Here is a 54608-nt window from a genome sequence, read left to right as displayed (position 1 = left end):
GCCGGCCGGTTGCGGGGTGCGGTGCCCTCCCTCTTTTCCGCCGCGACGGTGCTCAGCGGCGGTGGTGCGGTTCGGCGGTGCCGGGCTGCCGGTGGTCGCCGTTGGGCTGCCGGCCGGTTGCGGGGTGCGGCGCCGTGGGGACTGGTCGCGCAGTTCCCCGCGCCCCTTCGGGGGCGCTGCCCTCCTCTTTTCTACCGCGACGGTGCTCAGCCGCGGTGGTGTTGTTCGGCGGTGCCGGGCTGCCGGTGGTCGCCGTTGGGCTGCCGGCCGGTTGCGGGGTGCGGCGGCGTGGGGGCTGGTCGCGCAGTTCCCCGCGCCCCTTCGGGGCGCGTCTACGGGGGCGCGTCTACTGGGTGCTGCTCAGTCGCTTGCGGAGTACGGCGCACGGGCGGCCCCGTTCGCGGTCTGGGCGGTGGGTGGTCACCTCGTAGCCGAGGGCGGTCCAGAAGGCGAGGCCCTTCGGGTTGTTCTCCAGTACGGCGAGGCGCACGGCGTTCCGGCCCGCCGCCCGGAACCGTTCCTCGACGCGTTCCGCGATTCGCCGCCCGTATCCCCGGCCCTGCGCCGCCGCGTCCACCATCAGCAGCCCGATCCACGGGTCCGGGTCGGCCGGGTCGGGGTGCCGGGCCAGCGTGACGACCACCCCGATCAGCCGCCCCTCGGCCCGCGCGAGCAGCACCTCCGCGTCCGGGTTCGCCAGCTCGTCGGCCAGCGCGGCGGCCACCTGCTCGGGCCGGATGCCGTCCGGGTCCGGGAAGTCACCGCTCAGCGCGTGGAACTCCCGGTTGGAGGCGTACAGGGCGGTGAGCTCGGTGAGCACCGGGGCCGGAATGTCATGGTCGGGGGTGAGGGGGACGGGGGCGAGGATCATGCGGGCAACCTATCCGGCCCTACTCACCCGCAGGCGGGTAGCGGGGCAGGCCGTCCGTCGCGATGGTCCAGTCGCCGATGGTCACGTCCTCGCCGTAGACGAAGTCCTTGCGGGTCGCGTAGCGAGGTCCGTCAGGGGTGGGGTGGATGTCGGTGAGGACGGCACCGGTGCCGGTGCGGGGATCGAAGATCGCGTAGACGGGGATGCCGATCAGGGGGTAGTCGCGGACCTTGCTGACCCAGTCGTTGTCGGGATTGGAACGGGAGACGATCTCGACAGCGGCGATCAGCGTACGTGGGTCGAAGGACCCGTCTCCCTCCATGTCCACCTCTGCGATCACCATGATGTCGGGGCGACGCATGATCCTTTCCGGTGCCACTTCGACATCGGGCTCGCCCGTGTGGGCCACGATCTCCTCGGGCATGACCTTCTCCAGACGTTTCCGGAGACGCAGCGCGGTGAGTTCGTGCTGCCGGACAGGCGACATCATGTCGAGGACGATCCCTTCCTTGGTGATCTCGAACTTGCCGGGGAGGGTGCCGTCCGTGGACTCCACGAAGTCGCGCATGGCCCGGTACAAGAGGGAGGCGTCCTGCCGTGCGTCGTCCGGTGCCATGGTCATGGCGCTCGCTCCTCGTCTGTGCCCAGGGGCAAGGATCGTCGCTTTCATGCTAGGTCCCCTCCGGGAGATCGGTTCGGCAGTCGCGGCAGAGGCCGGGTGCCGGGGCGCGGAAGCCTCGGTCGCAGCTGTCGCAGTTGTGGATCCGGGTGGGCACGGCCGGTGGCGGAGCCGGTGCGCGGAAGGGCGGTGGCGCGGGCAGCCGGTCCGTCAGGCGGTGGGCCAGGAGAGCGGCGGGCCTGTGCAGCGGTTCGGCCGGCAGACCTGTGGTCAGGGCGTGCCGTACGGCGCTGGGGGCGATGTCGCGCTCCAGCCAGGCGGCGACGCCCGGGGCCAGATGGTCGGCTTCGACGGCCGACAGCAGCAGTCGGGAGTCGTGGCGGCGGAGGTCCGCGAGCACGTCCAGGGCCTTCTGGAGGAGCGCGGGGGAGGGGCAGGCCGGGCGCGGCACGGGCGGGAGGGCCTTGCGGGCGGCCTTCTGCGGTGGCTTCGGTCGTGCCGCGGCTTCGGGCCGGCGGGCGCGGCTGCTGTGGCCGGGTCGGTTGCAGAAGACCGTACGGGTGATGATGCGGCCGTCGGGCAGGCGTACGCGTTCGCGGCGCAGGTACCCGACCGCCTCAAGCTCGCGCAGCGCGGCCGCGATACGGGTCCTGCCCTCCTTCAGGCGCTCCGCCAGCGTCTTGATGTCGACCCGGGCACCGGTCGGGAGCGACTGGATGTGTACGCCGATCCCGACCGCGAGCCCCGACAGGTCGGGGTGCTGGGCGAGGTCGTTGCCGATCACCACGAAGTGCGAGGTGTGGCGGGTGTTCTCGTGAATGAGCCCACCACCGGACCCCCGGTTCGGGTGCTTGTTGGCGGCAAGACGGGGCTTGGCGCACGAGGGCGCGCTAGGGTTTTTCGTATCCATCGGGAAGGTTGCTGCTTCCTGGGTGGTCAGGCCCTCGCACTGGGATTGCCGTCCCGGCGGGGGCCGAAGTTTTTCTGCGGTTGTCGCGCTGAGCGTAGGACACGCAACCCCTCTCAAATCCAGCCCAGTTGGCATATTCACTCGCGGGAGTGACTCTGCGCGACGGGCGGGAGGGGTGGGGCTTGGTGGGGTTCTTTCTCCTCGTTTCGTTCCTTTCGTGGTGACGTCCCTCGAGACCGAAACCCGCGTTCCCGGGCTACGGCGACACACTGATCTCGGCCCACACCGTCTTGCGCGGCGACAGCCCCGGTGCCACGCCCCACTTGTCGGCGAGCGCCGCCACGAGGACCAGGCCCCGGCCCGACTCTGCGTCCGGCGCGAGGGGTTGGGTATGCGGCAGGCGGTCACCGCGGGTGTCCGTGACCTCGATCCGCAACGTGTCCCCGATGACGTACAGCAGGAGGCCGAAGTCGCGTCCCGTCACCCGCCCGTGCGTCGCCGCGTTCGCCGCCAGTTCGGCCACGATCTGCCTCGCCGGATCCAGCGGCAGCCCCCACGCACGCAGTTGCTCGGTGGCGAGCAGACGGGCCAGGCGGGCGCCTCGCGGCGTGGGCGAGAACCGCAGGCTCATGTTGCGGACGGGGGTGGAGATTTCATCGTTCACGTCACTCAGCGTGGCCGGGTCCGCATACCGTGAACAGTGACGAAGCCCTTGCGTACGGTGACTGTCCGGCGCTTGTCCGGTGCTGTCCTGGCTGTCGGGAGCGTTCGTACGGGTAGGGGCGGGGGCGCGGGTTCGGGCGTACGGCACGAAGGGGCGTGGGATGAGCGTGGACGGCGGCGAGGTGACCGAGCCGGGCTGGGAGGTCGACCCGGACGACGACTGGGGCGTGGCGGTCATCGCGACGGTGGGGCGGCAGCTGAAGCTGCGGCGGGAGGCGGTGGGGATGCGGGCCGCCGAGTTCGGGGAGGCGGTCGGCTACGGGGAGGACATGGTCTACAAGGCGGCAAGCGGATCCCCCGGCAGGAGTACCTGCACCGGGCGGACGAGGTCCTCGGCGCGGGCGGGCTGATCTCGGCGACGTGGGAGGACGTGAAGAGGGTCCGGTATCCGAAGAAGGTGCGGGAGCTTGCCAAGTTGGAGGGGCAGGCTGTTGAGATCGGGGTGTATGTCGGGCTCAGTCTTCATGGTCTGTTGCAGACGCCGGAGCACACGCGAGCTCTGTTCGATGCATGGCAGCCGGCGTACTCGCCTGAGGAGGCGGAGCGACGAGTAGCTGCTCGTATGGCCCGAAAGTCAATCTTCGAGCGCTCTCCTGCACCAGCACTCAGCTTCGTCCAGGAGGAGGCGACGCTACGTCGGCCGGTCGGAGGCACAATGGTTTGGCGGCAGCAACTCGAACATCTGCTGGAGGTGGGCCAGTTGCGGAAGTACACGCACACCCCCGCCACCCCCGGCGGCCCCCAGCTCGCCCTCGCCCCCTCCGCCTGGTCGGCCTTCCTGCCCTACGCGTCGGCGCACTGAGCGCAAGCCAGGAGCCCCCGGCCGCAACCACACGACCAGGGGCTCCCGCACAGCGCAGCGTGCCGCGCTTGTCAGACGTTGACGCCGAAGTCCTGGGCGATGCCGACGAGGCCGGACGCGTAGCCCTGGCCGACCGCGCGGAACTTCCACTCGGCGCCGTTGCGGTACAGCTCGCCGAAGACCATGGCCGTCTCCGTCGCCGCGTCCTCGGAGAGGTCGTAGCGGGCGATCTCGGCGCCGCCGGCCTGGTTGACGATGCGGATGTAGGCGTTGCGGACCTGGCCGAAGTTCTGCGAGCGGGTCTCCGCGTCGTAGATCGAGACCGGGAAGACGATCTTGTCGATGTCGGCGGGGAGGGCGGCGAGGTTGACGTTGATCGCCTCGTCGTCGCCGGCGCCCTCGCCCGTGCGGTTGTCACCGGTGTGGACGATCGTGTTGTCCGGGGTCTGCTTGTTGTTGAAGAAGACGAAGTGAGCGTCCGAGTACACCTTGCCCTGCGCGTTGACCGCGATGGCCGAGGCGTCCAGGTCGAAGTCCGTGCCGGTGGTGGTGCGGACGTCCCAGCCGAGGCCCACGGTGACGGCGGTCAGGCCCGGAGCCTCCTTGGTGAGTGAGACGTTGCCACCCTTGGAGAGGCTTACAGCCATGGTCGGGAGTCCTTTCCCTCGTTTCGCGTACGGCCGTGCGGCGCGTACGGGCTTGAAGCTACAGCTACCCGTATGAACGCCACGAGGGGTACCGAAGGTTCCACCTCGCTTTACTTTCTTTACCGAACGGGTGATGCACGATATTCGCGTGACGTGCGCCGGTCAGGCGCGCGACCATGGGGACATGTCCGGTCCTTACGTCATCCGCGGCTCCGTCTCGCTCCCCGAGGCCGAGCTCAACTGGCGTTTCTCGCGGTCCTCCGGGCCGGGCGGCCAGCACGTCAACACCAGCGACTCCCAGGTGGAGCTCCGCTTCGACCTCGCCAACACCGAGGCACTGCCGCCGGTGTGGAAGGAGCGGGCGCTGGAGCGGCTGGCGGGGCGGCTCGTCGACGGGGTGATCGTCGTACGGGCGTCCGAGCACCGTTCGCAGTGGCGCAACCGCGAGACCGCCGCCGTACGCCTCGCCGCGCTCCTCGCGGAGGCCACCGCGCCGCCGCCCAAGCCGCGCAGGCCGACCCGGATCCCGCGCGGTATCAACGAGCGCCGGCTGCGGGAGAAGAAGCAGCGGTCGGAGACCAAGCGGGGGCGGACCGGCCGCGACTGGTCGTAACGCCCTTTCCGCGCCCCCGCGCGCCGTCCCGCGGCTCTCCGGCCGAAACCTCGGAAGACGCCGTGGCGCAGCCGATCCTCCGTCCGGCGTACGCAGTCGGGAACGAAGGCCTGTGCGTCACGTTCGGCGGCGCAGGCGATGAAGGCGGCGACGGCTGGCGCGACCATGAGCGCGCATCGTCGGCAGCCGCTGAGCTGCTGAAATCCCGTCGGGCGGCCGGTTGTCGGCCGTACGGCGACGGCTGACCGGAGTGCCGGACGGGCGGCGGGCGGAACATGCCGCCCTCGCCTTGGGCGCGGTGGTCGCCGTTCGTCGTTCGCAGTCGCGGCCGGGTGACGGTTCCATACCGGCCGGACGGAACTCCGCTCCGCCATGTGGCCGTTCCGCAGGGTGAGACGAAACGCTTACGGGCGTCGTTGAATGTGGCTACTATCTGCCACCGAGTCGCCGGACTTTGGCGATTATTTCCTCATGGATGCGCCGAATGGTGGGGGGAGTGTCCCTAAGGTGACCGGATTTGGCAGGTTTGGGGGGAGGCGAACCGCGAGCACGGTCGCCGGGAACCAGCCATCGGATGCGGCCGCGCCGGCGCCGGCCGACTCCCCCGCACGCCCCGCCAGGCCGGGCGGCGGCTCCGGGCGACTGCCCCTGCGTACCGTTCTGATCATCCTCGTGGTCGTACCGAGCCTCGCGCTCGCGCCCCTGTGGGGCCTGAGCACGTATCAGCTGGCCACCCGCTGGCAGTCGGAGCGGACGCAGAACGACCTGACCGCCTCGCTGGGCCGGCCGTCGGCGGTCCTCTTCCAGTCCCTCGAGGAGGAACGGCGGCTCACCGCGGAGGCGCTGGCCGACCCCGGCACCCGCACCCGCGGCAGGCTGGTCGCCGCGCGCGCGGCGACCGACAAGGCGGTCGCCGGCTTCCGCCCGGCCGCGGACGGCAGCACCTCGCACGGGCAGCAGGGACTCGGCACCGCCCTGTCCGGCACCGTGCGCGACCTCGGCCTGCTCGCCGCACAGCGCGGGGCGGTGGACACCGGGGCGGCCGGCCAGAAGCCGGCGTTCGACTACTACAGCGGCACCATCGACTCGCTGATCACCGTCCTCGCCGCGCTCGGCCACCGCAGCAACGCCGACGCGGCCCTGCTGGCCGCCACCCTGGTCGACCTCTACGGCGCCGCCGACAACATCGGGCGCGAGGACGCCCTGCTCGGCCGCGACTGGACGACCGGGCATCTGAAGGTCGACGAGTACGACGTGTTCGTCGACGCCGTCGGTGCGCAGGAGTACCTGCTCAAGCGGGCCGCCCTCGGCCTCACCGGCGCCGAACGCGACGCGTACACGAAGATGACCTCGGCCAGGTCGTGGAAGACCCAGCAGAGCCTGGAGGAGCAGGTCATCGTCGCCGGCCCCCACCACTCGCAGGGCGAGCTGGAGCTCGGCCGGATCCACACCCAGTGGCGCGCCTCGGTCGACGCCAACCGCCCGATGCTGCTGAACCTGGTGCTGGCCCGGGTCGCACACCTCGACAAGGTCTCCGCCGACAGCGTCAACCGGCTCCAGCGGACCCTGCTCATCGTCAGCGCCATCGGCCTGCTCGCGGTGATCCTGGTCATCCTCACCAGCTGGCGGCTCACCGTCCTGCTGCGCCGGCGCATCCACGCCCTGCGCGAGGAAGCCGTGGAACTCCAGCAGCGGCTGCCCGACGTGGTGTCCCGGCTGGAGCGCGGCGAGAACGTCGACGTGGACCGCGAGGTCCGGCTGGTCGAGCCCACGCCCGACGAACTCGGCGAGCTCGGGCGGGCCCTGAACGCGGCCAGCCGGAGCGCGGTGGCCACCGCGGTGCGGCAGGCCGAACAGCACCGCGGCTTCGAGCGGCTGCTCCAGCGGATCGCCCGGCGCACCCAGATCCTCATCGGGCTCCAGCTGCGGAAGCTGGACGAGCTGGAACGCACGCACGAGGACCCCGAGGTGCTGGAGGGCCTGTTCGACCTGGACCACCTCACCGCCCGGCTGCGCCGCTACGAGGAGAACCTGGTCATCCTCGGCGGCGGCCAGCCGCAGCGCCGCTGGCGCAAGCCCGTCCGGCTGCTCGACGTGCTGCGCGCCGCGCAGGGCGAGGTGCAGGACTACCGCCGGATCTCGATCGACGTCGAGGACGAGCCCTGGGTGTCCGAGCGGGCGGTGGGCCAGCTCGTGCACATCCTGGCGGAGCTGATGGAGAACGCCGCCGCCTTCTCCAAGCCGCCGACCCCGGTCGAGGTACGGGCGGCGAGGGTCGGCCGGGGCGTGGCGGTCGAGATCGAGGACCGCGGCCTGGGCATGGAGCCCGAGGACTACGCCGCCGCCAACGCGCTGATGGAGGCGCCGCCGCAGCTCGACGTGATGACCCAGGCCGACGACGTGCGGCTCGGCCTGTACGTGGTCGCCCGGCTGTCGGCGGGCCTGGGCCTGCGGGTGGAGCTGCGGCCATCCGCCTTCGGCGGCACCCGGGTGGTCGTGCTGCTGCCGGAACAGGTGGTGGTCGAAGAGCCCGTTGCGGCGCCGCCCCGGCCGGACGCGCCCGTGCCGGACGCGCTGCCGTACCTGCCCGGTCCGCGGCCGCACCCGCACGACGCCGGGACCGGTCCGCGGGCGGACCGCGAGGGCGGGCGGCTGCCCACCCGCGCCAAGGGACACGCGATGGCGAACGTCACCGCCTCCGGTATCCGGCCGCCCGACGAGAACGAGGCATCCGCGGCCCCGCCGGCCGCGGCACGGCCGCTGCCCCAGCGGGTCCGGCAGGCCAGCCTGGCGCCCGAACTCCAGGTCCCGGCCGAACCGCAGGAGCCGCACGAGCCGGATCTCTGGACCCTCCCCGACCGGCCCGGCCGGTCCGGGGCCACGATCGGCGCGTTCCAGCGGCAGTCCAGAGCGGCCCGCGGCGGCGGCGACCCGGACGCCGGCACCGGTCACGACGTCGGCGGCGACCCGGACGCCGGTACCGGTCATGGCACGGGTCACGACGTCGGCGGCGACCCGGACTGCGGCACCGGTGACGGCGGGGGCCGCGCCACCGGCCACGACCTCGGCGGCGACCACGTCTACGGCCACCGCGACAACGACGGCAGCAGCGACGGCAACGGCAGCGGTGACGGTGCCGGCTCCGGCGGAGGCAAGGGTGAAGGACCCGCCTCGTCCGACCGGTCCGGCTCTCCTAGGACGGATGATCGAGAATGACGCAGCGAACGACGGCCACCGACGTGGATCTGGACTGGCTTCTGGACGGCCTGGTCGACCAGGTCACGGGCACCCGGCACGCCATCGTGCTGTCGGACGACGGCCTGGTGGTGAGCCGTTCGCGGACCATCGACCGCTCGGACGCCGAACGGCTCGCAGCGATCGCCACCGGCCAGCAGAGCCTGGCCCGCGGCGCCGGGCAGCTCTTCGGCGGCGGCCCGGTGCACCAGGTCATCGTCGAGATGGCCGGCCTGTGGCTGTTCGTGATCTCCGCCGGCCGCGGCACCCACCTGGCGGTGACCGCCTCCCAGGAGGTCGACGCCGAGCTGATGAGCGTCGCGATGCACACCCTGGTCCAGCAGGTCGGCCAGCGGCTGGGCACCGACGCGCGTACTCCGCTACCCGATGACGCGGGGAGAGCCGGATGAGGCACTGGACCGAGGGGTTCGACGACGACGACGCCGACGAGCAACTGGTCCGCCCCTACACGATCACCAGCGGGCGTACGACCCCCGAGCGGGCGGATCTGACGCTGATCACGCTGGTGACGACGCTGCCCGAGGTCACCACGCAGGCGGCGCTCGCGGTGCGCAGGATGCAGCCGGAGCACCGCACGATCCTCGGGCTCTGCCGGGAGCCCAAGGCGGTGGTGGAGGTCGCCGCCAAGCTCGGCCTCCCGGTGTCGTTGACCAAGATCCTCATCGGCGATCTGGTCGACTCCGGTCATATGCGGGCCCGTTCACCGCAGCCGCTCACCCGGGCCGGCGGCCTTCCCGACATGACTACCCTCGAGGCGGTGAGAGATGGACTACGCAAGCTCTGAGCACGCGTCCGGCCGCGTGTCCGACGATGTGCCCGGCCGCGCCGCGGACCACACGGCGGGCCCTGCGGACACCGCTCCGCTGGCGGTGAAGATCCTGGTCGCCGGCGGGTTCGGCGTCGGGAAGACGACTCTGGTCGGCGCGGTGAGCGAGGTCGCCCCGCTGCACACCGAGGAGTACCTGACCCGGGCCGGCGTCGGCGTGGACGACCTGGAGGGCGTGCACAGCAAGGTCACCACCACCGTCGCGCTGGACTTCGGGCGGATCACCATCAGCGACGACCTCGTGGTCTACCTGTTCGGCACCCCCGGCCAGGAGCGCTTCTGGTTCATGTGGAACGACCTGGTCAACGGGGCGGTGGGCGCGGTGGTCCTGGTCGACACCCGGCGGCTGGAGGTGAGCTTCGCCTCGATCGACTTCTTCGAGAGCCGCGGCATCCCCTTCGTCGTCGGCGTCAACTGCTTCCACGGGGTCCGCGACCGGACCGCGGAGGAGGTCCGCGCGGCACTCGCCCTCGACCCCCAGGTGCCGTTGGTGCTCTGCGACGCCCGCGACCGCGCGGACGGCCGTGACGTGCTGCTGGCGCTCGTGGACCACCTGATGGCCGGCCGGTCCGTCACGTCCGTGTAGGCAGGCTCCTGGACCGGGCTGGAGGACCAGCACGCCCACGGGCTGGTCCCCGCTCGTCTCGCCGGTCCTCCGGAAGCCCAGCCGCCGGTAGAACCCCTCCGGGCCGTCCGGTCCTGCGTGCCAGGTGACGTACATCTCCTTGCCGCCCCGGCGGCGGATCTCCGCGGCCACCGCCTCGACCGCGAACCGGCCGTAGCCCCTGCCCTGTTCCGCCGCGTCGATGGTGAGGCGCCACAGGCCGGAGCGGAAGAGGCTGCCGTCGGCGCGCCAGTCGATGTCGAGGAAGGCCATCAGGAAGCCGACCGTGCGGTCTCCGTCGACGATCAGACGCGGCCAGGCGACCCCCGCCGGGTGGACGTACGCCTCGGCGAGGGACTCGGCGACCGGTTCCACGTTCTGTTCCTGGCCGGGCCGGACGCGAATGCGGAGTGCCGCCGTCAAATTTGCGGTCGTCACTTCTTCGAGGCGGGGCGCGGAGAACATCCGCGCACTCTAGAAGGGGCTTTCAGTAACCGCCCACCGAATTTACGGAAACGGACCGCGCGGTTTCATCCCAGCTGCCGGTACCGCCCCCGGAAATACATCAGGGGTCCGCCTTCCGCGCTCGGCAGTTCGGCGGTGAGGACGCGGCCGATGACGAGGGTGTGGTCGCCGGCCGCGACGCGCTGTTCGGTGCGGCACTCCAGGGTCGCGAGGGCGCCGCCGACCAGCGGGGCGCCGCTGGCCCGGCCGCGGACGTACGGGATGTCCTCGAAGAGCAGGCGATCGCTGATGCGGCCCTTCATCGCGAAGCGGCCGGCGATGTGGCGCTGGCTCTCGGTGAGCACGGAGACCGCCCACTGCGGCTGCTCGTCAAGGAGGTCGTCCATCCGGGAGCCCTCGCGCAGGCTGACCAGCACCAACGGTGGGTCGAGCGACACCGACATGAACGCGGTGGCGGTCATGCCGACGTCCTCGCCGGCCGGCGCCAGCGGGTCGTCCGGATCCAGCGGCGGTTCCTGCGCGGTCACCAGGACCACGCCGGCGGCGAGCCGGGAGAGGGCGGCCTTGAACGCTTCGTTGCTCACCCCCACAGCATGCCCGGTGGCTTCTGCGGCGGTGAGGGAGGGAGTCTTCAGCACGCCGGAAACGCTAGTGTCGGACCCGGCACGGCCGCATCGGCCATCGGCCCGAGCCGGGTCCTAGGACCAAGGGCGGGGTGCGGTGCGGTGAAAACCCGTAACGTGCATCATGTGCGCACATCCGCAAAGGCTGCGTTCAGTAAGCACACAGGGAAAACGCGGAAACTCCACGCAATTGTTCACGTTCTCCTGTGACTTGAGTCACAAGGGGCGTTAATTGTTGACCCTGTGTACCGGGTGGGCAGCGCGCTGTGATTCAGTGGCGGGGAAAAGTAGGCGCCGAAGCAGACCCTTGATTCGCTGCGAGGTCTCGGGGGGAGGGCGAGCATGGAGACCGAGTCGGAGCCGTACGTCCGTCTTGCGTCCCTGCGACAGCTGCACCAGGTCATGGCCGACATGAACACGGCCCGCAGCCTGGCGGACACACTGCAGACCGTCGCCGACGGCGTGATCACCGCTCTCAACTACGAGATGGCGTGCGTCAACCTCGTACGCCCCGACGGCGACCTCGTGGTCGCCGCCTTCTCCGGCAACTCCGCCGCCGAGTCCCTGATCACAGGCCGGGTCGGCTCCCGCGAGTCCTGGGAGCGGCGGCTGAACATGGGCGAGAACTGGGGCGACCTCGTCTTCATACCGCACACCGAGGGCTGGGTCCTCGACGACGACGACGTCCCGCAGTGGTACACCGACGGCCCCGCGCCGCGCTTCGAGGACGAGTGGCACCCCTCCGACCGGCTCTTCGCCCCGATGTACACGCCCGGCATATCGGGCAGCTCCTGCGGCGAACTGCTCGGTGTGATCTCCGTCGACCGCCCGCGCAACGGGCGGCACCCGGGCGCCTGGGGCCGCGAGGCCCTGCAGATGTACGCCTTCCAGGCCGCGATCGCGATCAGCAACGCCCGGCTGCGCGCCAACATGCAGCGCGCCCTGGTCCGCCTGGAGCGCGAGCAGCAGGCGCTGCGGGCCAGCGAGGAGAGCTTCCGGCAGGCCTTCGAGTACGCCCCCTCCGGCATGGCGATCGCCGAGATGGGCGGCGACCAGCACGGCCGAATACTGCGCAGCAACGACGCCCTGTGCCGCCTGCTGGGCCGCCCCGCCTCCGCGATGCGCCGCTACTCCTTCTCCGACCTGGTCCACCCCGAGGACATCGGCACGCTGCTCCGCACGTCCGCGGAGGGCGGCCGCGCCGAGCTCCGCCTGGGCCGCCGTGACGGCACCTACGTGTGGGTCTCGCTCCGCAACTCCGTCGTCGCCGACGCGGCCGACGGCCCCCGCTTCCTCCTCACCCACGTCGAGGACATAGAGGAACGCAAGCGCCGCGAGCTCCAGCTCGCCCACCGCGCCTCCCACGACTCCCTCACCGGCCTCCCGAACTCCGCGGAGCTGCGCTCCCGGCTCTCCTCCCGGCTCTGCCGGCGCGCCGGTCACGCCGGGGAGCTGGAGTCCCTGGACGCGGCCTACGGCCACCCCGCCTACGACGCCAACGGCCACGGCTTCGACTTCGCCGGCACGGCACAGTCGTACGACGGTGGCTACGACCACCACGTGCACACCGTCGCCCCCGAGGACGGCCGCGACGACGGTGCCAAGGGGCTCGCGGTGCTCTTCTGCGACCTCGACGGCTTCAAGTCGATCAACGACCGGTTCGGCCACAACGCGGGCGACGCCGTCCTCATCGAGGTCGCCCGCAGGCTCACCCGGGGCGTCCGGGACGGCGACACCGTGGCCCGCCTCGGCGGCGACGAGTTCGTGATCCTCGCCGACGGCCTGGGCAAGGCCGACGCCCAGGACCTGGCCGTACGCCTGCGCAACGAGATCATCCAGCCGATCCGCGCCGAGGGCCGGGCCGTCCGGGTGGGCGCCAGTTTCGGCATCGGATGGGCGCACTGCGGCATGACGGCGGACGAAGTCCTGAAATCCGCCGACGAGCGGATGTACGTAGAGAAACGATCTCGTCCCAAAGCACATCGCCGTGCCGGATGATCCGCAGGTCATCGTGCTGATGCGATCCGAGTCACCCGTTTGGCTCAGTCAGACCGGGTAGGCTCGACTCTCAATACCTGTACCGCATCCGCCCGCACCTGTTGAGGAGTACCAAGGGATGACGCCCGGCGACAACGGCGCGAGCACGCCCGAGGACGACGACCCGTTCGGCTACCTGTACGCCGATGGTCAGGCCAGAGGAGCCCAGCCGCCGTCCGGTGGCGGTGGCTACGGCTACCCGCATCAGGTCAGCAGGGTGCGCTCGGTCGGCGAGCGTACCTACGGCGGCCAGCAGCAGGCACCGCAGCCGCAGTACGGCGGCCAGACCATCCCCCAGCAGCCCGGCGCCGGCTACGGCCAGCAGCCGACCGCTGCCTACCAGGCCCCGGAGACCTTCCCGGGCGCCCCGACCACCCGTACGCCGATGCCGCCCGCGAGTCGCGGCCGCGGCCCCAACACCAAGGGCCTCCTCATCGGCGCCGTCGCGGTCGTGGCCGCCGTCGTCATAGGCATCAGCGTCGCGATGATGAACGGCAACGGGGACGACAACAAGGCAAGCGGCGGAGCCTCCACCTCCCCGACCCAGTCCCAGAGCGCGTCCCCGAGCCCGTCGAGCACGAGCTCGGTGTCGGCGTCCGGCGACGTCGCGCCGGTCGACGCGAAGACCTTCCACCTGGACGGCGGCGCGAGCACGGCCTCGGACGTCAAGGGCGCGAAGTCCCAGGGCGGCATCTACGTCACCAACTTCAGCCAGACGGGCGCCGGCGTCACCTGGACGGTCAACGGCATCCCGTCGGACGGCCTCTACACCGTCTACGCGCACTACAGCGCCGTACAGGACCAGAGCATGACGCTGTCGATCAACGGCAAGACGTTCGGCAGCAAGTTCCCCCTGAACAACTACACGGGCCAGAGCGACCCGACCAAGGCCTGGACGACCAGCTACACGTACCCCACCCTCACCAAGGGCACCAACGTCATCTCCCTGTCCTGCCAGAGCGGCGACAAGTGCGACGTCCTGCTGGACCAGATGTGGCTCAGGCAGGGCAAGCACACGAACAAGGACTAACCGGCCGCAGGCCCACCGGTCACCGTGACCTGGCCGAGCAGCTTCTCGTACGCCATGCGGTCGAACTCCCCGGCCGCCGCGGCCCGAACCGTCGCCGCCGACAGGGCCACCGCGCGGGTCAGGCGGTCCGGCCAGGGGAGGTGTTCGACGAGGCCGGAGAGCAGGCCGGCGACCACCGAGTCGCCGGCGCCGGTCGGGTTGCCGTGTTCGCGGGTGGATGGGGTGGCGCGCCAGCGGCCCTCCGGGGTGAGGGCCAGCAGGCCCTGCGCGCCCAGGGAGGCGACCACCGTGCGGGCGCCCCGGCGCCGCGCGTCCTGGGTGGCGCGGGCCGGGTCGTGGGAGCCGGTGAGTTCGGCCAGTTCGTCGGCGTTCGGCTTGACCAGGTCCGGCCGGGCCGCGACCCCGCGCCGCAGCGGCTCACCGCTGGTGTCGAGGAGGACGGGGACGCCGACGGAGCGGGCCGCCTTTACCAGGCCGGCGTACGCGCCCACCGGGACCCCGGGCGGCAGGCTGCCGCACAGGGCCACCGCCGAGGCGTCGGTGAGCAGTTCCCCGTAGTGGTCGAGGAAGACGCCCCATTCGGCGGGCGCTATCTGCGGGCCGGGTTCGTTCAACTGGGTCGTGTCACCCGTCCGTTCGTCCACGACGGCGATGGTGCGGCGGGTCGGGCCGGTGACCGTCAGCAGCGCGTCCCGTATGCCCGGGGTGTCCGCGAGGCGCTCCCGTACCGCCCGGCCGGTGCCCCCGCCCGCGAAGCCGGCCACCGTCGTCTCGTGGCCGAGCGCGGCCAGCACCCGGGCCACGTTCACCCCCTTGCCGCCCGGCCGTTCCGTCACGTCCGAGACGCGGTGCGACGTGTGCGGGCGCAGGGCGCCGACCCGGTAGGTGATGTCGAGAGCGGTGTTCAGGGTGACGGTCAGAATCACCGGGCGACCTCCCTCGTGCATGTCCGTGCCATCGGTGGGGGCACGATCATGCCAAAGAGACGGCGACCGGCCTAGGTCGCCGTCTCCCAAGAGATGGTCGCAGTCAGGCCAGTTCGGGTGCGACCACCCAAGTACCCTTCCGCATCACGCCCTTCAGCGTGAAGTCCGCGTCCAGGACGAGCAGGTCGGCGTCCTTGCCGGGCTCCAGGGAGCCGACCCGGTCGTAGAGGCCCAGCAGCCGCGCCGGGTTGGCGGACAGGGCGGCGACGGCGTGCTCGACGGGCAGCCTGTCGACGGTCACCGCCCGCCGCAGCGCGCGGTCCAGCGTCAGCGTGGAGCCGGCGATGGCACCGCCGTCCACCAGCCGGGCCACCCCGTCGGTGACGTCGACCTCCAGGGGGCCGAGGAGGAAGCGGCCGTCACCGCTGCCGGCCGCGTCCATCGCGTCCGTGATGAACGCGACCCGGTCCGGCCCCGCGTGGTGGAAGGCCAGCTGGAGCGCGGCGGGGTGCAGGTGGGTGCCGTCGTTGATCAGCTCCACCGTCACCCGCTCGTCCTCCAGGAGGGCGGTGATCGGGCCGGGTGCGCGGTGGCCGATCTGCGGCATCGCGTTGTACAGGTGGGTGGCGACCGTGGCGCCCGCGTCGATCGCCGCCACCGTCTGCTCGTACGTCGCGTCCGTGTGGCCGACGGCGGCGATCACACCGTGCTCCGCGAGCAGCCGTACCGACTCGATGCCGCCGGGGAGTTCGGTGGCCAGCGTGACCATCTTCGCGTGCCCGCGCGCCGCGTCGACCAGCTTGCGGACCTCCGCCGGGTCCGGGTGCCGCAGCAGCGCCTCGGAGTGCGCGCCCTTGCGGCACGGGGAGATGAAGGGGCCCTCGAAGTGGATGCCGGCGATCTCGCCCTGCTCGGCGAGCTCGGAGAGGAGACCGGCCTGGCGGGCCAGGACGTCCATGTCGTCGGTGACGGTGGAGACCACGAGCGTGGTCGTGCCGTGTGCGCGGTGCGTACGGACGCCGGTGAGGACCTGCTCGGCGGTGCCGGAGCTGAAGGAGGCTCCGCCGCCGCCGTGGTTGTGGATGTCGACGAAGCCGGGCAGGAGCCAGTGGCCGGTGAGGTCGACGACCTGGGCGTTCTCGGGGGCGTCAGCGGTGATCCGGGTGCCCTCGACCGAGATCCGGGCGTTTTCGACGACTCCGGTGGGCAGGACTGCCCGGGCGCCGGAGAGGACCAGTCCGTGGTCTGCGGGCTGCGGGTCCGTGGGGGCTGGTCGCGCAGTTCCCCGCGCCCCTGCAGGGGCGCTGTAGTGCGGCTCTTTCGCAGCCATCAGGGGGTTACCTCCGCAGTAGTCGTCGTCTTCAACAAGTCCTGGGCCAGCAGGCCCGCGCCCAGGCAGCCGGCCGTGTCTCCCAGCTCGGCCGGGACGATCGTCGGCAGTTTCTGGAACGTCACCCGCCGCTCCACCGCCTCCCGCAGCGGGTCGAAGAGGACGCTCCCCGCCTCCGCCAGGCCGCCGCCGATGATGAGGACCCGTGGGTCGAGGAGGGTGAGGGCCGTGACCAGGCCGTCGGCCAGGGCGGCCACCGCGTCGCCCCACACCCGGACGGCGTTCGGGTCGCCGGACGTGACCGCCTTGGCGCAGTCCGCCGCGTCCGCGTCCGGGGCCCCGGCGGCCTTCGCCCACGCCTCGCTCACCGCGGCCGCCGACGCGTACCGCTCCAGGCAGCCGCGCTGCCCGCACGGACAGGGGGCACCCTGCGGCCGTACGACGACATGGCCGATCTCGCCCGCGAAGCCGTGCGCGCCCGGCTCCACCCGGCCGTCCAGGCCGAAGCCGCCCGCGATCCCGGTGCCGAGGGCCACGAAGAAGTAGCGGTCCGCGCCCCGGCCCGCGCCGAGCCTGCCCTCGGCGAGGCCGCCGGTGCGGACGTCGTGGCCGAGGGCGACCGGGATGCCGAGGCGGTCGGCGAGGAGGGTGCGCAGCGGGACGTCGCGCCAGCCGAGGTTGGCCGAGTAGACCGCGGCTCCGGCCTGCTCGTCCACGATTCCGGGGACCGCGAGGCCGGCCGCGGACGCCGGCTCGCCGAGGTGCTGCGCGCCGTACGCCTGCAGCTCGGCGGCGAAGTCGAGGATGGCGGTGACGACGGCGTCGGGGCCGCGGTCCCGGCCGGTCGCCCGGCGGTCCCGGTGGAGCAGCTCGCCGTCCGGGCCGACCAGTGCGGCCTTCATTCCGGTGCCGCCCACGTCCAGGGCGATGACATGTCTCACGGGAACAGTGTGGCCCGTCGACCCGCAAGAGGTCTAGTCCACTTGCGTGGTGTAGACCTTATAGGTCAGACATATTGAACGGCGAGACAGTTGGACAGGGGCAGTAGACGTGCGGCGGCGTAGGGCAGGAATGATCGCGGTGGTGTCCGCAACGGGCATGACGGCGGTCCTCGGTGGGTGCGGGACGACGGGATCCTCGGACGTCACCCTCAGACTCGTCGCCGCCGACTACGGAGACTCCGCCGCCAACAGCTCCCAGAAGTACTGGGACAAGCTGGCCAGGGCGTACGAGGCCCAGCACTCCGGCGTGAAGGTCGACGTCACCGTCTACTCGTGGAACGACGTCGACCGCAAGGTCAAGGACATGGTCGACGCCGGCCACGCCCCCGACCTGGCGCAGATCGGCGCGTACGCCGACTACGCGGCCGCCGGCAAGCTGTACGAGGCCGGCGACCTGCTCTCCATCCCGGTCCAGGCCGACTTCCCCTCCCAGCTCGCCGAGGCGGGCCAGTGGAACCACGCGCAGTACGGCATACCCTTCGCCGCCTCCACGCGCGTCCTCTTCTACAACAAGACCCTCTTCTCCCAGGCCGGCATCACCACCCCGCCCACCACCTGGGACGAGCTCGAAGCCGACGCGAAGGCGCTCAAGGCGGACGGCGTGAAGTACCCGTACGCGCTGCCGCTCGGCCCCGAGGAGGCGCAGGCGGAGACCATGCAGTGGCTGCTCAGCGGCGGCAGCGGCTACACCGACGACACCGGCACGTACACGATCGACTCCTCGCAGAACATCGACACCCTCACCTGGCTCAAGGACGACCTCGTCGGCAAGGGCCTGACGGGTCCGGTGGCCCCCGGCAAGCTGAACCGCGCGGCCGCGTTCGCCGCCTTCGCCGACGGCCAGGTCGGCATGCTCAACGGCCACCCCACGCTGATCAAGCAGGCCGAGAAGAAGGGCGTCAAGTTCGGCACGGTCCCGATGCCGGCCCGCGCCGGGCAGAGCACCGGCACCGCGTCCCTGGGCGTCGCCGACTGGATGGCGGCGTTCAAGCAGAACGGCCACGCCGAGCAGGTCGGCGACTTCCTGAACTACGTCTACAGCCAGAAGAACGTCCTCGCCTTCTCCCGTGAGTACGGCCTGCTGCCCGTCACCACGTCCGCCTCCCAGGCGATGACCGACTCCACCCGGGCCGAGGACAAGCAGCTGCGTCCCTTCCTGGAGCAGCTGCCCACCTCGCAGCTCTACCCGGCGGGCAAGACCTCCTGGGCCGCGATCAGCGCCGACATCAAGAAGCAGATCGGTGCGGCGGTGAGCCCGGCCGGCGACCCCACCGGTGTCCTCACCCGTATCCAGGCCGAGGCGGCGACGGCCGACAGCCGTACGCTCGGGACCCGCTGAGCGTTACGGTTCTCGCCATGGACCGGCACGAACTGGGCGCGCGCGAGCAGGCCATCCTCGCCCTCGAACGCCGGGGCTTTCCGAGCCCCGGCGCGAAGGAACGCGCGATACGCGAGGAACTGGACCTGGCTCCGGTGCGCTACTACCAGCTCCTGAACGCCCTGCTGGACGACGAGGGGGCCCTGGCCCACGATCCGGTGACGGTGAACCGGCTGCGGAGGGTGCGGGAGGCGCGGCGCTCGGAGCGCTGAGCCGGGGGTTCTTCGCCCCCGCCGCCCCTACCCGTCCCGTCCTCCAGGGGGCTGCGCCCCCTTCGGCCCCCATCGGTGGAAATGGATCTGCGGGCCGGTGGGGGCTGGTCGCGCAGTTCCTCCCCCAGCCTTCGGCCGGGGGGACCCCCAGCGCCCCTGGCGGGGCGCTGTCCCGGACCCCTGACGGGATAGTGTCGGGCTCATGGGAACCCACATCACGGAACCCCTTCCGACGCCCCGCACCGCCGCCGGTCGCGACGGGCTCGCCGCGCTCCTCGCACGTCCCGGCACCGCCCTCGTCGGGCTCGACTTCGACGGGACCCTCGCGCCGATCGTCGCCGACCCCGAGCAGGCTCGGGCGCATCCGGACGCCGTGCCGGTGCTGGCCGCGCTCGCCCCGAAGGTGGCCGCCGTCGCCGTCGTCACCGGCCGCCCGGCCGAGGTGGCCGTCCGCTACGGCGGTTTCGCGGGCGTGCCCGGCCTGGAACACCTGGTCGTCCTCGGCCACTACGGCGCCGAACGCTGGGACGCGGCGACCGGCGAGCTCACCGCACCGCCCCCGCACCCCGGCATCGCCGCCGTCCGCGCCGAACTCCCCGCGCTCCTCGACCGCGCAGGCGCCTCGCACGGCACCTGGATCGAGGAGAAGGGCCGGGCGATCGCGGTCCACACCCGCCGCGCCCCCGACCCCCAGGCCACCTTCGAGACCCTCCGTGATCCCCTCACCGATCTCGCCACCCGGCACGGCCTGATCGTCGAACCGGGCCGTCTGGTCCTGGAACTCCGCCCCCCGGGCATGGACAAGGGCGTGGCCCTGCGCGAGTACGCCCGCCACATCTCCGCGGGCGCCATCCTGTACGCGGGCGACGACCTGGGTGACATCCCGGCCTTCGCCGCCGTCGAGAAACTCCGCGAGGAGGGCGTCCCCGGCCTCCTGGTGTGCAGCGGCAGCACGGAGGTGACAGAGCTGGCGGACAGGGCGGACGTGGTGGTGGACGGTCCGGAGGGAGTCGTACGACTGCTGAGAAGCCTGGCCGCGCTGAGCGAAAGCGCCCTTTAGGGGCGCTGGGGGTCCCCCCGGCCGAAGGCTGGGGGAGGAACTGCGCGAGAAGCCCCACCGGCCCGCAGCCGAACCACTACCCGGGGCTACCCGCCCAACGCCCCGAGCTGCTCAAGGAACCAGGCCGCCGGCGGCAACGCCGTAGCGGCCTCGGCCAGCCTCTTGCAGCGCTCCGCCCGCTCCGCCACCGGCATGGCCAGCGCCAGCGCCAGCGCCTCCGCCGTCCCCCCGATGTCGTACGGGTTCACGACCACCGCGTCCTCACCCAGCTCCTCGTAGGCCCCGGCCTCGCGCGACAGCACGAGCACGCACCCCTCGTCCGACACCACCGGGATCTCCTTCGCCACCAGGTTCATGCCGTCCCGGATCGGGTTCACCAGCGCCACGTCGGCGAGCCGGTACGCCGCCAGCGACCGTGCGAAGTCGTCCTTGACGTGCAGCACCACCGGCGTCCAGCCCGCCGTCCCGTAGGTGGAGTTGATCTCGTCCGCGACCCGCTGCACCTCCGCCGTGTAGTCGCGGTACACGGACAGGTCCTGCCGCGACGGATACGCGAACGCGACGTGCACCACCCGTTCCCGCCACTCGGGGTGGTCGTCGAGCAGCTGCCGGTACGCCAGCAGCCCCCGCACGATGTTCTTCGACAGCTCTGTCCGGTCGACCCGGACGATCGTCCTGCGCCCCTCGCCGCCGATCTCCTCCCGCAGCGCCCGCATCCGCTCGTCCACGTCCGGCTCGTGCGACCGCTTCCGCAGGAAGTCCGCGTCGGCGCCCAGCCCGTGCACCCCGATCCGGGTGTCCGAGGAGGGGATGCCCGGCCCCAGCACCGCATGACAGCAGTCCACGAACGCGTCCGCCCACCGCCGCGTCAGGAACGCCGCGTGGTCGGCGCCCAGGATCCCGCTGAGCAGCTCCGCCGCGATGTCGTCGGGGAGGAGCCGGAAGTAGTCCGGCGGCGCCCAGGGGGTGTGGGAGAAGTGGCCGATGCGCAGGTCCGGCCGGAGCTGCCGCAGCATCCGGGGCGCGAGCGCCAGGTGGTAGTCCTGGATGACCACCACCGCTCCCTGGCCCGCCTCCTGGGCCAGCGCCTGCGCGAAGGCGTGGTTGTAGGCCTGGTAGGACGCCCACTGCCGCCGGAACTCCGCGTCGAAGACCGGTTCCAGCGGGGTCTGGTACAGCATGTGGTGGACGAACCAGAGGACCGAGTTCGCGACGCCGTTGTACGCGTCGGAGAACACGTCGGCGTCGATGTCGAGCATCCGGACCTGCTGCCCGCCGGTGTCCCCGGCCGGCAGCCGGCCGCCCTCGGCCCGCCGTACCGCCTCTCGGTCGCCGTCGCCGAGCGCGGCGCACACCCACACCGCGTTCGCGTCCGGGCCGATCGCCGACAGACCCGAGACCAGCCCGCCGCCGCCCCGTTTGGCGTACAGGGAACCGTCTTCGCGTCGCTCGTACGAGACCGGGCCGCGGTTCGAGGCGACGAGCACCTCGGCACCGCCGGTGGAAGCGATGGGGAAAGCCATACGCCACAACCTAGCCCGGCCCGTAAACGCTCAAACGTACGGCCGCGCCCGACGCGCCGCCGTATACGGCCGTACGACGAAGTCACGCCACGACGTCGAGCCGCGACGTCACGCCACGACGTCACGCCACCTTGCGCTCCGCGTACTCCGTGATCTCCACCATCGGCGGCCGTTCCTCCGTGTCCACGGAGTACGTGCGCGGCTCGAAGCCGTCCTCGCCCCGTTCGAACTGGGTGAGGGAGGGCCGGATCAGGTGGCCGCGGGCCAGCCGGAGCTGGGCCGTGCGGTAGATCGCGGCGGACATCCGGCCGAGGGCCTGGCCGTCCTGGTGACGGTGCTTGCGGACGCCGACGTCGACCTGGGCGAGGGCGTCGAGGCCCACCAGGTGCAGGGCGTCGACCAGCATGCCCAGCTCCACGCCGTAGCCGACCGGGAAGGGCAGCTGTTCGAGGAGCGAGCGGCGGGCCGCGTACTCGCCGCCGAGCGGCTGGACGAAGCCGGCCAGCTGCGGCCAGTGCATGTTCAGCAGCGGGCGGGCCATCAGCTCGGTGACCCGGCCGCCCTGCCCGGCGGCGCCGCCGAGCGGGCGGTCGTACATCGCCTTGACGAGGTCCACGCCCGGGTCGGTGAGGAGCGGGCCGACGATGCCGGTGACGAAGTCGGAGGAGAACTCCCGCAGGTCGGCGTCGATGAAGCAGACGATGTCCCCGGTGGTGACCAGGAGGGAGCGCCAGAGGACCTCGCCCTTGCCGGGGACGGGGGGGATGCGGGGCAGGATCGCGTCGCGGTGCACGACGCGGGCGCCGGCCGCCGCGGCGACGGCCGCCGTGCGGTCGGTGGAGCCGGAGTCGACGACCACGATCTCGTCGACGAGCGGCACCTGCTGCATCAGGTCGTGGCGGATGATCGCGACGATGTCGCCGACGGTCTCCTCCTCGTTGAGCGCGGGCAGCACGACGCTGACCGTCTGTCCGGAGGACCGTTTGGCGGCCATGACCCGGTGCAGGGGACGATCGGTTACGGACCAGGAGCGGGTGGCCAGCCAGCGCTCGACTTCTTCCAGCACGGTCAGCGGCTCCTCACTGTCACGGTCACACGACGAGGTGTGATCCATCTCGCGGTTCGGACGACTCACTCAACTGTCCTGGCCTTCGGTTACAGTCTTGAACAACGCCGATGACCATCGCATGTCCTGGGGTCACCCGGCGTTGACAACCGCATACCGCTCATCCAGAGGGGCAGAGGGAAACGGCCCGTTGAAGCCCCGGCAACCCTCCAGTCGGTACTCGTAGATCACTGTCGATCACCGCGAGGCTCCCGGCTAGGGAAGGTGCCAAATCCGTCTCACGACGAGATGCGTCGTGAGGAAGATGAGGAGAAAGGGCCTCGCCTCAATGGCTGTGCAGACTGTTGCAAGCACCACGGATTCCGCCGTCGACCTCGGTCCCGCCGCCGCCCTGAGCTGCCGCGAGTGCGGTCACCGGGTGCCGCTCGGCCCGGTGTTCGCCTGCGAGGAGTGTTTCGGCCCGCTGGAGATCGCCTACGACTTCTCGGCCTACGACACCGAGGAACTCCGCAAGCAGATCGAAGCGGGTCCCGCGAACATCTGGCGCTACGCGCCGCTGCTGCCCGTCCCCGCGGACGTGGCGACCAAGCCGAACATCAACCCCGGCTGGACCAAGCTCGTCAAGGCCGACAACCTGGCCCGCGAGCTCGGGGTGACCGGCGGCCTGTACGTGAAGGACGACTCCGGCAACCCGACGCACTCCTTCAAGGACCGCGTCGTCGCCCAGGCCGTCGAGGCCGCCCGTGCCTTCGGCTACACCACCCTCTCCTGCTCCTCCACCGGCAACCTGGCCGGCGCGGTCGGTGCCGCGGCCGCCCGGGCCGGCTTCCGCTCCTGCGTGTTCATCCCGCACGACCTGGAGCAGGGCAAGGTCGTCATGGCCGCGATCTACGGCGGCGAGCTCGTCGGCATCGAGGGCAACTACGACGACGTGAACCGCTTCTGCTCCGAGCTGATCGGCGACCCGGCCGGCGAGGGCTGGGGCTTCGTCAACGTCAACCTCCGGCCGTACTACGCGGAAGGCTCCAAGACCCTCGCGTACGAGATCTGCGAGCAGCTCGGCTGGCAGATCCCGGACCAGCTGGTCGTCCCGATCGCCTCCGGCTCGCAGCTCACGAAGATCGACAAGGGGCTGCAGGAGCTGATCAAGCTCGGTCTCGTCGAGGACAAGCCGTACAAGATCTTCGGCGCCCAGGCCGAGGGCTGCTCGCCGGTGTCGGTGGCGTACAAGGAGGGCCACGACGTGGTCCGCCCGCAGAAGCCGAACACCATCGCCAAGTCCCTCGCCATCGGCAACCCGGCCGACGGGCCGTACGTCCTCGACATCGCGCGGCGCACCGGCGGCGCGGTGGAGGACGTCACCGACGAGCAGGTCGTCGACGCCATCAAACTGCTCGCGCGGACCGAGGGAATCTTCGCGGAAACCGCCGGCGGAGTGACGGTTGGAGTCACCAAAAAGCTCATTGAGAATGGGTTGATTGATCCGGCGAAGTCGGTCGTTGTACTCAACACCGGTGATGGACTGAAGACGCTGGACGCGGTGGCGGGGACCGGGCTCACCGCGACCATTCGCCCGAATCTGGAGTCTTTCCGCGAGGCCGGGCTCGCCTGAGTCCCCCGAGAAATAGGGCGCCGCTCAGAGCTGCCGCCCGGACCGGAGGTAAAAACGTGAGCGTCACCGTTCGCATCCCCACCATCCTGCGTACCTACACCGGGGGCCAGGCCGAAGTCGCCGCCGAAGGGGCCACCCTCGGCGAGGTCATCTCGGACCTGGAGAAGAACCACACCGGTATCTCCGCGCGGGTTCTGGACGACCAGGGCAAGCTGCGCCGGTTCGTCAACGTGTACGTCAACGACGACGACGTGCGCTTCGAGCAGGGCCTGGAGACCGCCACCCCGGACGGCGCCGGCGTCTCCATCATCCCGGCCGTCGCCGGCGGCTGACCTGCGGCCCCGCTTGACAGGCTGATCGAATGACCGAACATTACCTTCGGTAACGCCGATCACCGACTGTTCATCCGATTGCCCCCTCCGTGAGAGAAGCGGAGGGGGCAATTCTGTGTGGTTGAGCGCGGTACAGTTGGGGAACACGGTCCCGATCTCCAGGTCGGGAGCCCCGTATTCGATACCGCGAGCCCGGCAAGAAGTAGCCAAAGTGCGCAGGTTATATGCGGCTTTTGTGGCCTTTGCGGGGTCCGACTTGCCCTGAATTCGGCCGAATTCTTGCTACATTCCGGACCCCTTCCGTCCAGAATTCTCGTCCGATTGACCTGTTGCAGACGGCAGTTGGACAGATACATTCAGCCGCGGTCGACGCGTTCCGGCGCACGCCCCCAACCAATGGGGGGTGAGGTCTGACCCGGATCCGCGAAGTGTGGATCTGTGCAAGGGCCAGTAATAGGGGAGTTAGGCATGGCTCAGGGCACCGTCAAGTGGTTCAACGCGGAGAAGGGGTACGGCTTCATCGCGGTCGACGGTGGTGCGGATGTTTTCGTCCACTACAGCGCGATTCAGATGGACGGCTACCGCACCCTGGAGGAGGGCCAGCGGGTCGATTTCGAGATCTCGCAGGGCCAGAAGGGGCCGCAGGCGGACATGGTCCGGCTGGCGACCAGCTGAAGCACGCGCCGACTGATCAGCGACGTTCTTCTGTACTCCTTCGAAGGGCTCGTGCCTCCCGGGGCACGAGCCCTTCGGCATGTCCCGGGCCATGTTCCCGGGCCCCGGTCCTCGAGAGCCGCTTGCGCCCGCCCGTCGCCCGACCACCACCCCCCAACGAGCACTCGCTTCGCGAGCGCGCCTTGCACTCTCCTGGGTCGAGTGCTAATCATTGGCGTTAGCACTCTGAAGGTGAGAGTGACAAAGAAGGACCGGGTCGGTGAGGCCCGCGGACCGGGTGGGGCAAGGAACCCACGGGTCGGCGAGCCGTCCGTCGCGGGCGCGGGCGCGGTCCGAAGACTCACCCCCAGTCCTGGAGGGACCACTTCACATGGCCAAGATCATCGCGTTCGACGAGGAGGCGCGGCGCGGCCTTGAGCGCGGTATGAACCAGCTCGCCGACGCCGTCAAGGTCACCCTCGGCCCCAAGGGCCGCAACGTCGTCCTTGAGAAGAAGTGGGGCGCCCCCACGATCACCAACGATGGTGTGTCCATCGCCAAGGAGATCGAGCTGGAGGACCCGTACGAGAAGATCGGCGCCGAGCTGGTCAAGGAAGTCGCCAAGAAGACGGACGACGTCGCCGGCGACGGTACGACCACCGCGACCGTGCTCGCCCAGGCCCTGGTCCGCGAGGGCCTGCGCAACGTGGCCGCCGGTGCCAACCCGATGGCCCTGAAGCGCGGTATCGAGAAGGCCGTCGAGGCCGTCTCCGGTGCCCTGCTGGAGCAGGCGAAGGACGTCGAGACCAAGGAGCAGATCGCCTCCACGGCCTCCATCTCCGCCGCCGACACCCAGATCGGCGAGCTCATCGCCGAGGCCATGGACAAGGTCGGCAAGGAAGGCGTCATCACCGTCGAGGAGTCCCAGACCTTCGGTCTGGAGCTGGAGCTCACCGAGGGTATGCGCTTCGACAAGGGCTACATCTCGGCGTACTTCGCCACCGACATGGAGCGTATGGAGGCCGTCCTCGACGACCCGTACATCCTGATCGCCAACTCCAAGATCTCCTCGGTCAAGGACCTGCTCCCGCTGCTGGAGAAGGTCATGCAGTCGGGCAAGCCGCTGCTGATCATCGCCGAGGACGTCGAGGGCGAGGCCCTGTCGACCCTGGTCGTCAACAAGATCCGCGGCACCTTCAAGTCCGTCGCCGTCAAGGCTCCGGGCTTCGGCGACCGCCGCAAGGCGATGCTGAACGACATCGCCATCCTCACCGGCGGCGAGGTCATCTCCGAGGAGGTCGGTCTCAAGCTGGAGAACACGACCCTCGACCTGCTGGGCCGCGCCCGCAAGGTGGTCATCACCAAGGACGAGACCACCATCGTCGACGGCGCCGGCTCCACCGAGCAGGTCCAGGGCCGGGTCAACCAGATCCGCGCCGAGATCGAGCAGTCCGACTCGGACTACGACCGCGAGAAGCTCCAGGAGCGCCTGGCCAAGCTCGCCGGTGGCGTCGCCGTCATCAAGGCCGGTGCCGCGACCGAGGTCGAGCTCAAGGAGCGCAAGCACCGCATCGAGGACGCCGTGCGCAACGCCAAGGCGGCCGTCGAGGAGGGCATCGTCGCCGGTGGTGGCGTGGCCCTGCTCCAGGCCTCCCAGGTCTTCGAGAAGCTGGAGCTGGAGGGTGACGAGGCGACCGGCGCGCAGGCCGTGAAGCTCGCGCTCGAGGCCCCGCTGAAGCAGATCGCCGTCAACGCCGGCCTCGAGGGCGGCGTCGTGGTGGAGAAGGTCCGCAACCTCACCCCGGGTCACGGCCTGAACGCCGCGACCGGTGAGTACGTCGACCTGGTCGCCGAGGGCATCATCGACCCGGCGAAGGTGACCCGCTCTGCCCTGCAGAACGCCGCCTCCATCGCCGCGCTGTTCCTCACCACCGAGGCCGTCATCGCCGACAAGCCGGAGAAGGCCGCCGCGGCCGCTCCGGGCGGCATGCCGGGCGGTGACATGGACTTCTGAGCCTGACGGCTCGGCAGCTCCGACGCAGTACCGAGGGCGGCGCTCCCTGTTCGACAGGGGGTGCCGCCCTTCGGCGTGTCCGCAGCCGGAGAGGGCAGCGCCCCTGACGGGGCGTGGCTCCGGCGAAGGCCTGTGCCTGTGTCGTGGGTCACACGGCCGTCCGCGCGGAAGCGGGAATGCGCGCGACCGGGCAGGCCGTTGTGCACAGACGTGCACTCAATGCGCGTGCACATACCATCCGGTATACGTCCTATTCACGAGGAGCCCCCCACGTGACCGTCACCACGCCCCCCGCCTCCCGCGCGGCCGAGATCCTCTCCCGTCCCGTCGCCCTGAACGGGCTCACGGTCCCCAACCGGATCGTGATGGCGCCGATGACCCGCCAGTTCAGCCCCGGCGGCGTCCCCGGCGAGGACGTGGTCTCGTACTACTCGCGCCGGGCCGCCGCCGGTGTCGGTCTGATCGTCACCGAGGGGACGTACGTCGGCCACGACTCGGCCGGAGGCAGCAGCCGCGTCCCGCGCTTCCACGGCGAGGAGCAGCTGGCGGGCTGGGCGAAGGTCGCCGAGGGTGTGCACGCGGCCGGCGGCACGATCGTCCCGCAGCTGTGGCACATCGGCATGGTCCGCAAGCAGGGCCAGGCACCGGTCGCGGACGCCCCCGCCGTCGGTCCCTCCGGCATCCGCCTGGACGGCACCGAGGGCGAGGGCAAGGCGATGACCGCGCAGGACCTGGACGACGTCATCCGCGCGTTCGCCGAGGCCGCGGCCGCCGCCGAGCGCATCGGCTTCGACGGCGTCGAGCTGCACGGCGCCCACGGCTACCTGCTCGACCAGTTCCTGTGGGCGGGCACCAACCGCCGCACCGACGCCTACGGCGGCGACCCGGTCGCCCGTACGAAGTTCGCCGCGGAGATCGTGGCCGCCGTACGCGACTCGGTCTCCCCGGAGTTCCCGGTCATCTTCCGCTACTCGCAGTGGAAGTCGGACAACTACGACGCCCGCCTCGCCGAGACCCCCGAGGAGCTGGAGGCGATCCTCACCCCGCTGGCCGCCGCCGGTGTCGACGTCTTCCACGCCTCCACCCGCCGCTACTGGATCCCCGAGTTCGACGGCTCCGACCTCAACCTGGCCGGCTGGACCAAGAAGCTCACCGGCAGGCCCACCATCACCGTCGGCTCGGTCGGCCTCGACGGCGACTTCATCAAGGCCTTCGCGGGCGAGGGCTCCGGGACCAGGGGCATCGACGACCTCCTCGACAGCCTGGAGCGCGACGAGTACGACATGGTCGCCGTCGGCCGCGCCCTCCTCCAGGACCCCGAGTGGGCGGCCAAGATCCTGACCGGCCGCACGGACGAACTCACGTCGTACGACGCGGCGGCGCTGAAGACCCTGAGCTGACCCGGCGGTTCGCCCTCGGGTCAGCCGGCGACCAGCCAGAAGAACCCGAGGGCGAACGCGTAGGGTGCGACGAGCAGGAGGGCGGGCCGCGGCCAGCGGGGGGCGGGTCCGGATCCGGACCCGGCTGGGCGTGCGAAGGCGTCGTACGCATGGACGACGGCGCCGGCGCAGCACCCGGCCGCGAACATCGTCCACAACACTCCGGACATCCCGCCCCAGTCGCCGACCACGGTGGTTGCGGCCAACGCGTGTCCGGCGAGGGCCGCACCCGCGCAGGTCCAGCAGACCGGATCGTCCCCCGGCCGCCAGGGCGGTCGCCCCTTGCGCCCCCGCCCGGTGAGCCGGGTGACGAGCGCGTACCCCACCGCGGGCAGCCCCGCGAGCGTCAGCAGGACGGCCCACATGGCGCCGGTGTCCTCGGACATGGTCATGGTCACCTCAGGATCGCCATGACGATGGCGACCACACCCTGCACCGGCAAGGACGCGACACCGAAGATCAGGGCGCCGTACGAACCGGCGTCCGCATCCGTGCTATCGGCTTGTGACGGCCGCCTAGGTCACCGGTGCCGTTCCGGCCGGGCGGACACGTGTTCCCTGCGCGGGATCCGCGGGCCCGTGAGACGGTGTACGGGATCGACGAGGCGGAGGCCAGGGCGTTCGTGGCCCGGCCCGGCTGACCTGGACTGTCTGGATTCACTCCAACGGGTGAGGGGTGTTCGGCACTCGTGCGAGCGGCCGGACGTTTCATCGGTGACCGGCCGTGAAACCGGGGCGGTCAGTCGTCGGAAGTGGCAGCACCCAGCCGTCGAGAGCGAGCGATCATGATCACGAACGAGTCCCCCGAGTCCCCCGAGCCGGCTTCCGCTGCCGAGGGCCCCGTCGTGCGCACCACCGCCGGTGCCGTACGCGGCCGGCGGGAGGACGGTCTGGCGGTCTTCCGGGGGATTCCGTTCGCCCAACCCCCGGTGGGAGCGGCCAGGTTCGCGGCGCCGCAGCGGGCGCAGCCCTGGGACGGCACGCGCGAGGCGTACGCCTTCGGCCCGCCGCCCCCGCAGGACCTGGGCATCCAGGGCCGCACGGGTGTCCTGGAGGCTCCCGAGGGCGACGACTGGCTGACGGTGAACGTGTGGACACCCGCCCCGGACCCGGCCGCCCGCCGCCCGGTGATGGTGTGGATCTACGGCGGCGCCTACAAACTGGGCCACTCCGGCAGCCCCGGGTACGACGCCCAGCACATCGCCCGTGACGGCGACGTGGTCGTGGTCTCCCTCAACTACCGCGTCGGCATGGAGGGTTTCGCCCAGATCGAGGGAGCACCCGCCAACCGAGGCCTGCTGGACCAGGTGGCGGCGCTGGAGTGGGTGCGGGAGAACATCACGGCGTTCGGCGGCGACCCGGACCAGGTCACCGTCTTCGGCGAGTCGGCGGGCGCCGGGTCGGTGGCGTCCCTGCTGGCGATGGACAGGGCGCGCGGGCTGTTCCGGCGGGCGATCGCCCAGAGCGTCCCCGGCACGTTCTTCTCCCTCGACCTGGCCGAGGACATCGGCAGGGCCCTCGCCGCCGAGGCGGGCCTGCGCCCCACGGCGGCCGACCTGGCGACGACCGATCCGCGCCGGCTGACCGAGGCCGGGCAGGCGCTCGGCGCCAAGATGCCCCAGTACGTGGACCGCTGGGGCCGGATCGCGCCGACGGTCACCCCGTTCTCGCCGGTGGTCGACGGCGAGGTGCTCCCCACCACCCCCTGGCAGGCCCTGGCCGCCGGCTCCGCCCGCGACGTGGACCTCCTCGTCGGCCACAACCGCGACGAGTTCCGCCTGTTCCTCGTCATGAGCGGGATGTACGGCAAGATCACGGAGGAGCAGGCGACCGGCGCCCTGCGCCTGTTCGCTCCGGGCGGCGCGGCGGGCGACCACGCCTACCGCGCCGCCCACCCCGACGCCTCGCCGAGCGAGCTGTACGAACGGGTCCAGACCGACTGGCTGTTCGCCATACCGTCCCTGCGGCTGGCGGAGGCGCAGACCGCGGGCGGTGGCCGGGCCCACCTCTACGAGCTGACCTGGGGCGCTCCGGGCAACGGCGGCCTCCTCGGCGCCTGCCACGGCCTGGACATCCCGCTCCTGTTCGGCACCTTCCAGGCGGACCTCGCCAACCTCCTCTGGGCCGGCACCGGCGTCACCCCCGAGGCCGAGGCCCTCTCCGCCCGATTCCGCGCCGCGTGGACGTCCTTCGCCAGGACCGGCGACCCGGGCTGGCCGGCCTACGACACCGAGGCCCGCACCACCCAGGTCCTGGACACGGCACCGACGGTGACGGCGTACCCGGAGGAGACGAGCAGGCGGCTGTGGGAGGGGTACGAGTTCGGGCCGTCACCGCTGCTCGGCTGACCGCGGCGGGGCCAGGCCCGGTCGGCCCGGGCCTGGCCGGTGAGCCGCGGGGGCCGGCCGGTCACGGCAGGATGGCGTCGACGTAGCCGCCGTCCACCCGCAGGGCGCCACCGGTGGTGGCCGAGGCCTGGTCGGAGCTGAGGTAGACGACCATGTTGGCGATCTCCTCCGGCTCGATCAGGCGCCGCAGCAGCGACTGCGGCCGGTGCTCGCGCATGAAGACGCGCTGGGCCTCGTCCCAGGGCAGGTCGCGGTCGACGAGCTCGTAGACGAAGTCCTCGACGCCTCCGGTGTGGGTGGGGCCGGCGATCACGGAGTTCACCGTGACGCCGGTGCCGGCGGCCTGCTTGGCGAAGCCGCGGCCCACGGCGAGCAGTGCGGTCTTCGACATGCCGTAGTGGATCATCTCCGCGGGGATGACGACCGCCGAGTCGCTGGCGATGTACTGGACGCGTCCCCAGCCGCGTTCGGTCATGCCCGGCAGGAAGAGGCGGGTCAGCCGCACCGCGGCCAGGACGTTCACCTCGAAGTAGCGCCGCCACTCGTCGTCGGTGATCCGCAGTGGGTCCTCGGCGCCGAAGATCCCCAGGTTGTTGACGAGGATGTCCACCTGGGGCAGGGCGTCGGCCGCCCGGTCGGCGCCCTCCGCGCTCGTCACGTCGGCCGCGACCGGCACGAGATCGGCCCCGGGCACCTGCTCCGCCAGCCGGGCCACGCTCTCCTCGACGCGCTTCGCGTCCCGGCCGTTGACACCCACCCGGGCCCCGGCCCGGGCCAGGCCGACGGCGATCGCCGCGCCGATGCCCTGCGTGGAGCCGGTGACCAGTGCCGTGCGCCCCGTCAGATCGATCTTCATCCCGTCGAGCCCCTTCCGCCTGTGTGTCTCCGCTCAGGTACCCGGGAGGGCGCTCCGACACAAAGGGTTCGGGCGTTCAGTGCCTGGATGGCGGCACCGGCCGCTACAGATTGCCCAGCGGCTCGATGTCCACGTGCACGGGAGTGCCCCAGACCCGGAGCACCTCGTAGTCGGTGAACTCGTGCACCAGCCGGTAGGCCATGGCCGGCCGGGAGCCGCGCCGCTGGGCGGCGAGGTACAGCTCGGCCTCGCGCCGGTCGCGCCGGGGGGTGCCGCACAGCTCCCACTCCCGGCCGTTCCACGCCTCGGGCAGCCAGCGTTGCTGCGGCTGAGGCCGGTCCGCCCGCACGCCGTACCGGGACATGGCGGGCCCGGCGGTCTCCTCCGGCACGGGCCGTGGCCCACCCGCGAACTCCGACCGCCGTGCGGCCCGCCGCCGCGTCTCGCACAGCAGGCACAGATCGGGGGCGCTCTCGTCCACGGGCCCCTGCGGATGCTCGGCACACCGGGTGGTGGGCGCGGCACTGCTGACGCTCTCCTCCAGCAGGTCCAGAGCGCGCCGGAGGTCGTCCTTCACCTCGTGCAGCTTGGCATCGGTCGTCTGGCCGGTCAGGGCCTCCCCGTGCTCACCGAGCAGACGAAGGGCCCGGCCCAGGGTGGTGAGCTGGGAGTGGTTCATGGGGTCCAGCGTGGCATACGGCGCTGACAACCCTGCCGGAAGAGATGTCAGCGGTGCGACCGACTTGGCAAAGCGACCCCTCAGTGGTCCTCTTCCTCCAGTTGCGCCATGAACTCGTCGTGCGCCATCCGCTTCGTCACGAAGTTGCTGAAGTTCCTCAAGATCGCTGATGGGGATGAGCAGGGCGGAGAGCAGCTCGGCGTACTCCTCCACTTTGCGGTGTTGTTTGCCGGGGAGAAGCTCCAGCCAGGACCGCACCTCGGGCTCAGGGGGCTTCGGTGAGCAGGGTGTACAGCTCGACGATCACCCCGTCCTTGCAGTGGGCGATGTCCATTCCGGTCACGACGGGCGGTTCGCCGGCCGGGCCGTACCGGAAGCCGAGGTGGCCGAGGTCGTCGAGGGCGGAGACGGGGCCGTGGGGCTGGAAGACCCAGCCCGGGGTCTCCGCGAGCAGCTCTGTGGCGCGCTCGGCGAAGGCCTCGCGGCCCCGGTTCACGCGGTCGGGCTCGTGCCACACGACGTCCTCGGCGTACGTCTCGGCGATGACCGCGTTCCGGCGCCCGGTGTCCGGTTCGTTGAAGACGTCGAGGAGGTTGCGGCGCATCAGGTCGGCGACGGTGCTGGTCATGGGCGGTCCTCCGGGTTGGTCGGCCGTGGGGCGGCGCGGACGAGGCCTCTCGCCTACGCTGCACATATAGCCCTTTTGTTCCGTATGGGGAGATCTGTCGTGGACGGTATCGCCGACCTGGGCGGCACGCCCGGATGGGGTCCCGTCCGTCCCCCGATGCGTGACGAACCGGTCTTCGCGGAAGCCTGGCAGCGCCGGGCCTTCGCGCTGGCGATCCTCTCCAGCCGTGTCGCGTCCGGCGGTGTCAACACGGACGCCTTCCGGCACGCGCTGGAGCGGCTGGACCGGGCGGCCTACTTCGACGACGGTTACTACGGCCGCTGGCTCAACGCCGGGGAGCTGATGCTCCACGACCGTGCCGTCCTCGCGCCCGGCGCGGTCGACGCCCGCGCCCGCAACCTGTGCGGCGAGCGCGTCACGGAGCCCCCGAGCCCCGAGCCCCACCGACCTGACTACACGCCGACCGCCCAGGGCTCGCTGCGCACGGTGGACACCGCCCCCGCCTTCACCGTCGGCGCGCGGGTACGGGCCCGCGCCGCCTCCGTGCCCGGACACACCCGGCTGCCCCGCTACGCCCGCGGCCACCCCGGCACCGTCCAGGCCGTACAGCCCGCCGCCGTACTGCCCGACACCAACGCCCACTTCCAGGGCGAGAACCCGCAGCACGTCTACTCGGTGCGGTTCGACTCCCGCGAACTGTGGGGCGCCGACGCCGAACCCTTCGCCGTCACGCTGGAGATGTACGAGAGCTACCTGGAGGCCGCCGCATGACCACCGCCGGATCCGGCGAACGCCCGCCCCCGGCCCTGCGCACCGAGGCGCTGGAGCAACTGCTCACCGAACGGGGCCTGATCGACCCGAAGGCGATGGACGGGATCATCACCGAGTACGAGACCAACGTGGGCCCCCTCAACGGCGCCAAGGTCGTCGCCAGGGCCTGGGCCGACCCGGAGTACCGGGACCGGCTGCTCCGGGACGGCACCGCCGCCATCAAGGAACTCGGCTTCTCCGGACCCCAGGGCGAGCACATCGTCGTCGTGGAGAACACCCCCACCACGCATCACGTGGTCGTGTGCACGCTGTGCTCCTGCTACCCGTGGCCGGTGCTCGGCCTGCCGCCCAGCTGGTACAAGGACCCCGCCTACCGCGCCCGCGTCGTGAGGGAGCCCCGCCGGGTGCTGGCCGAGATGGGGCTCGCACTCGACGACGACGTGCGGATCACCGTCCACGACTCCACCAGCGAGGTCCGCTGGCTGGTCCTGCCCGAGCGGCCGGCGGGCACCGGCCACCTGTCCGAGGAGGAACTCGTGCCGCTGGTCACCCGGGACGCGATGGTCGGCGTGGCCAAGGTGACGGCACCGTGACCGCGCCGCTCGACATCGACGGCCCGGCCGCCCCGCCCCGCTCCAACGGCGAACTCACCTTCGCCGAGCCGTGGGAGAGCCGCGCCTTCGGCATGGCCGTCACCCTGTGCGAGACGGGCGCGTTCACCTGGGCGCAGTTCCAGAGCGCGCTGATCGCCCGCATCGCGGCCGCGCCGCGCGACGAGCCGTACCGCTACTACCAGCTGTGGCTGGGCGCCCTGGAGGACGTACTCGCCGGCCTTTCCGTCGTCTCCCCGGACGACGTCACCGCCCGCGCCCAGGCGTTGGCGCAGCGCCCTCGGGGCCACGACCACGGTTCTTGACACCGTCGACGAAGGCCGACCAGGTCTGGGGCAGGAAGGTGAGTGTGGGGCCGTGGGGGGCGGTCTTGGAGTCGCGGACGGGGATGAGGGTGGGGTGGGCGGCGGCTACTTCGAGGCAGTTGTCTCCGCCGCCGCCGCTGTAGCTGGATTTGATCCATACGGCCGTGCTCAGGACGTGGTCAGGGATGTTCCGCATGGCCGTAATCCTCCGCCAACGCCTCGATCAAGGCCAGGGACTTCTCTTGCGAGAGTGCGGATGCCACGAGGAGATCGAACACGAACCTCAGTTGGGTGACGGTTGCCGGGTCGTCCTCCAGCCGTCCGCTGCGGACCCCCTCCAGGTAGACCAGCGGAGGGGCATCCTCGAAGTCCATCAGCTTCAGGGCGCCCTGCATCGCCGTGTGGGCACCCGCGTCGAGCGGCAGCACCTGCACGATGGCCCGGCTTCGTCGGACCAGAGCGGTGAGGTGGCGCAGGGCTTCCGACATCACCGCCCGGCCGCCGGTCTCCCGGCGCAGCGCTGCCTCGTCAAGCACCGCCCACAACAAGGGCTTTGTCGGATGGGCGAGCAGACTGGCCCGTGCCATCCGGCCTTCCACCCACTCCTCGATCGTCTCTTCCGGCGCGGTCGGGTCGTAGCCGCGGTTCACGGCCCGTGCGTACGCGGCCGTCTGCAACAACCCCGGGATGAGGAGCGGCGCGTACTCCCTGATCGCCGTGGCCTGGGCCTCCGACTCGGCCACTTCCGCAAAGTGCTGCGGATACTTCGACTTGGCCGCCGCACCGCAGTTCCGCATGAAGAAGCCCCCCGTCCCCAGGACTTCGTCCAGCATTCGAGCGAACTCCGGCTGCATCCGCCGCGTCCCCGCCTCCAGCTGCCCGATGAACGACCCGCTCACGAAGACGCGCTGGCCCAACTCCGCCTGGCTCAGCCCCTTCTGCTCCCGCGCATGCCGCAACTCCGCACCCAGCAAGGCGCGCGGCGACGACGACGGGTCCAGGTCCTTGGGTCCCGACATGGGCCACTCCCTGTCTCAACAGCCGAAGTTGTTGGGATGCCGTATCTGGCCAGGTTAGAGGCGTGCCCGACACGCTGTGTCGCGAACCGGAAACTCAGCGTGGAGGTAGGGAATGGTGCTGCGGACCACCGAAGAAGTCGTGGAGACGTTGCGGTCGGCCCTGCGGGGCGTCGGTGTCGTGCTGCCGTCGCTGTGCGTCGACCCGGTGACCGGGGCGAGCGACGAGCCGTTCGCCCTGGTCGAGTTGGGGCGGTGCAACGTGCGGGTCGCGGAGCGGCTGGCGTCGGTGGTCCGGGGGGAACGGCCGCCGCTCGGGACGTACGTGACGGATGTACGGGACGGGCGGATCGGCGAGGTCAGGGGGCATGTCGGCGGGAGGGTGCAGTTGCGGCCCGTGGCGGGTGGGCGGGAGTGGGACTGCCCGGCGGGGGCACTGGAGCCGGCGACACCGGACGACGTGCTGCGGGCGCAGGTGCGGCGGGCGAACGCGGCTGCGCGGCTGCCGGGTTGAGGAAATCTCGTTGGCTCCGGGCGCCGCCCGGAAGCGAGACTGTCGGCGTGACCCTGCATGAGGACGAGGTGCCGGTCGACGAGACGCTGATCCGGGAGCTGCTGGCGGCTCAGCGCCCGGAGTGGGCCTGTCTGCCGCTGTCGCGTGTCGGAGCGGGTACGGAGAACACCATGTACCGGCTGGGCGATGACCTGCTGGTGCGTCTGCCCCGGACCGTGGAGAAGGGCCGGGCTCTGCGGAAGGAGCAGGAGTGGCTGCCGCGCCTGGCGCCCTCCCTTTCGTGCCCCGTTCCCGAGCCCGTCCACGCCGGGATGCCCACCGGTGCCTACCCGGCCCGCTGGTCCGTCTACCGGTGGATCGACGGTGACGAGGCCGGTCCGGACACCGTCCGGAACTGGGCCGCCTTCGGCGCCGACCTGGCGGCCGTCGTGCGGGAGCTGCACGGCATCGGCCTCATGGGGGCGGCGCGCGCGGACGACCTGAGCTGGTACCGCGGCGGCAGCCTGCGGGATTGTGCCGACTGGGTCGGTACGTATGTCGAGGAGTGCCGTGAGGTCGCCGGGGACGAACTCGATGTCGAGACCCTGGAGCGGCTGTGGCGGGCGGCGCTCGCGCTGCCCGAGCCCCGGGGGCCGCACGTGTGGCTGCACGGCGACCTCAAGCCCACCAACCTCCTGGTCCGGCAGGGCAGGCTGCACGCGGTCATCGACTTCGGGTCGCTCTCGGTCGGCCATCCGGACGCCGAGCACTCCGTGCTCTGGGACCTGCCGCAGGACGCCCGGCAGGCCTACTGGGACGCCATGGGCATCGACGATCCGACCTGGGCACGGGCCCGTGCGTGGGCGATCGCCGTCGGGGTCAGCGGAGTCGCCTACTACTGGCGGACCTTCCCCGCCTTCGTCGCCGAATGTATGGCGCGGCTCCGGGCGATCCTCGCGGACGCCGCCGCGCGGTGACGGCGCGAGCCGTCACTCGGGCGCCGGTGACTTCGTCACCCGGATCGCCGCGGTGACGGGTCACCCGGAACACCTGCCGCGCTGAAGCCGACGTACGTCGCCAGGAAGCCGACGGCGTAGCCGGTCAGCAGGCCGCCCGCGTAGATCGCCGCCGCCAGGGCCGGGCCCCTGTTCCCCGTGAGGAGGGGGAACAGGGCCCAGCCCGAGGGGCCGATGGCGGTGGCGCCCACCCGGTCGCCGAGGACCGCGAAGAACCCGACGAAGGCGCCGCCCGCCGCCCCGCCCGCGCAGGCGGTGAGGAAGGGGCGGCCGAGGGGGAGCGAGACGCCGTAGATGAGGGGCTCGCCGACGCCCAGCAGGCCGGCCGGGAGCGCCGACCTGATCGTCGTACGGAGCTGCGTGTCGTGGCGGAGGCGGGCGTAGACGGCGAGGGCCGCGCCCACCTGGCCGGCGCCCGCCATGGCGAGGAGGGGGAGCAGGACGGTGTAGCCCTGTTGCTGGATGAGGGTGGTGTGGATGGGGATCAGGGCCTGGTGCAGGCCCAGCATGACGAGGGGGAGGAAGAGGCCGCCGAGGACCAGGCCCGCGAGCGGGCCGGTGGTGGCGAGCAGCCAGTTGGCCGCTGTGCCGATGGCGGAGGAGATCAGACCGGCCGCGTACATGAGGCCGTAGAGCGTGGCGAGGCCCGCGACGAGGACGGTGACCGTGGGCGTGAGGAGCACGTCGAGGGCGTCCGGGACACGCCCCCGGCACCACTTCTCGACGCCGACGGCGAGCAGCGCCGCCGCCAGTGCCCCGAGGACCCCGCCCTGTCCGGGCGCGAGCGCCACCCCGAAGGCCGTCACCTTCGCGACGCCCGGATAGACCACGACCGCCGCGACCGCGCCTCCGAGCACGGGCGTCCCGCCGAACACCTTCGCCGTGTTGTATCCGACGAAGACGCTGATCAGCGCCATGAAGCCGGAGGCGACGGCGGCGAGGGCGGGGGTCAGCCAGGGCAGCCAACCCGCGTTCACGAGCAGCCCGCCCAGGCCGGCGAGGACTCCGCAGCCGATCAGGGCGGGGATGAGCGGCACGAAGACGTCGGCGATGCGGCGCAGGGCGGTCTTGACGGGCGTCGCGTTGCGCCGGGCGTGGGCGGCTTTCAGTTCGGCGCCACGGGCGGCGAGGTCCGCGGCGAGGTCCGCGGCGTCGTGATCGGGCCGACGTCCTCGGGTGCGGGTGCGTCGTGGTTGCTCGCGCAGTTCCCCGCGCCCCTTCGGGGCGCGGAGGCCGTCCGGAGCCGGGCCGTCTGGCAGGGGAGCGCCCGACCCGAAGTCGCCCGGCCGGTCGTCGTCCGGCCCGCGATGGGCCGTCGCGGCGGCGTCGAGCAGCTTTTCGAACTCGGCGGTCACCGCCACCACCGCACCCGGGCCGATCACCACCTGGAGGGTGTCCCCGTCGGTCACCACCCCCAGCACCCCGGGCACCGCCCGCACCGCCTCCGCGTCGACCCGCTCCGGGGCGGCGATGCCCAGCCGCAGCCGGGTCATGCAGTGGGCGACGGAGGTGACGTTCCCGGGGCCGCCGACCAGGGGCAGCAGCGCGGCGGCGGTGTCGTACGACGATCTCTGCACCCCCCGAGGGTGCGCGTCAGCCGCCCGTCGCGGTGAGCGCCGCGCGCAGATGGCCGCCGGACTCCTCCAGAAGGCGGGCGGCGGTGGGCCCGTCGACCCCGGCCAGGATCACCAGGACGGCGGGTTTGACCTCTCCGTCGGTGGCGGTGAGGGCCGCCTCGATCTCGGCGTCCGGCGCACCCGTGGCGAGCGCCACGATCCGCCGCGAACGGGCCCGCAGCTTCTCGTTCGAGGCGCGGACGTCGACCATCAGGTTTCCGTAGGTCTTGCCGAGCCGGATCATCGTGATCGTCGACAGCATGTTGAGGACGAGCTTCTGGGCGGTGCCGGCCTTGAGCCGGGTGGACCCGGTGAGCAGTTCGGGGCCGACGACGACCTCGATCCCGTGCTCGGCGGCGGCCGCGAGCGCGCTGCCCGCGTTGCAGGAGAGGCCGACGGTCAGGGCGCCGAGGGCGCGGGCGTGCTCGACGGCGCCGACGGCGTAGGGCGTGCGGCCGGAGGCGGAGACGCCGACGACGGAGTCGGCGGGGCCGATGCCGAGCGCGTCGAGGTCCGTGCGGGCCAGCTCCGCCGAGTCCTCGGCCCCTTCCACGGACGTCACCATGGCCGCAGGCCCGCCCGCGATGACCCCGACCACCTGACCGGGCCGGGTGTTGAAGGTGGGCGGGCACTCGGAGGCGTCCAGGATCCCGAGCCGCCCGGCGGTACCGGCCCCGGCGTAGACCAGCCGGCCGCCCTGGGCCATCCGGGCGGCGATGCCGTCGATGGCGGCCGAGATCTGCGGCAGCCGCTGCGCGACCGCGCCGGCCACCTGGGCGTCCTCGCCGTTCATCAGGCGGGCGATGTCGAGGGTGGGCAGCGTGTCGATCTCGGCGAGCTCCGGCCGGAAGGCCTCGGTGGTGAGCGTTTCCAGCTCGCTGCGAAGGGAGCGGTGTTCGGTGGTCATTCGGATACGGCTCTTTCTGACGCGATCCAGTGCGCCCCCTAGGGGCGCGGGGAACTGCGCGACCAGCCACTACGGGCCCGCAGCCGTCCCACAACAGCAAGTCCTACGGTCTATCGAGGCACACTCCGGTGCCGGTGAGCCAACGCCTCGTACGACGCCGCCAACGCCGGCGCCGCCGCCTCGTACGTCCGCTGCGCCACCCCCACGAACAGACAGTCCACCACCAGCAACTGCCCCGTCCGCGACGACATCGCCGCCGGCCGCAGCTCGCTCTCCCGCGCCGTCGACGTCGTCAGCACATGGTCGGCGTACTGCGTCACCGACGACCCCGGCCGCCCGGTGATCGCGACGGTCGTCGCCCCCCGTTCGAACGCCACCCGCAACGGCTCTATGACATCCCCGGTCGACCCGGAGTGCGTGATCGCTATCGCCACGTCCCCGGCCCGCAACTGCACCGCGTTGGTGACCGCGAGATGCGGATCGCTGTGGGCGTGCGCTATCAGCCCTATCCGCAGCAGCTTCTGCGTGAGGTCCTGGGCGACAAGACCCGACGCCCCGATGCCGTACACATCGGTCCGCCGCGCCCCGGCAAGCGCACTGACGGCGGCCCCCAGCTGCACCGTGTCGAGGCCGGCCGCCGTGTCCGCGAGGGTCTGCTGCTCGTCGTAGGCGAGTTTCGCGACGACGTCGGCGATCGGGTCGTCGACGGCGATGTCGGTGGTGATGGCGGGCGCCCGCCCCGACTGCTGCTGGGCGGCGAGCCCGGCGAGGGCGAGCCGCAGGTCGCGGTAGCCGGGGTAACCGAGCAGCCGGGCGGTGCGGACGACGGTCGCCTCGCTGGTGCCGGTCAGCTCCGCGAGCCCGGTGACCGTGAGGGCGGCGCAGCCGGCGGGGTCGCTCGCGACGGCCTCGGCGACGCGCTGCATGGAGCGGGTCATGGAGGGCGCCAAAGTCCGCACCTTGGCCGCGAGCGCGGCGGGAGCCGGCGGCGCACCACCGCTGCCATGGCTGCTTCCTCGGCCACTTCCGTGGCCCCCGAAAATTTCCTTCACATTCTCGGTCACCCTTGAAAGATATTTTCGGTTCGGGTACTCGGTCAAGACCGCGCACAATAGGACCATGGACCCCGTAAGCCCCTTGGAACAGGCGCTGCACGCAGCCCGCGCCCTCGTGCTCGCCGACCTGGTCGCGGGCGAGGTCGCCGAGGCGGACGTCGTCTCGCTGGTCGAGGACTCCGTCGTACAGCGCCGCTGGTGGGTCGAGCAGTGGCCGGAGGGCGCCGGGTACGTGGCGGGGCTGGTGGCCCAGGACGTACAGGACGCGCTGCTGGAGCGGTACGGCCGCTGGCCGCTGTGCCCGGTGTGCGGCTCCGGCGACCCGCACGCCCTGGACGTCGAACCCGAACTCGGCCCGAACCCGCACTGGGTGTGCCACAAGGCAGGCGTGAAGGTCGCCTCGGTCGGCTCACTGGGCGGGTCCCTGGGCGGCGGGATGCCCTCCTCGTGACGGAGTTCTCATGACGGTGTACATCGATCCGCCGGACTGGCCGGGCCACGGCCGGATGTGGTCCCACCTGGTCAGCGACGTCTCGTACGCCGAACTGCACGCCTTCGCCGAGGACATGGGCGTGCTCCGCCGCGCCTTCGAGCGCGACCACTACGACATCCCCTCGCACCGCTACCCGGACGCGGTCCGGGCCGGCGCCGTGGAGGTCAGCAGCCGCGAGGTGGTACGGCTGCTGCACGGGGCGGGGCTGCGCCGGCGCAAGAGCGACGTGCCCCGCCGGTAACCGCCCCTTCGGCCCCTACTTCGCCCGCAGCGCGAAGGCCAGCCGCTCCTCGTCCTCGCTCACCTTGACGAACCCGGCGCGTGCGACGACCGCCTGGGAAGGGGTGTTGGCCGACTCGACGGTGGCGAACAGGGAGCGTACGTCGTCGCGGGCCAGGGCCCAGCCGGCCAGGGCGCGGAGCGCCTCCGTCGCGTAGCCGTTGCCGCGGGCGGCCTCGGTCAGGTCGTAGCCGATCTCCACCCGGCCGTCCTCGTCCGGGGCGGAGTGGAAGCCCATGCCGCCGATCGCCCGGCCGTCCGCGCGGCGGACCAGGGCGAAGACGCCGAACTCCGGCCGGTGGACGCCCCCTTCGTACGCCTTGAGGAGGAAGCCGGCGGCTTCCCGGGTGCCCTCGTAGGGGCCGCCGTCGACCCACTCGAAGCCGCCGTCGCCGCCGAGGCGCAGGTCACGGGCTTCGGCGGGGCGGATGCCGACGAGGTCCAGGCGCTCGGCCGGGATGACCAGGTTGTTGCGCCAGCGCCACTCGGTGACCGGGGCCCTGCCGGGCAGCTCGCCGCGGCCGGTGGCCCACAGGAGGGTCGGCCAGGCGGCGGGGCCGGGCTGGACGTGCGGGAACAGCCAGGCCAGGACGGACTCGGCGAGCTCTTCGGAGGGCCGGTAGGGGAGCCCGAGGCCCAGCGTCATGTCGTGGGTGTGGAGCAGGACTTCCGCCACGCCCATCGCGGCGAAGCCCGCGCGGTCCGCGCTGCGGAACGGGTAGGGGTGGAAGGCCCGGACGTCGCGAGGGGTCGTGCGGACGGTGGCGGCGAGCAGGGCGCCGGTCGTCTCGATCACGTGCAGCAGCCCGGAGTTGTCGGTCCCGTCGTCGAGCCTGAGCTCGAAGGGCACGTACGCGTCCTGGGCGCGCCCGGCCAGGTTCGCGGCGTACGCGACGAGGTCGTCGGCGACATGGACCGCCGTCTCGTGGCAGTTCCAGTCCAGCCGGCCGGCCGTCACCTCCGTCCAGTCCCTCGTCACCGCGGGCCGCAGCGCGGCCACGCAGCCCGCGACGGCCTCTTCTACCTGATCCCCGCCCATTGCACGCATGGACCGCACCCTAGGACGCCGGATCCTCCGCGGTCGACAGCATTTCCAGCTCCGCGGCGAGGTTGTAGCGGGCGGTCGGCTCCCACTCGGTGCGGCCGTACGGCGTTCTGAACAGCTGGGGCAGGTCGAGGAGTTGGCGCAGGATCGCGGAACGGCCCGCGCGGAAGGCGTCGTTCGGGACGAAGTGGTACTCCTCGCGCACCTCGGCGGTGTAGGCGGCGTACGCGGAGGGCGGTGCGGCGAGGATCGCGAGGTCGGCGTCGCACAGCACCTCGCCGTTGCGGTCGCCGGGGGCCGGGTCGTGGCTGACGGTGAGCCGGACCAGGCGGGCGACCTCGGCGGTCTGTCTCGCCGGGAGCCCGGCCTCGGGGAGGGCGCGTTCGGCGAGGCGGGCCGAGCGCTCCTCGTTCGTCGACCGGTCCGGCAGGTACACGGCGTCGTGGAACCAGGCGGCGAGCCTGACCAGGTCCGGGTCGTCCGCGTACTCCTCCAGTACGTCGATGCGGTCGAGGACCGCGACGAGGTGGGCGACCGTGTGGTACCGGCGCTGGGGCTCCTGCCAGCGGCGGAGCAGTTCGTCGGCGTACCGGTACGGGGAGGGCACGCAGGAGTCGTCGTCCCGCGCGCCGAGGAAGGCGCTGAGCCAGCGGGAGCGCAGATCCCTTTCCTGGAGATCGTCCATGCGCCCATTCTCCCGCCCGCCACCGACATCCCCCTAGCGTGGGAGTCATGACTGCTGCTGACGACACACGCGACCCCCTCCTCCCCGGCCGCCTCCTCACCGTCGAGCGCGACGCGCTCATCCCGCTCCTCCGCTCCCGGCCGGACGCGGACTTCGCGCTGCCGACCGCCGCGTGTCCGGGGTGGACGGTCCGGGACGTGCTCGCCCACTGTTCGGCCGCGCTGATCCGGGTGGTCGAGGGCCGCTTCGAGCCCGGGGTGTTCTCGCCCGAGTCGAACGACCGGGACATCGCCGAGCGCGCCGACTGGACGAACTCCCGGGTCCTCGACGAGCTGGAGCGCGGGATGACCGAGGCCGGCGACGCGATCGCGGGGCGGACGGACGGGCGCCTCGACCCGGTCGCCTTCGGCGAATGGGTGCACGCCGGTGATGTCCGCGACACCCTCGGCGAACCCGGCGCCTACACGGGCCCGGGCCTGCCCCACGCGCTCTCGCTGCTGACCCGGGTGACCCGGGTGCGCGGGCACCTGCGGCTCCAGGCCGACCTGGACGACGTGGACGACCCGCTGCACCTGGGCGAGACCAGCGGGACCCGGACCCCGGCCCGCTTCATGGGGGACGCGGCGACGCTCGTAAGGCTGTACACCGGGCGGTCGCCGGACGGGGCGTCGTACGAGCTGATGGGGGCGGAGGCGGCGGAGCTGAACCTCTACGGCTGAACCTCTACGGCTGAATCTCTACAGCTGAGCCTCTGCGCTCAACCTCTACGGCTTGAATCTCCACGGCTGAACCTCCGCGGCTGAATACGGACCCTGTGCGACGGGGGCGGTCTCGCGGCCGTCCCTGGTCCCCGCGTACCCTGGATTGGACTAGACCTCCGGACTAGACCTCTTGCGGGAGATGTCCGGGGTGCACGGGGAACACCACGGAAGGGGCCCTATGAGCACGCGTGCAGTCCTGGAGGTGATCGCCCTCGACGCCGAGGACGCGGTCGCCGCCCAGGCCGGAGGCGCGGACCGCCTCGAACTGGTCACCGACATGGCGGCCGACGGGCTCACCCCGTCGCCCCGGACCTTCACCGCGATCCGGGCCGCCGTCGACATCGACCTGCGCGTGATGCTGCGCCTGGCGGACGGGTTCGCCGCAGGCGACGCCGACCGTCTGGTGGGGGTGGCCGGAGAGCTGCGGGCGGCCGGGGCCGACCAGTTCGTGCTCGGGTTCCTGGACCCGGAGGGCGGGGTGGACCTGGACACGGTGGAGCGGGTGGTGGCCGGGCTGGACGGCTGCCGCTGGACCTTCCACCGGGCCATCGACCGGGCCGCGGATCGGGACGCCCTGCGCAAGCAGCTCGCCGACCTGCCGGGCCTCGACACCTACCTCACGGCGGGGGCCGCGGAGGGCGTGGACGAGGGGCTGCCCAGACTGCTCGCCGAGGCGGGACGGCGCGGCGAGCCGGGGTACGAGCAGACGCTCCTGGTCGGCGGCGGCCTGCGGCTCGACCACGTGCCCGAGCTCCTGGCGGCGGACATCGACGCCTTCCACATCGGCGGCGCGGCCCGGCCGACGGGCTGGGACGGGGCGGTGTCGGAGGCGGCGGTGCGGTCCTGGCGCCGGGTGCTGGACGGGGCGGGGTCCTCCGACTGGTCGCCGTCCTGATCGACGCCGCCATCGCCACACCAAGGCCGACCTCTACCTGCTGGACAGCGCCGCGCAGCATCTGGGGCCGCTCGCGGCGGTGCAAGGCAGTGCCGACGGTGCCGGCGAGGCCGACGCGGGCCGGCGGTCACGGCGGGACGGGAGGATCCCGCGCGGAATCCGCCTAGCCCGCCGTCAGCGGTCCGCCGTCCGCCGTAAGCGGTCCGCCGTCAACGCGGGGGTCCGCCGAGGGGGCGCGCCGAGTCGGCTCGCACGCGCCCTGGGCGAGGGCCCTCAAGAGGCACCTCGCGGGCCGTGGTCGCCGCCGCCACCCACAGGGCCAGGACCGCGATCCCGGCTCCCGTCAGCAAGAACCACCGGTCCCCGAACAGGGACAGCGCGAGACTTCCCGTACCTCCCGCCGCTGCCATGCCCAGGTACGTCGCGCTGCTGCTCAGCGACACCAGGACCGGTGCGTTGGCGGGGGCGATCGACGTGATCCGGGTGACCTGGGCGACCGCCAGCGCCCACCCGATCACCGGCGTGACCACCGACGCGGCGAGTGCCGTCGGCATCGTGCGCAGCGTCCAGGGCGCGGCCGCCGCCACCGCGGCGTAGGCCGTGAGGGCCGACAGCACCACCGCGCGCGGTCCCCACGCGTCCACCAGCCGCCCGCCCAGCTGTGAACCGAGCACCGCCGCGAGGCCGCTGACCAGGAGCAGCAGGGTCAGCTTGTCCGGGGAGCCGCCCGTCGCGGGGTAAGTGGCCACCGTGTAGTAGATGTAGGTCGTCTGGAAGGCGACGAAGATCAGGAACGTGGTGGCCGCGGCACCCACGACCCGCCGGTCGGCGAGCGGGGCCAGTCGCTCCCGGAGGCCCAACGCTGCGGCCGGCTGCGGGAGTTCCCGCAACAGGGCGGCCAGTCCGGCGAAGGCGGCCGCGCCCAGCCCCGTCACGAGCCACATCGTCAGCCGCCAGTCCGTACGGCCGATCCAGGTGCCCAGCGGCACCCCGAGCGCCGTCGCGACCGTCAGCCCGCCCATCACCACGGCGATGGCCCGCCCGCGCCGCTCCGGCGGGACCAGCGAGGTCGCCACCGCACTCGCGGTGGGGGTGTAGAGGGCGGCTCCCACGGCGGCCAGCACGCGGGTGCCGAGCAGGGCGCCGTACGACGGGGCCAGCGCCGTAAGGGCGTTGGCGGCCGTGAAGACGGCCAGTGCGGTGAGCAGGGTGTGGCGGCGGGGCCAACGGGCGGTGGCCGTGGCCAGGACCGGGGCGAGGACGCCGTAGGTGAGGGCGAAGACGGTCACCATCTGCCCGGCGACCGAGATGGACACGTTCAGGTCGCGGGCGACGAGCGGCAGGATGCCGGCCGTCACCATGCCGTCGGTGCCGACGGCGAAGGTGCCGAGAGCGAGCAGGAGCAGGCGTAGGCGCACGAGTCCCCCAGGTGCGTCGATACGAGAGTGCGCATGACGGTTTGACGCTCGTCAAACAATAGAGATTGTTGGATGATTGTCAAACGGTAATGTCGGGTGGGGTGGAGGAGGTCGCGCCTGTGAGTGACGGGCACAGCGAGGGTGGCGAGTGGCTGCCGCAACCGGAAGTGGCGGAGATCGAGCTGGTCAGGGTGTTGCACGCGCTCGGCGACCCGGTGCGGCTGATGCTGCTGAAGAAGTACGCGGGCGGTGAGCAGTTCAGCTGTGCGCCCGACGCGCTGGGCGTCGGGCATCTGCACAAGTCGACCGTCTCGCACCACATGAAGATCATGCGCGAGGCCGGGATCACCTCGACCCGCGTGGTCGGCCGCAACCGGTACGTCCAGCTGCGCCGCGCCGACCTGGACGCCCGCTTCCCCGGGCTGCTGGACGCCGTGCTGAAGGCGCTGCCGGAGGTGCTCTAGCCGCCGGGGAAGGGAGCGGGAGCCGGTCGGTTCAGGTCAGCTGCGGCGGCAGCGGGGCCGCATGCGTCACGATCAGGCCCGACACCGCCCGGGTCAGGGCCACGTACAGGCGGCGCAGGCCGGTGCGTTCGTCCGGTTCGCCGTCGACCACGGCTTGGGGCTCGTCGAGGACCACGTAGTCGTACTCCAGGCCCTTGGCCAGGGACGCCGGGACCAGGGTGAGGCGGGTCTCGGCCGTGGTCTCCTCGCCGGGGGCCAGATGGCCGATGCCAGCCGCCGTCAGCGCCGCCGCGAGCTCGGGCACGCGCGCGTCCGCCGCGATCAGGCCCGTCGAACCTTCGTTGCCCAGCAACTCCTCGCAGGCGGCGACCACTTCGGCGGTGCCCTCCGTTGAGCGGACCTGGAAGAACCCGGGGTTCTCCCGGACCGAGGCGACCGGGGTGAGGCCCGGCGCGATGTGCGGGAGGAGCCGGGAGGCGTAGGTGATGACGTCGGTCGGGACGCGGAAACCCGCCGTCAGTTCCTCGATGACCCCGTCGGTCTTGCCGAGGTGGGCCAGCGCCTCGGCCCAGCTCCGCGTCGCCCACGGCGTGGTGCCCTGCGCGAGGTCGCCGAGGACGGTCGCCGACCCGGTGGTGCACCGGCGGCCGACCGCGCGGTACTGCATGGGGGAGAGGTCCTGTGCCTCGTCCAGGACGACATGGCCGAGCGAGTGCGTACGCTGCACGAGGTCCGTCGTCTCGTCGATCAGCACCGCGTCCGCGGCCGACCACTTGGCCGCCCTGACGCTGCGCACCGGCTTCGCCCACAGGATCGTCTTCTGTTCGTCCTCGTCGAGGATGCCGGCGGCGTGCTCCGCGAGGAAGTCCGCGTCCGTGAGCAGGCGCAGCACGAGCTTCGCCGGATCGACCGGCGGCCAGACCTGCTTGACGGCCGCCTTCACCGCCGCGTTGCGGGCCACCGAGTCCTGCACGCGGTCGTCGGGCGCCTCTCCCGAGCGTTCCATCTGGACCAGCACGGCATGCGCGATGCGCTGCGGCAGGGCCTCGCGCGCGGCGCCGTACCGGATGTCCCGGTCCAGCAACTCCTGGACGATGTCCGCCAGCTCGTACGCCGGGACCCGCCAGCGCCGGGAGCCGCGCACCACCACGACCGGTTCGGTGGGCGGCGTGACGTGCGCGTACACGGCCCGGCGCAGGACCTCCGCCATCCGGGCGTCGCCCTTGACGACCGCGGCGGGGGCGTCGTCGGTGCCGCGGATGCCGACGTCACGGGCCACCAGGTCGTCCACCGTCGCCTGCTGCACGGTCAGCTCGCCCAGCGCGGGCAGCACCTGCTCGATGTAGTGCAGGAAGGAGCGGTTGGGCCCGATGACCAGGGTGCCGGTGCGGGCGAGCCGCTCCCGGTGGGCGTAGAGGAGGTACGCGACCCGGTGCAGGCCGACGGCCGTCTTCCCGGTCCCCGGGCCACCCTGCACGCACACCGTTCCGCCGAGCCCGCTGCGCACGATCTCGTCCTGCTCGGGCTGGATGGTCGCCACGATGTCGCGCATCGGGCCGACGCGCGGGCGCTCGATCTCCTGCTGGAGCAGCTTGCTGGTGCGGGCCGCCTCGGCCGGGTCGGAGAGGTGCTCGTCCTCGTACGCCGTGATGTCACCGCGGGTGTACCCGAAACGGCGGCGCAGCGCGACGTCCATCGGGTCCTTCTTGGAGGCCCGGTAGAACGGCTGCGAGACCGGCGCCCGCCAGTCGATGACCATCGGGTCGCCGTCGTGGTCGTGCACGTGCCGGCGCCCGATGTAAAAGCGCTCGCCGTACGCGCCTTCCGCCTGGTCGGCGCCGGGGGCGTGCAGGTAGTCGAGGCGGCCGAAGAAGAGCGGGGTGTCGCTGAGGTCGGCGAGCGCCTTGATGCGCTCCTCCATCTGGCGGGCGAGGACCTCGGCGTTGACCCAGTTCGCGGTGACGTCGCTGATGTCCAGCGACTCGACGTCCTCGCGCATGGCGCGCAGGGCGGCGCGCGACTCGGCGAGGTGCGACCGTTCGCGGGAGAGGGGGTCGGGGTGCGGGTCGGAGAGAGCGTCCGCTAGCGGGTCGTGGGCGGGCGTGGACAAGGGGGTGCCTCCGAAGGCCTGCGAGTCGATGGCGCTCAGGTGTGGGTGGCGCACAGGTGGCGATCAGCCGACCGGTTTCCGTCCGGGCGGCGGCACTCCGGGACGGAGGCGGGCAAGAGCGGAGATTGTAGTGAGGTGGGGGTGGGGGAGGCCAATGGATTTCCCGGAGGCGGGCAGGGGTGGCCTCTGGGGTGGTGGCGGGTTGTGGGGCGGGGGTGCGGGTGTGTGGGCCGGGGGTGCGGGTGGGTGGGGGCTGGTCGCGCAGTTCCCCCCGGCCGTGTCTCGCATGGCCCGGACGGCCGCGTCCCCTAGGGGGAGCGTCACCCGGAGGGTGGGGCCGGGGTCGGGGGTGGGGTCCATCGGGGGGTGGACCGGAGGATGCCGGAAATTGGACCCGTGGACCGATGCCGTACCGGGGCCCGAAGTTCCACCATTGAGACATGAGCGCAGCAACCATCCACCCAGCCCCAAGCCGTCCCCCGGGCGCCACAGCCCTCGACGGAGTTCCCCAGCCCCACCACCGCCTGGGCGACGCCCTGCGCGCCGTCAAGGTCTTCGTCAGCGCGGCGTTCAGCGTCGCGATACTCGGTGAATACGGCGAGGAAGCGGGCATACGCCGCAAGTAACGGCATAGGGTCGCCCCCGTGCCGAACCGGACGGTGACGTCACCCCCTGCCCCGCCCGCCCGCCTCCCCCTCCTCCTGCCCCTCTCCTTACTGACGGTCTCCCTCTGCTCCTTCGCCGCCCTCTGCATCCTGCTCCGCGCCCCGATGGCCGACCTGCTGGTCTACCGGGCCGAGGGCGAAGCCGTGGTCCACGGCGGTGACCTGTACGGCTTCACGGTCACCGAGTGGCGGCTGCCGGCGACCTATCCGCCCTTCGCGGCGGTCCTGTTCGCCCCGGCGGCCTGGATCCCCGTCCCGGCCCTGAAGGGCCTGTTCCTCGCGGGCAACGCGCTCCTGCTCGCCTGGCTCATCGCCCTCTCCGCCCGCCTGTCCGGCCGCACCGCACCCCTCCCGCTGCTGTGTGCGGCGACCGCACTCGCGCTCTGGCTGGAGCCGGTCTTCCAGACACTGCTCTTCGGCCAGGTCAACCTGGCGATCACCGGCCTGGTCCTCTGGGACCTCACCCGCCCGCCCGGCGCCCGCGCCAGGGGCCTGGCCCTGGGCATCGCGGCGGGCGTCAAACTCACCCCGGCGATCTTCATCGCCTACCTGTTCCTCACCGCACGCAGAAAGGAGGCAGCCACCGCGACGGCGTCCTTCGCGGGTACGGCCCTGCTCGGCGCCCTTCTCCTGCCCGCGGCCACCGCGGACTTCTGGACGCGACGCCTGTTCGAGACCGGCCGGGTCGGCAAGGCCTGGATCGTCGACAACCAGTCGCTCCAGGGCCTGGTGGCCAGGGCGACGGACTCGGCGGCACCGGGCCTGGCCTGGATGCTTCCGGCGGCGACGGTGGCGGTGACGGGCCTGTTCCTGGCAGCCCGCGCCCGCCGCGTCCACGGCTCCGACCGCTGGGGAATCCTGCTCACCGCGTTCACGGCCCTGCTGGTCTGCCCGATCAGCTGGTCCCACCACTGGGTGTGGTGCGTCCCGCTGCTGGCGGTCCTGCGGGCCGAGGGCCGCACACTCCTCGCGGCCACGGCGGCACTGCTGTTCACGGCCCGCACGATGTGGCTGGTGCCCCACCAGGGCGACCTGGACCTTCACCTGCCGTGGTGGCAGCAGGCGTGCGCAGCGCCCTACCCCCTCCTGGGGCTGGCGCTGCTGGCGGGCGCCGCACTCGCTCTACGGCGGCGGAGCGGCAGCCTGGCGGACAGGCGGCCCGGCGGCGCCCTGCCGGGCGGCTCTCAGCTCTCCGCCAGCAGCTCGTCCGCGTCCATGATCCGGTAGGCGTACCCCTGCTCCGCCAGGAACCGCTGCCGGTGGGCGGCGAAGTCCTGGTCGATCGTGTCGCGGGCGACGACGGAGTAGAAGTGGGCCTGGTGGCCGTCGGCCTTGGGGCGCAGCACCCGTCCCAGCCGCTGGGCCTCCTCCTGCCTCGACCCGAAGGTGCCCGACACCTGGATGGCGACCGTCGCCTCCGGCAGGTCGATGGAGAAGTTGGCGACCTTCGAGACGACCAGCACGCTGATCTCGCCCTCGCGGAAGGCGTCGAAGAGCTTCTCGCGCTGGGCGTTGGAGGTCTCGCCCTTGATGACCGGGGCATTCAGGTGCTCGCCCAGTTCGTCGAGCTGGTCGATGTACTGGCCGATGACGAGGATCTGCTGCCCGGCGAAGCGCTTCACGATCGCCTCCGTGACCTTCCGCTTGGTCGCGGTGGTCGCACAGAAGCGGTACTTCTCCTCGGTCTCGGCGGTGGCGTACGCCAGCCGCTCCGAGTCCGTCAGGTTCACCCGCACCTCCACGCAGTCGGCGGGCGCGATGTAGCCCTGCGCCTCGATCTCCTTCCACGGAGCGTCGAACCGCTTGGGCCCGATGAGGGAGAACACGTCCGATTCCCGGCCGTCCTCGCGCACGAGGGTGGCCGTCAGCCCCAGCCGCCGGCGCGCCTGCAGATCGGCGGTGAACTTGAAGACAGGAGCCGGCAGCAGATGGACCTCGTCGTAGACGATCAGACCCCAGTCGCGGGAGTCGAAGAGTTCCAGGTGCGGGTAGACGCCCTTCCGCCTGGTCGTGAGGACCTGGTAGGTGGCGATCGTGACGGGCCGGATCTCCTTCCGGGTCCCGCTGTACTCGCCGATCTCGTCCTCGGTGAGGCTCGTCCGCTTCACCAGCTCGTGCTTCCACTGCCGGGCGGAGACGGTGTTCGTCACCAGGATCAGCGTGGTCGACTTCGCCTGCGCCATGGACCCGGCCCCGACCAGGGTCTTCCCGGCCCCGCAGGGGAGGACGACGACACCGCTCCCGCCGTGCCAGAAGTTCTCCACGGCCTGCTTCTGGTAGGGCCGCAGCGCCCAGCCGTCCTCGGCGAGCTCGATGGGGTGCGCCTCCCCGTCCACGTACCCGGCGAGGTCCTCGGCGGGCCAGCCCAGTTTCAGCAGGGTCTGCTTGATCTGCCCGCGCTCGGAGGGGTGCACGGCGACGGTGTCGGGGTCGATCCGGGCGCCGACCAGCGGGGCGATCCGCTTGGAGCGCAGGATCTCCTCCAGGACCGGGCGGTCGGTGGTGGTGAGCACCAGTCCGTGCGCCGGGTGCTTGCTCAGCGTCAGCCGCCCGTACCGGTCCATCGTCTCGGCGATGTCGACCAGCAGCGCGTGCGGCACCGGGTAGCGGCTGTACTCGACGAGCGCGTCCACGACCTGCTCGGCGTCGTGTCCGGCCGCCCGCGCGTTCCACAGGCCGAGCGGGGTCACGCGGTAGGTGTGGATGTGCTCCGGCGCCCGCTCCAGCTCGGCGAAGGGCGCGATCGCCCGGCGGCAGTCGTCGGCCCGCTCGTGGTCGACCTCCAGGAGCAGGGTCTTGTCGGACTGGACGATCAGCGGACCGTTCACGCGCTGCACCCTTTCGTCATGGACCAAAGTTCCAGTGTGCCTCATGGGCGAGCGATCACCTTCGCCGTTCGACAGAACATGCACCGCCAGCGACCGGCTTCAGGAGGTGCCTGATCGTCCGGTGCAACCTTGGGTCGGTTTCGGGTGTCATGTCCGAGGGAGCCGCGGATGGGCGCGGCTCGGTGGGGAGGCTGGGGTGACGTCCGTACGCATCTGGGGTACCGGCGCGGGGGCCGTGGTCGTGCTGGTGGCGGCCGGGGTGTGGGCGCGCGGGTCGAGCGCGGTCGACGCCGGCCTGTGGGCGGAGGTTCGTCCCGCGATCGAGGCGCGGCTCGTGACGCAGTCCGCCGGGACCGGGGAGGGGGAGAGCGAGCCCGCTCTCCGATCGCGGTGGTTCTGCCGGGCGGAGGCGCTGGACCTGGAGGCGAGCGGGGGCCGGGTACGGGCCGGCATCAACACGCTGTGCGAGGAGTACGGGGAGCGTGCGGGTGCGCTGGTGCTGTGCAGCGGTGCGGAGATACCGGAGGTGGTGCGGCTGGAGAGGGACCCGGCCGACGGTGGCTATCGCGTCGTCTCCGAGGAACAGGCGCCGGAGGACGACAGCGCCGAGTGGGAGGAGCACCACTTCAGCCACTACGCGGCGTCCCGCCTCGACCGGGGGATGACGTCCACCGCCCTCCGGGCCGCGGCCCGCACCCACTTCGGCCTGCCGGCCGGGGCACCGGTACGAGACTGTTAGCCGACCCACCGAACGCTGAAGCGCCCCGAAAGGGGCGCGGGGAACTGCGCGACCAGCCACGACGACGCCGCACCCGGACGACGGCCCCTCGCGGCCTGCCCAGGTGAAGCGCCCCGAACGGTGAAGCGCCCCGAAAGGGGCGCGGGGAACTGCGCGACCAGCCACGACGGCGCCGCAGTCGGACGACGGCCCCTCGCGGCCTGCCCAGGTGAAGCGCCCCGAACGCTGAAGCGCCCCGAACTGAGGCGCCCCGAACTGAGGCGCCCCGAAAGGGGCGCGGGGAACTGCGCGACCAGCCCCCACGGCGCCGCACCCGGACGACGGCCCACGCGGCCGCGGCCTGTCCACCGGGACGCTTCAGTCCTCCGCGAGTTCCGCCACCCCCGTCACCCGGTGCAAGGGATACGTGCGTACCTCGTCGGCCGTGTGGTCGTACGCCGTGACGAAGCCGCCCTCCACGCGGATGGGGGCGATGACGCGCTGGCTGGCCGTGCCCTCGGCGTTGACGTAGCCGATCCAGAGGGTGTCGCCGGTGAGGACGGCGGCCTGCATGGTGGCGAGGGTCTCGGCCGCGGTGGTGCGCGGGAGTTCGCCCCCCTTGACGGCGGCACCCGCGGACTTGCGCGGGGTGGTGGCGGCAAGGTCGCCCGCGCGGATCGCGCGGATCGCCGCCGCGAGGAGAGTGGGGTCCGGTGGCGGCGGGCCCTCCGGGACCGGCTCGGGGGCCGTGCGCGGCGGGGTGCGGTGGGCGTGGGCGCGGGTGATCAGGACGTCGCCCTCGGCGGACTCGGCGGCGGGCGCGTAGCCCATCGCGCGCAGGCCTTCCAGGAGGGCGGCCGGATCGGCCTGGGTGGCGAGGACCGTCGGGGCCAGGCGGCGCAGGCGCAGGCCCGAGGCCCGCTTGTCCGCCATGATCTCGTTGAGGACGGTGTCGTCGTCGCAGCGGACGTACGCCGAGGCCGCGCCCACCCGCAGGTGTCCGTGCCTGCGGGCCACGTCGTCGATCAGGTAGGCGAGCGGCTGCGGGACCGGTGTCCGGGAGTGCGTGGTGAGGAAGGCGTGCAGGTCGGCGGCGGTCTGGCCGGCGTCCAGGGCGCGGCGGACGGAGGCGGGCGTGAAGCGGTAGACCGTGGCGCCGCCCTTCGACTCGACGTCGGCGAGGACGCCCAGCGCGTCGGCCAGCGGACGGCGCAGCGGGCCCGGGGCGACCGCGGTCAGGTCGGCCTGGAGCAGGACGTGGTCGAGGGGCTCGGGGAGCAGCGGGGCGAGCAGCCGGCCGGCGGTGGCGGTGGCGACGGCCTGCTCGGGCGGGGAGAGGGGTTCGAGAGCGGGGGAGAGGTGGTGATGGCGTACC

The 54608-nt window shown here is 72.0% G+C and carries 56 protein-coding genes, 2 pseudogenes and 1 riboswitch (1 of these 59 running past the window's edge); of the genes and pseudogenes, 31 read left to right on the top strand and 27 right to left on the bottom strand.

What is annotated here, in order from left to right; genetic code table 11:
- Positions 1 to 346: 346 nt before the first annotated feature.
- The 4 genes from ACFY0K_RS16365 to ACFY0K_RS16350 form a co-directional block, all read right to left on the bottom strand.
- The gene (locus ACFY0K_RS16365) at positions 347 to 871 is read right to left on the bottom strand and encodes a GNAT family N-acetyltransferase (RefSeq protein WP_390640398.1); all 525 of its coding nucleotides are present in this window, start codon (positions 869 to 871) and stop codon (positions 347 to 349) included.
- A gap of 19 nt (positions 872 to 890) precedes the next feature.
- Positions 891 to 1493, bottom strand: a complete 603-nt coding sequence (locus ACFY0K_RS16360; RefSeq protein WP_390640397.1) for a Uma2 family endonuclease — start codon at positions 1491 to 1493, stop codon at positions 891 to 893.
- Positions 1494 to 1542: 49 nt separating this feature from the next.
- Positions 1543 to 2400, bottom strand: a complete 858-nt coding sequence (locus ACFY0K_RS16355; RefSeq protein WP_390640396.1) for a helix-turn-helix domain-containing protein — start codon at positions 2398 to 2400, stop codon at positions 1543 to 1545.
- A gap of 256 nt (positions 2401 to 2656) precedes the next feature.
- Positions 2657 to 3031 (bottom strand): ATP-binding protein, encoded by a 375-nt coding sequence (locus ACFY0K_RS16350; RefSeq protein ID WP_390640533.1) that lies wholly within the window; start codon positions 3029 to 3031, stop codon positions 2657 to 2659.
- 193 nt (positions 3032 to 3224) lie between these two features.
- Here ACFY0K_RS16350 and ACFY0K_RS16345 point away from each other — a divergent pair.
- Positions 3225 to 3829 (top strand): annotated as a pseudogene (locus ACFY0K_RS16345) (helix-turn-helix domain-containing protein); the annotation flags it as partial.
- 167 nt (positions 3830 to 3996) lie between these two features.
- Here the strand turns inward: ACFY0K_RS16345 and ACFY0K_RS16340 are convergent.
- Positions 3997 to 4572: a TerD family protein gene (locus ACFY0K_RS16340; RefSeq protein ID WP_093501429.1), complete on the bottom strand. Its 576-nt coding sequence runs from the start codon at positions 4570 to 4572 to the stop codon at positions 3997 to 3999.
- Between the two features lie 184 nt (positions 4573 to 4756).
- On the opposite strand from ACFY0K_RS16340, the gene arfB reads away from it, so the two are divergent.
- The 6 genes from arfB (at position 4757) to ACFY0K_RS16310 (ending at position 9852) form a co-directional block, all read left to right on the top strand.
- Positions 4757 to 5185 (top strand): alternative ribosome rescue aminoacyl-tRNA hydrolase ArfB, encoded by a 429-nt coding sequence (arfB, locus tag ACFY0K_RS16335; protein ID WP_351703163.1) that lies wholly within the window; start codon positions 4757 to 4759, stop codon positions 5183 to 5185.
- Between the two features lie 62 nt (positions 5186 to 5247).
- Positions 5248 to 5430 carry a hypothetical protein gene (locus ACFY0K_RS16330; RefSeq protein WP_390640395.1) on the top strand — a complete coding sequence of 61 codons (183 nt, stop codon included), beginning with the start codon at positions 5248 to 5250 and terminating at the stop codon, positions 5428 to 5430.
- A 427-nt stretch (positions 5431 to 5857) separates the two neighbouring features.
- Positions 5858 to 8401: a nitrate- and nitrite sensing domain-containing protein gene (locus tag ACFY0K_RS16325; RefSeq protein WP_390640394.1), complete on the top strand. Its 2544-nt coding sequence runs from the start codon at positions 5858 to 5860 to the stop codon at positions 8399 to 8401.
- Positions 8398 to 8829, top strand: a complete 432-nt coding sequence (locus tag ACFY0K_RS16320) for a roadblock/LC7 domain-containing protein (protein WP_388600313.1) — start codon at positions 8398 to 8400, stop codon at positions 8827 to 8829. Before ACFY0K_RS16325 ends, ACFY0K_RS16320 begins: the two co-directional genes overlap by 4 nt.
- On the top strand, positions 8826 to 9224 hold the full coding sequence (locus tag ACFY0K_RS16315) for a DUF742 domain-containing protein (protein WP_390640393.1): 399 nt from the start codon (positions 8826 to 8828) through the stop codon (positions 9222 to 9224). The genes ACFY0K_RS16320 and ACFY0K_RS16315 overlap by 4 nt, the downstream gene beginning before the upstream one ends.
- The gene (locus ACFY0K_RS16310; RefSeq protein ID WP_390640392.1) at positions 9205 to 9852 is read left to right on the top strand and encodes an ATP/GTP-binding protein; all 648 of its coding nucleotides are present in this window, start codon (positions 9205 to 9207) and stop codon (positions 9850 to 9852) included. Before ACFY0K_RS16315 ends, ACFY0K_RS16310 begins: the two co-directional genes overlap by 20 nt.
- Before the next feature lie 21 nt (positions 9853 to 9873).
- On the opposite strand, the pseudogene ACFY0K_RS16305 reads toward ACFY0K_RS16310, so the two are convergent.
- Positions 9874 to 10335: pseudogene (locus ACFY0K_RS16305) on the bottom strand (GNAT family N-acetyltransferase); the annotation flags it as partial.
- 65 nt (positions 10336 to 10400) lie between these two features.
- Positions 10401 to 10973 carry a flavin reductase family protein gene (locus ACFY0K_RS16300; RefSeq protein ID WP_390640391.1) on the bottom strand — a complete coding sequence of 191 codons (573 nt, stop codon included), beginning with the start codon at positions 10971 to 10973 and terminating at the stop codon, positions 10401 to 10403.
- 327 nt (positions 10974 to 11300) lie between these two features.
- Between ACFY0K_RS16300 and cdgB the strand changes: the two genes are divergently transcribed.
- Positions 11301 to 12956 carry a diguanylate cyclase CdgB gene (cdgB, locus tag ACFY0K_RS16295; RefSeq protein ID WP_351956970.1) on the top strand — a complete coding sequence of 552 codons (1656 nt, stop codon included), beginning with the start codon at positions 11301 to 11303 and terminating at the stop codon, positions 12954 to 12956.
- A 118-nt stretch (positions 12957 to 13074) separates the two neighbouring features.
- Positions 13075 to 14025, top strand: a complete 951-nt coding sequence (locus ACFY0K_RS16290; protein ID WP_390640390.1) for a carbohydrate-binding protein — start codon at positions 13075 to 13077, stop codon at positions 14023 to 14025.
- Here the strand turns inward: ACFY0K_RS16290 and ACFY0K_RS16285 are convergent.
- The 3 genes from ACFY0K_RS16285 to ACFY0K_RS16275 all read right to left on the bottom strand — a co-directional run bounded on the left by ACFY0K_RS16285 (position 14022) and on the right by ACFY0K_RS16275 (position 17222).
- Positions 14022 to 14951 (bottom strand): 1-phosphofructokinase family hexose kinase, encoded by a 930-nt coding sequence (locus tag ACFY0K_RS16285; protein WP_390640389.1) that lies wholly within the window; start codon positions 14949 to 14951, stop codon positions 14022 to 14024. The two genes, ACFY0K_RS16290 and ACFY0K_RS16285, sit on opposite strands and share 4 nt — an antisense overlap.
- Before the next feature lie 103 nt (positions 14952 to 15054).
- Positions 15055 to 16281, bottom strand: a complete 1227-nt coding sequence (gene nagA, locus ACFY0K_RS16280; RefSeq protein ID WP_390640388.1) for an N-acetylglucosamine-6-phosphate deacetylase — start codon at positions 16279 to 16281, stop codon at positions 15055 to 15057.
- Positions 16281 to 17222, bottom strand: coding sequence for an ROK family protein (locus ACFY0K_RS16275; protein ID WP_390640387.1), 942 nt, complete (start codon positions 17220 to 17222; stop codon positions 16281 to 16283). The genes nagA and ACFY0K_RS16275 overlap by 1 nt, the downstream gene beginning before the upstream one ends.
- A gap of 130 nt (positions 17223 to 17352) precedes the next feature.
- Here ACFY0K_RS16275 and ACFY0K_RS16270 point away from each other — a divergent pair, with 130 nt between their 5' ends.
- From ACFY0K_RS16270 to otsB, 3 genes are all read left to right on the top strand, one after another.
- Positions 17353 to 18621 carry an extracellular solute-binding protein gene (locus tag ACFY0K_RS16270; protein WP_390640386.1) on the top strand — a complete coding sequence of 423 codons (1269 nt, stop codon included), beginning with the start codon at positions 17353 to 17355 and terminating at the stop codon, positions 18619 to 18621.
- A gap of 17 nt (positions 18622 to 18638) precedes the next feature.
- On the top strand, positions 18639 to 18872 hold the full coding sequence (locus ACFY0K_RS16265) for a DUF3263 domain-containing protein (protein WP_390640385.1): 234 nt from the start codon (positions 18639 to 18641) through the stop codon (positions 18870 to 18872).
- 202 nt (positions 18873 to 19074) lie between these two features.
- The gene (gene otsB, locus ACFY0K_RS16260; protein WP_390640384.1) at positions 19075 to 19932 is read left to right on the top strand and encodes a trehalose-phosphatase; all 858 of its coding nucleotides are present in this window, start codon (positions 19075 to 19077) and stop codon (positions 19930 to 19932) included.
- An 86-nt stretch (positions 19933 to 20018) separates the two neighbouring features.
- Here the strand turns inward: otsB and ACFY0K_RS16255 are convergent, their stop codons facing one another.
- Both ACFY0K_RS16255 and ACFY0K_RS16250 read right to left on the bottom strand, forming a co-directional pair.
- Positions 20019 to 21455, bottom strand: a complete 1437-nt coding sequence (locus ACFY0K_RS16255) for a trehalose-6-phosphate synthase (protein ID WP_390640383.1) — start codon at positions 21453 to 21455, stop codon at positions 20019 to 20021.
- A gap of 121 nt (positions 21456 to 21576) precedes the next feature.
- Positions 21577 to 22521: a glucosyl-3-phosphoglycerate synthase gene (locus ACFY0K_RS16250; RefSeq protein WP_390640382.1), complete on the bottom strand. Its 945-nt coding sequence runs from the start codon at positions 22519 to 22521 to the stop codon at positions 21577 to 21579.
- A gap of 157 nt (positions 22522 to 22678) precedes the next feature.
- Positions 22679 to 22832: riboswitch (SAM riboswitch) on the top strand.
- 17 nt (positions 22833 to 22849) lie between these two features.
- Here ACFY0K_RS16250 and thrC point away from each other — a divergent pair.
- The 5 genes from thrC to ACFY0K_RS16225 all read left to right on the top strand — a co-directional run bounded on the left by thrC (position 22850) and on the right by ACFY0K_RS16225 (position 28533).
- Positions 22850 to 24133: a threonine synthase gene (gene thrC, locus ACFY0K_RS16245; protein ID WP_390640381.1), complete on the top strand. Its 1284-nt coding sequence runs from the start codon at positions 22850 to 22852 to the stop codon at positions 24131 to 24133.
- 56 nt (positions 24134 to 24189) lie between these two features.
- Positions 24190 to 24465, top strand: a complete 276-nt coding sequence (locus ACFY0K_RS16240; protein ID WP_294001193.1) for a ubiquitin-like small modifier protein 1 — start codon at positions 24190 to 24192, stop codon at positions 24463 to 24465.
- Positions 24466 to 24933: 468 nt separating this feature from the next.
- Positions 24934 to 25140 (top strand): cold-shock protein, encoded by a 207-nt coding sequence (locus ACFY0K_RS16235; RefSeq protein ID WP_019057200.1) that lies wholly within the window; start codon positions 24934 to 24936, stop codon positions 25138 to 25140.
- Positions 25141 to 25510: 370 nt separating this feature from the next.
- Entirely contained in the window at positions 25511 to 27133 is a 1623-nt protein-coding gene (gene groL, locus ACFY0K_RS16230; protein ID WP_093501458.1) for a chaperonin GroEL, read from the top strand.
- 272 nt (positions 27134 to 27405) lie between these two features.
- Complete coding sequence (locus tag ACFY0K_RS16225) at positions 27406 to 28533, top strand: NADH:flavin oxidoreductase (RefSeq protein WP_390640380.1); 1128 nt, start codon at positions 27406 to 27408, stop codon at positions 28531 to 28533.
- 20 nt (positions 28534 to 28553) lie between these two features.
- Here ACFY0K_RS16225 and ACFY0K_RS16220 read toward each other — a convergent pair whose 3' ends face one another.
- A complete protein-coding gene (locus ACFY0K_RS16220; protein WP_390640379.1) occupies positions 28554 to 28958 on the bottom strand; it encodes a hypothetical protein in 405 nt (134 codons plus the stop codon).
- A 398-nt stretch (positions 28959 to 29356) separates the two neighbouring features.
- On the opposite strand from ACFY0K_RS16220, the gene ACFY0K_RS16215 reads away from it, so the two are divergent.
- Positions 29357 to 30919, top strand: a complete 1563-nt coding sequence (locus ACFY0K_RS16215; protein WP_390640378.1) for a carboxylesterase/lipase family protein — start codon at positions 29357 to 29359, stop codon at positions 30917 to 30919.
- Positions 30920 to 30980: 61 nt separating this feature from the next.
- On the opposite strand, the gene ACFY0K_RS16210 is transcribed toward ACFY0K_RS16215, so the two are convergent.
- The 3 genes from ACFY0K_RS16210 to ACFY0K_RS16200 all read right to left on the bottom strand — a co-directional run bounded on the left by ACFY0K_RS16210 (position 30981) and on the right by ACFY0K_RS16200 (position 33082).
- On the bottom strand, positions 30981 to 31775 hold the full coding sequence (locus tag ACFY0K_RS16210; protein WP_390640377.1) for an SDR family NAD(P)-dependent oxidoreductase: 795 nt from the start codon (positions 31773 to 31775) through the stop codon (positions 30981 to 30983).
- 103 nt (positions 31776 to 31878) lie between these two features.
- Positions 31879 to 32454, bottom strand: a complete 576-nt coding sequence (locus ACFY0K_RS16205; protein WP_390640376.1) for a hypothetical protein — start codon at positions 32452 to 32454, stop codon at positions 31879 to 31881.
- Positions 32455 to 32719: 265 nt separating this feature from the next.
- Entirely contained in the window at positions 32720 to 33082 is a 363-nt protein-coding gene (locus ACFY0K_RS16200) for a nuclear transport factor 2 family protein (protein WP_390640375.1), read from the bottom strand.
- A 99-nt stretch (positions 33083 to 33181) separates the two neighbouring features.
- On the opposite strand from ACFY0K_RS16200, the gene nthB reads away from it, so the two are divergent.
- Genes nthB through ACFY0K_RS16185 form a run of 3 tightly spaced genes read left to right on the top strand, consistent with a single transcriptional unit; the run spans position 33182 to position 34769 of the window.
- Entirely contained in the window at positions 33182 to 33853 is a 672-nt protein-coding gene (gene nthB, locus ACFY0K_RS16195) for a nitrile hydratase subunit beta (protein WP_390640374.1), read from the top strand.
- Positions 33850 to 34446, top strand: coding sequence for a nitrile hydratase subunit alpha (nthA, locus tag ACFY0K_RS16190; protein WP_390640373.1), 597 nt, complete (start codon positions 33850 to 33852; stop codon positions 34444 to 34446). The genes nthB and nthA overlap by 4 nt, the downstream gene beginning before the upstream one ends.
- Positions 34443 to 34769, top strand: coding sequence for a nitrile hydratase accessory protein (locus tag ACFY0K_RS16185; protein ID WP_390640372.1), 327 nt, complete (start codon positions 34443 to 34445; stop codon positions 34767 to 34769). The genes nthA and ACFY0K_RS16185 overlap by 4 nt, the downstream gene beginning before the upstream one ends.
- On the opposite strand, the gene ACFY0K_RS16180 is transcribed toward ACFY0K_RS16185, so the two are convergent.
- On the bottom strand, positions 34711 to 34965 hold the full coding sequence (locus ACFY0K_RS16180; protein WP_390640371.1) for a DUF397 domain-containing protein: 255 nt from the start codon (positions 34963 to 34965) through the stop codon (positions 34711 to 34713). The two genes, ACFY0K_RS16185 and ACFY0K_RS16180, sit on opposite strands and share 59 nt — an antisense overlap.
- On the bottom strand, positions 34949 to 35788 hold the full coding sequence (locus tag ACFY0K_RS16175; protein ID WP_390640370.1) for a Scr1 family TA system antitoxin-like transcriptional regulator: 840 nt from the start codon (positions 35786 to 35788) through the stop codon (positions 34949 to 34951). Before ACFY0K_RS16175 ends, ACFY0K_RS16180 begins: the two co-directional genes overlap by 17 nt.
- Positions 35789 to 35906: 118 nt before the next feature.
- Here ACFY0K_RS16175 and ACFY0K_RS16170 point away from each other — a divergent pair, with 118 nt between their 5' ends.
- Together ACFY0K_RS16170 and ACFY0K_RS16165 are read left to right on the top strand one after the other, a co-directional pair.
- Positions 35907 to 36299 carry a hypothetical protein gene (locus ACFY0K_RS16170; RefSeq protein WP_390640532.1) on the top strand — a complete coding sequence of 131 codons (393 nt, stop codon included), beginning with the start codon at positions 35907 to 35909 and terminating at the stop codon, positions 36297 to 36299.
- Between the two features lie 47 nt (positions 36300 to 36346).
- Positions 36347 to 37255, top strand: a complete 909-nt coding sequence (locus ACFY0K_RS16165; RefSeq protein WP_390640369.1) for an aminoglycoside phosphotransferase family protein — start codon at positions 36347 to 36349, stop codon at positions 37253 to 37255.
- Positions 37256 to 37290: 35 nt separating this feature from the next.
- On the opposite strand, the gene ACFY0K_RS16160 is transcribed toward ACFY0K_RS16165, so the two are convergent.
- The 3 genes from ACFY0K_RS16160 to ACFY0K_RS16150 all read right to left on the bottom strand — a co-directional run bounded on the left by ACFY0K_RS16160 (position 37291) and on the right by ACFY0K_RS16150 (position 40881).
- A complete protein-coding gene (locus ACFY0K_RS16160) occupies positions 37291 to 38871 on the bottom strand; it encodes a PTS transporter subunit EIIC (protein WP_390640368.1) in 1581 nt (526 codons plus the stop codon).
- 16 nt (positions 38872 to 38887) lie between these two features.
- Complete coding sequence (murQ, locus tag ACFY0K_RS16155; protein ID WP_390640367.1) at positions 38888 to 39817, bottom strand: N-acetylmuramic acid 6-phosphate etherase; 930 nt, start codon at positions 39815 to 39817, stop codon at positions 38888 to 38890.
- A 110-nt stretch (positions 39818 to 39927) separates the two neighbouring features.
- Positions 39928 to 40881, bottom strand: coding sequence for a MurR/RpiR family transcriptional regulator (locus tag ACFY0K_RS16150; protein WP_390640366.1), 954 nt, complete (start codon positions 40879 to 40881; stop codon positions 39928 to 39930).
- Between the two features lie 55 nt (positions 40882 to 40936).
- Here ACFY0K_RS16150 and ACFY0K_RS16145 point away from each other — a divergent pair, with 55 nt between their 5' ends.
- Together ACFY0K_RS16145 and ACFY0K_RS16140 are read left to right on the top strand one after the other, a co-directional pair.
- Complete coding sequence (locus ACFY0K_RS16145; protein ID WP_390640365.1) at positions 40937 to 41323, top strand: hypothetical protein; 387 nt, start codon at positions 40937 to 40939, stop codon at positions 41321 to 41323.
- A 10-nt stretch (positions 41324 to 41333) separates the two neighbouring features.
- Positions 41334 to 41606: a DUF4031 domain-containing protein gene (locus tag ACFY0K_RS16140; protein ID WP_351703037.1), complete on the top strand. Its 273-nt coding sequence runs from the start codon at positions 41334 to 41336 to the stop codon at positions 41604 to 41606.
- Positions 41607 to 41621: 15 nt separating this feature from the next.
- On the opposite strand, the gene ACFY0K_RS16135 is transcribed toward ACFY0K_RS16140, so the two are convergent.
- Both ACFY0K_RS16135 and ACFY0K_RS16130 read right to left on the bottom strand, forming a co-directional pair.
- Complete coding sequence (locus tag ACFY0K_RS16135; protein ID WP_390640364.1) at positions 41622 to 42692, bottom strand: GNAT family N-acetyltransferase; 1071 nt, start codon at positions 42690 to 42692, stop codon at positions 41622 to 41624.
- A gap of 10 nt (positions 42693 to 42702) precedes the next feature.
- On the bottom strand, positions 42703 to 43374 hold the full coding sequence (locus tag ACFY0K_RS16130) for a hypothetical protein (RefSeq protein ID WP_390640363.1): 672 nt from the start codon (positions 43372 to 43374) through the stop codon (positions 42703 to 42705).
- A gap of 47 nt (positions 43375 to 43421) precedes the next feature.
- On the opposite strand from ACFY0K_RS16130, the gene ACFY0K_RS16125 reads away from it, so the two are divergent.
- Together ACFY0K_RS16125 and ACFY0K_RS16120 are read left to right on the top strand one after the other, a co-directional pair.
- Positions 43422 to 44093 (top strand): maleylpyruvate isomerase family mycothiol-dependent enzyme, encoded by a 672-nt coding sequence (locus ACFY0K_RS16125; protein ID WP_390640362.1) that lies wholly within the window; start codon positions 43422 to 43424, stop codon positions 44091 to 44093.
- A gap of 220 nt (positions 44094 to 44313) precedes the next feature.
- Positions 44314 to 45030 carry a copper homeostasis protein CutC gene (locus ACFY0K_RS16120; protein ID WP_390640361.1) on the top strand — a complete coding sequence of 239 codons (717 nt, stop codon included), beginning with the start codon at positions 44314 to 44316 and terminating at the stop codon, positions 45028 to 45030.
- Positions 45031 to 45239: 209 nt separating this feature from the next.
- Here the strand turns inward: ACFY0K_RS16120 and ACFY0K_RS16115 are convergent, their stop codons facing one another.
- On the bottom strand, positions 45240 to 46448 hold the full coding sequence (locus ACFY0K_RS16115; RefSeq protein ID WP_390640360.1) for an MFS transporter: 1209 nt from the start codon (positions 46446 to 46448) through the stop codon (positions 45240 to 45242).
- A 119-nt stretch (positions 46449 to 46567) separates the two neighbouring features.
- On the opposite strand from ACFY0K_RS16115, the gene ACFY0K_RS16110 reads away from it, so the two are divergent.
- Entirely contained in the window at positions 46568 to 46912 is a 345-nt protein-coding gene (locus tag ACFY0K_RS16110; protein ID WP_390640359.1) for an ArsR/SmtB family transcription factor, read from the top strand.
- Positions 46913 to 46943: 31 nt separating this feature from the next.
- Here ACFY0K_RS16110 and ACFY0K_RS16105 read toward each other — a convergent pair whose 3' ends face one another.
- On the bottom strand, positions 46944 to 49022 hold the full coding sequence (locus tag ACFY0K_RS16105) for a HelD family protein (RefSeq protein WP_390640358.1): 2079 nt from the start codon (positions 49020 to 49022) through the stop codon (positions 46944 to 46946).
- 440 nt (positions 49023 to 49462) lie between these two features.
- Between ACFY0K_RS16105 and ACFY0K_RS16100 the strand changes: the two genes are divergently transcribed.
- Both ACFY0K_RS16100 and ACFY0K_RS16095 read left to right on the top strand, forming a co-directional pair.
- Positions 49463 to 49648, top strand: a complete 186-nt coding sequence (locus ACFY0K_RS16100; protein WP_351957006.1) for a hypothetical protein — start codon at positions 49463 to 49465, stop codon at positions 49646 to 49648.
- Positions 49649 to 49666: 18 nt separating this feature from the next.
- Entirely contained in the window at positions 49667 to 50914 is a 1248-nt protein-coding gene (locus ACFY0K_RS16095; RefSeq protein WP_390640357.1) for a glycosyltransferase 87 family protein, read from the top strand.
- Here ACFY0K_RS16095 and ACFY0K_RS16090 read toward each other — a convergent pair.
- Positions 50872 to 52515 (bottom strand): DNA repair helicase XPB, encoded by a 1644-nt coding sequence (locus ACFY0K_RS16090; RefSeq protein WP_390640356.1) that lies wholly within the window; start codon positions 52513 to 52515, stop codon positions 50872 to 50874. The two genes, ACFY0K_RS16095 and ACFY0K_RS16090, sit on opposite strands and share 43 nt — an antisense overlap.
- 196 nt (positions 52516 to 52711) lie before the next feature.
- Between ACFY0K_RS16090 and ACFY0K_RS16085 the strand changes: the two genes are divergently transcribed.
- On the top strand, positions 52712 to 53254 hold the full coding sequence (locus ACFY0K_RS16085; protein ID WP_390640355.1) for a hypothetical protein: 543 nt from the start codon (positions 52712 to 52714) through the stop codon (positions 53252 to 53254).
- Between the two features lie 357 nt (positions 53255 to 53611).
- Here ACFY0K_RS16085 and ACFY0K_RS16080 read toward each other — a convergent pair whose 3' ends face one another.
- On the bottom strand, positions 53612 to 54608 hold the end of the coding sequence (locus tag ACFY0K_RS16080) for a helicase-associated domain-containing protein (RefSeq protein WP_390640354.1). Its footprint extends 1550 nt past the window's final position; 997 of the gene's 2547 nt are visible here — the last part of the coding sequence; its start codon lies off the right edge, out of view; its stop codon occupies positions 53612 to 53614.

Source organism: Streptomyces sp. NPDC001507, from assembly GCF_042894765.1.
Lineage (GTDB): Bacteria > Actinomycetota > Actinomycetes > Streptomycetales > Streptomycetaceae > Streptomyces.
The sequence above is the reverse complement of the archived record's forward strand: the minus strand, read 5'-3'. Positions and strand labels throughout refer to the sequence as shown.

What these genes read in the sequence shown, in the direction of transcription:
- ACFY0K_RS16365 (WP_390640398.1), bottom strand. Translation starts at nt 871, where the DNA reads ATGATCCTCGCCCCCGTCCCCCTCACCCCCGACCATGACATTCCGGCC.
- ACFY0K_RS16360 (WP_390640397.1), bottom strand. Translation starts at nt 1,493, where the DNA reads ATGACCATGGCACCGGACGACGCACGGCAGGACGCCTCCCTCTTGTAC.
- ACFY0K_RS16355 (WP_390640396.1), bottom strand. Translation starts at nt 2,400, where the DNA reads ATGGATACGAAAAACCCTAGCGCGCCCTCGTGCGCCAAGCCCCGTCTT.
- ACFY0K_RS16350 (WP_390640533.1), bottom strand. Translation starts at nt 3,031, where the DNA reads ATGAGCCTGCGGTTCTCGCCCACGCCGCGAGGCGCCCGCCTGGCCCGT.
- ACFY0K_RS16340 (WP_093501429.1), bottom strand. Translation starts at nt 4,572, where the DNA reads ATGGCTGTAAGCCTCTCCAAGGGTGGCAACGTCTCACTCACCAAGGAG.
- arfB (WP_351703163.1), top strand. Translation starts at nt 4,757, where the DNA reads ATGTCCGGTCCTTACGTCATCCGCGGCTCCGTCTCGCTCCCCGAGGCC.
- ACFY0K_RS16320 (WP_388600313.1), top strand. Translation starts at nt 8,398, where the DNA reads ATGACGCAGCGAACGACGGCCACCGACGTGGATCTGGACTGGCTTCTG.
- ACFY0K_RS16315 (WP_390640393.1), top strand. Translation starts at nt 8,826, where the DNA reads ATGAGGCACTGGACCGAGGGGTTCGACGACGACGACGCCGACGAGCAA.
- ACFY0K_RS16310 (WP_390640392.1), top strand. Translation starts at nt 9,205, where the DNA reads ATGGACTACGCAAGCTCTGAGCACGCGTCCGGCCGCGTGTCCGACGAT.
- cdgB (WP_351956970.1), top strand. Translation starts at nt 11,301, where the DNA reads ATGGAGACCGAGTCGGAGCCGTACGTCCGTCTTGCGTCCCTGCGACAG.
- ACFY0K_RS16290 (WP_390640390.1), top strand. Translation starts at nt 13,075, where the DNA reads ATGACGCCCGGCGACAACGGCGCGAGCACGCCCGAGGACGACGACCCG.
- nagA (WP_390640388.1), bottom strand. Translation starts at nt 16,281, where the DNA reads ATGGCTGCGAAAGAGCCGCACTACAGCGCCCCTGCAGGGGCGCGGGGA.
- ACFY0K_RS16270 (WP_390640386.1), top strand. Translation starts at nt 17,353, where the DNA reads ATGATCGCGGTGGTGTCCGCAACGGGCATGACGGCGGTCCTCGGTGGG.
- ACFY0K_RS16265 (WP_390640385.1), top strand. Translation starts at nt 18,639, where the DNA reads ATGGACCGGCACGAACTGGGCGCGCGCGAGCAGGCCATCCTCGCCCTC.
- otsB (WP_390640384.1), top strand. Translation starts at nt 19,075, where the DNA reads ATGGGAACCCACATCACGGAACCCCTTCCGACGCCCCGCACCGCCGCC.
- ACFY0K_RS16255 (WP_390640383.1), bottom strand. Translation starts at nt 21,455, where the DNA reads ATGGCTTTCCCCATCGCTTCCACCGGCGGTGCCGAGGTGCTCGTCGCC.
- thrC (WP_390640381.1), top strand. Translation starts at nt 22,850, where the DNA reads ATGGCTGTGCAGACTGTTGCAAGCACCACGGATTCCGCCGTCGACCTC.
- ACFY0K_RS16235 (WP_019057200.1), top strand. Translation starts at nt 24,934, where the DNA reads ATGGCTCAGGGCACCGTCAAGTGGTTCAACGCGGAGAAGGGGTACGGC.
- groL (WP_093501458.1), top strand. Translation starts at nt 25,511, where the DNA reads ATGGCCAAGATCATCGCGTTCGACGAGGAGGCGCGGCGCGGCCTTGAG.
- ACFY0K_RS16220 (WP_390640379.1), bottom strand. Translation starts at nt 28,958, where the DNA reads ATGTCCGAGGACACCGGCGCCATGTGGGCCGTCCTGCTGACGCTCGCG.
- ACFY0K_RS16215 (WP_390640378.1), top strand. Translation starts at nt 29,357, where the DNA reads ATGATCACGAACGAGTCCCCCGAGTCCCCCGAGCCGGCTTCCGCTGCC.
- ACFY0K_RS16210 (WP_390640377.1), bottom strand. Translation starts at nt 31,775, where the DNA reads ATGAAGATCGATCTGACGGGGCGCACGGCACTGGTCACCGGCTCCACG.
- ACFY0K_RS16205 (WP_390640376.1), bottom strand. Translation starts at nt 32,454, where the DNA reads ATGAACCACTCCCAGCTCACCACCCTGGGCCGGGCCCTTCGTCTGCTC.
- ACFY0K_RS16200 (WP_390640375.1), bottom strand. Translation starts at nt 33,082, where the DNA reads ATGACCAGCACCGTCGCCGACCTGATGCGCCGCAACCTCCTCGACGTC.
- nthA (WP_390640373.1), top strand. Translation starts at nt 33,850, where the DNA reads ATGACCACCGCCGGATCCGGCGAACGCCCGCCCCCGGCCCTGCGCACC.
- ACFY0K_RS16180 (WP_390640371.1), bottom strand. Translation starts at nt 34,965, where the DNA reads ATGCGGAACATCCCTGACCACGTCCTGAGCACGGCCGTATGGATCAAA.
- ACFY0K_RS16175 (WP_390640370.1), bottom strand. Translation starts at nt 35,788, where the DNA reads ATGTCGGGACCCAAGGACCTGGACCCGTCGTCGTCGCCGCGCGCCTTG.
- murQ (WP_390640367.1), bottom strand. Translation starts at nt 39,817, where the DNA reads ATGACCACCGAACACCGCTCCCTTCGCAGCGAGCTGGAAACGCTCACC.
- ACFY0K_RS16145 (WP_390640365.1), top strand. Translation starts at nt 40,937, where the DNA reads ATGGACCCCGTAAGCCCCTTGGAACAGGCGCTGCACGCAGCCCGCGCC.
- ACFY0K_RS16140 (WP_351703037.1), top strand. Translation starts at nt 41,334, where the DNA reads ATGACGGTGTACATCGATCCGCCGGACTGGCCGGGCCACGGCCGGATG.
- ACFY0K_RS16135 (WP_390640364.1), bottom strand. Translation starts at nt 42,692, where the DNA reads ATGCGTGCAATGGGCGGGGATCAGGTAGAAGAGGCCGTCGCGGGCTGC.
- ACFY0K_RS16130 (WP_390640363.1), bottom strand. Translation starts at nt 43,374, where the DNA reads ATGGACGATCTCCAGGAAAGGGATCTGCGCTCCCGCTGGCTCAGCGCC.
- ACFY0K_RS16125 (WP_390640362.1), top strand. Translation starts at nt 43,422, where the DNA reads ATGACTGCTGCTGACGACACACGCGACCCCCTCCTCCCCGGCCGCCTC.
- ACFY0K_RS16120 (WP_390640361.1), top strand. Translation starts at nt 44,314, where the DNA reads ATGAGCACGCGTGCAGTCCTGGAGGTGATCGCCCTCGACGCCGAGGAC.
- ACFY0K_RS16100 (WP_351957006.1), top strand. Translation starts at nt 49,463, where the DNA reads ATGAGCGCAGCAACCATCCACCCAGCCCCAAGCCGTCCCCCGGGCGCC.